Origin of the sequence: Pseudomonas sp. yb_2, from assembly GCF_043103905.1 — a bacterium.
Taxonomy (GTDB): Bacteria; Pseudomonadota; Gammaproteobacteria; order Pseudomonadales; family Pseudomonadaceae; genus Aquipseudomonas; species Aquipseudomonas alloputida.
Genome location: NZ_JBICKH010000027.1, coordinates 1 through 54,691, shown reverse-complemented (window position 1 = coordinate 54,691; position 54,691 = coordinate 1). Strand labels below are relative to the sequence as shown.

The 54,691-nt window shown below is 63.0% G+C and carries 55 protein-coding genes (1 of these 55 cut by a window edge); 28 read left to right on the top strand and 27 right to left on the bottom strand.

Annotation, left to right across the window (positions count from 1 at the left end; translation table 11 throughout):
• From ACF8FB_RS06150 to ACF8FB_RS06130, 5 genes are all read left to right on the top strand, one after another.
• A protein-coding gene (locus ACF8FB_RS06150) for a precorrin-2 C(20)-methyltransferase (RefSeq protein WP_392511128.1) crosses the window boundary here: on the top strand, positions 1 to 37 show its 3' end. The gene continues 695 nt to the left of window position 1, outside the view; 37 of the gene's 732 nt are visible here — the last part of the coding sequence; the start codon falls outside the window, past its left edge; the stop codon is at positions 35 to 37.
• Positions 25 to 1,722 (top strand): precorrin-3B C(17)-methyltransferase, encoded by a 1,698-nt coding sequence (gene cobJ, locus ACF8FB_RS06145; RefSeq protein WP_392511124.1) that lies wholly within the window; start codon positions 25 to 27, stop codon positions 1,720 to 1,722. Before ACF8FB_RS06150 ends, cobJ begins: the two co-directional genes overlap by 13 nt.
• A 118-nt stretch (positions 1,723 to 1,840) precedes the next feature.
• Entirely contained in the window at positions 1,841 to 2,524 is a 684-nt protein-coding gene (locus tag ACF8FB_RS06140) for a hypothetical protein (protein WP_049586726.1), read from the top strand.
• A gap of 51 nt (positions 2,525 to 2,575) precedes the next feature.
• Positions 2,576 to 3,265, top strand: a complete 690-nt coding sequence (locus ACF8FB_RS06135) for a hypothetical protein (protein ID WP_392511123.1) — start codon at positions 2,576 to 2,578, stop codon at positions 3,263 to 3,265.
• A complete protein-coding gene (locus ACF8FB_RS06130) occupies positions 3,258 to 3,914 on the top strand; it encodes a hypothetical protein (protein ID WP_049586731.1) in 657 nt (218 codons plus the stop codon). The genes ACF8FB_RS06135 and ACF8FB_RS06130 overlap by 8 nt, the downstream gene beginning before the upstream one ends.
• 10 nt (positions 3,915 to 3,924) lie before the next feature.
• On the opposite strand, the gene ACF8FB_RS06125 is transcribed toward ACF8FB_RS06130, so the two are convergent.
• The 9 genes from ACF8FB_RS06125 to ACF8FB_RS06085 form a co-directional block, all read right to left on the bottom strand.
• Complete coding sequence (locus ACF8FB_RS06125) at positions 3,925 to 4,521, bottom strand: MarC family protein (RefSeq protein ID WP_014592545.1); 597 nt, start codon at positions 4,519 to 4,521, stop codon at positions 3,925 to 3,927.
• A 75-nt stretch (positions 4,522 to 4,596) separates the two neighbouring features.
• Positions 4,597 to 7,368 (bottom strand): response regulator, encoded by a 2,772-nt coding sequence (locus ACF8FB_RS06120; RefSeq protein WP_392511122.1) that lies wholly within the window; start codon positions 7,366 to 7,368, stop codon positions 4,597 to 4,599.
• Between the two features lie 135 nt (positions 7,369 to 7,503).
• Positions 7,504 to 8,799: a phosphoribosylamine--glycine ligase gene (gene purD / locus ACF8FB_RS06115; protein WP_003249685.1), complete on the bottom strand. Its 1,296-nt coding sequence runs from the start codon at positions 8,797 to 8,799 to the stop codon at positions 7,504 to 7,506.
• 146 nt (positions 8,800 to 8,945) lie between these two features.
• Positions 8,946 to 10,553, bottom strand: a complete 1,608-nt coding sequence (purH, locus tag ACF8FB_RS06110) for a bifunctional phosphoribosylaminoimidazolecarboxamide formyltransferase/IMP cyclohydrolase (RefSeq protein ID WP_003249687.1) — start codon at positions 10,551 to 10,553, stop codon at positions 8,946 to 8,948.
• Positions 10,554 to 10,634: 81 nt separating this feature from the next.
• Positions 10,635 to 10,955: a DNA-binding transcriptional regulator Fis gene (gene fis, locus ACF8FB_RS06105; RefSeq protein WP_003249693.1), complete on the bottom strand. Its 321-nt coding sequence runs from the start codon at positions 10,953 to 10,955 to the stop codon at positions 10,635 to 10,637.
• On the bottom strand, positions 10,952 to 11,965 hold the full coding sequence (gene dusB, locus ACF8FB_RS06100) for a tRNA dihydrouridine synthase DusB (protein ID WP_003249695.1): 1,014 nt from the start codon (positions 11,963 to 11,965) through the stop codon (positions 10,952 to 10,954). Before dusB ends, fis begins: the two co-directional genes overlap by 4 nt.
• Positions 11,966 to 12,172: 207 nt before the next feature.
• On the bottom strand, positions 12,173 to 13,528 hold the full coding sequence (locus ACF8FB_RS06095; RefSeq protein ID WP_392510563.1) for a DUF3426 domain-containing protein: 1,356 nt from the start codon (positions 13,526 to 13,528) through the stop codon (positions 12,173 to 12,175).
• A 42-nt stretch (positions 13,529 to 13,570) separates the two neighbouring features.
• Positions 13,571 to 14,449: a 50S ribosomal protein L11 methyltransferase gene (gene prmA / locus ACF8FB_RS06090; protein ID WP_003249700.1), complete on the bottom strand. Its 879-nt coding sequence runs from the start codon at positions 14,447 to 14,449 to the stop codon at positions 13,571 to 13,573.
• A 116-nt stretch (positions 14,450 to 14,565) separates the two neighbouring features.
• Positions 14,566 to 15,021 (bottom strand): MaoC family dehydratase, encoded by a 456-nt coding sequence (locus ACF8FB_RS06085; RefSeq protein WP_088513263.1) that lies wholly within the window; start codon positions 15,019 to 15,021, stop codon positions 14,566 to 14,568.
• Positions 15,022 to 15,164: 143 nt separating this feature from the next.
• Between ACF8FB_RS06085 and ACF8FB_RS06080 the strand changes: the two genes are divergently transcribed.
• Genes ACF8FB_RS06080 through ACF8FB_RS06070 form a run of 3 tightly spaced genes read left to right on the top strand, consistent with a single transcriptional unit; the run spans position 15,165 to position 16,840 of the window.
• Positions 15,165 to 15,527, top strand: coding sequence for a CidA/LrgA family protein (locus ACF8FB_RS06080; protein WP_012053815.1), 363 nt, complete (start codon positions 15,165 to 15,167; stop codon positions 15,525 to 15,527).
• Positions 15,524 to 16,240, top strand: coding sequence for an LrgB family protein (locus ACF8FB_RS06075; protein ID WP_004576852.1), 717 nt, complete (start codon positions 15,524 to 15,526; stop codon positions 16,238 to 16,240). The genes ACF8FB_RS06080 and ACF8FB_RS06075 overlap by 4 nt, the downstream gene beginning before the upstream one ends.
• 9 nt (positions 16,241 to 16,249) lie before the next feature.
• Entirely contained in the window at positions 16,250 to 16,840 is a 591-nt protein-coding gene (locus tag ACF8FB_RS06070) for an LON peptidase substrate-binding domain-containing protein (protein ID WP_049586736.1), read from the top strand.
• A gap of 111 nt (positions 16,841 to 16,951) precedes the next feature.
• Here the strand turns inward: ACF8FB_RS06070 and ACF8FB_RS06065 are convergent, their stop codons facing one another.
• The gene (locus tag ACF8FB_RS06065; RefSeq protein ID WP_392510562.1) at positions 16,952 to 18,268 is read right to left on the bottom strand and encodes a bifunctional DedA family/phosphatase PAP2 family protein; all 1,317 of its coding nucleotides are present in this window, start codon (positions 18,266 to 18,268) and stop codon (positions 16,952 to 16,954) included.
• Between the two features lie 2 nt (positions 18,269 to 18,270).
• Complete coding sequence (locus ACF8FB_RS06060) at positions 18,271 to 18,939, bottom strand: DNA-3-methyladenine glycosylase (RefSeq protein ID WP_010955424.1); 669 nt, start codon at positions 18,937 to 18,939, stop codon at positions 18,271 to 18,273.
• Between the two features lie 305 nt (positions 18,940 to 19,244).
• Between ACF8FB_RS06060 and ACF8FB_RS06055 the strand changes: the two genes are divergently transcribed.
• From ACF8FB_RS06055 to ACF8FB_RS05995, 13 genes are all read left to right on the top strand, one after another.
• Positions 19,245 to 20,516, top strand: coding sequence for a glutamate-5-semialdehyde dehydrogenase (locus tag ACF8FB_RS06055; protein WP_004576854.1), 1,272 nt, complete (start codon positions 19,245 to 19,247; stop codon positions 20,514 to 20,516).
• Positions 20,485 to 21,177 (top strand): nicotinate-nucleotide adenylyltransferase, encoded by a 693-nt coding sequence (gene nadD, locus ACF8FB_RS06050; RefSeq protein WP_010955423.1) that lies wholly within the window; start codon positions 20,485 to 20,487, stop codon positions 21,175 to 21,177. Before ACF8FB_RS06055 ends, nadD begins: the two co-directional genes overlap by 32 nt.
• 43 nt (positions 21,178 to 21,220) lie before the next feature.
• Entirely contained in the window at positions 21,221 to 21,640 is a 420-nt protein-coding gene (gene rsfS, locus ACF8FB_RS06045) for a ribosome silencing factor (protein ID WP_009685825.1), read from the top strand.
• A gap of 10 nt (positions 21,641 to 21,650) precedes the next feature.
• Complete coding sequence (gene rlmH, locus ACF8FB_RS06040) at positions 21,651 to 22,118, top strand: 23S rRNA (pseudouridine(1915)-N(3))-methyltransferase RlmH (RefSeq protein WP_003249722.1); 468 nt, start codon at positions 21,651 to 21,653, stop codon at positions 22,116 to 22,118.
• 16 nt (positions 22,119 to 22,134) lie between these two features.
• Entirely contained in the window at positions 22,135 to 24,024 is a 1,890-nt protein-coding gene (gene mrdA / locus ACF8FB_RS06035) for a penicillin-binding protein 2 (protein ID WP_010955422.1), read from the top strand.
• A 38-nt stretch (positions 24,025 to 24,062) separates the two neighbouring features.
• Entirely contained in the window at positions 24,063 to 25,166 is a 1,104-nt protein-coding gene (gene rodA / locus ACF8FB_RS06030) for a rod shape-determining protein RodA (RefSeq protein WP_003249727.1), read from the top strand.
• 17 nt (positions 25,167 to 25,183) lie between these two features.
• A complete protein-coding gene (gene mltB / locus ACF8FB_RS06025) occupies positions 25,184 to 26,194 on the top strand; it encodes a lytic murein transglycosylase B (protein WP_014592536.1) in 1,011 nt (336 codons plus the stop codon).
• A complete protein-coding gene (locus tag ACF8FB_RS06020) occupies positions 26,194 to 27,195 on the top strand; it encodes a septal ring lytic transglycosylase RlpA family protein (protein ID WP_392510561.1) in 1,002 nt (333 codons plus the stop codon). Before mltB ends, ACF8FB_RS06020 begins: the two co-directional genes overlap by 1 nt.
• A gap of 220 nt (positions 27,196 to 27,415) precedes the next feature.
• Positions 27,416 to 28,576, top strand: coding sequence for a D-alanyl-D-alanine carboxypeptidase family protein (locus tag ACF8FB_RS06015; RefSeq protein WP_010955418.1), 1,161 nt, complete (start codon positions 27,416 to 27,418; stop codon positions 28,574 to 28,576).
• Positions 28,577 to 28,649: 73 nt separating this feature from the next.
• Positions 28,650 to 28,925: a DUF493 domain-containing protein gene (locus ACF8FB_RS06010; RefSeq protein WP_010955417.1), complete on the top strand. Its 276-nt coding sequence runs from the start codon at positions 28,650 to 28,652 to the stop codon at positions 28,923 to 28,925.
• Entirely contained in the window at positions 28,925 to 29,572 is a 648-nt protein-coding gene (lipB, locus tag ACF8FB_RS06005) for a lipoyl(octanoyl) transferase LipB (RefSeq protein WP_003249738.1), read from the top strand. Before ACF8FB_RS06010 ends, lipB begins: the two co-directional genes overlap by 1 nt.
• Positions 29,573 to 29,574: 2 nt before the next feature.
• Positions 29,575 to 30,591 (top strand): lipoyl synthase, encoded by a 1,017-nt coding sequence (lipA, locus tag ACF8FB_RS06000; protein ID WP_003249742.1) that lies wholly within the window; start codon positions 29,575 to 29,577, stop codon positions 30,589 to 30,591.
• Between the two features lie 98 nt (positions 30,592 to 30,689).
• Complete coding sequence (locus ACF8FB_RS05995) at positions 30,690 to 31,628, top strand: LD-carboxypeptidase (RefSeq protein ID WP_108079325.1); 939 nt, start codon at positions 30,690 to 30,692, stop codon at positions 31,626 to 31,628.
• Between the two features lie 33 nt (positions 31,629 to 31,661).
• Here ACF8FB_RS05995 and ACF8FB_RS05990 read toward each other — a convergent pair whose 3' ends face one another.
• The 5 genes from ACF8FB_RS05990 to leuS form a co-directional block, all read right to left on the bottom strand.
• The gene (locus ACF8FB_RS05990; RefSeq protein WP_392511121.1) at positions 31,662 to 32,978 is read right to left on the bottom strand and encodes a lytic murein transglycosylase; all 1,317 of its coding nucleotides are present in this window, start codon (positions 32,976 to 32,978) and stop codon (positions 31,662 to 31,664) included.
• Between the two features lie 60 nt (positions 32,979 to 33,038).
• A complete protein-coding gene (gene arfA, locus ACF8FB_RS05985; protein WP_003249747.1) occupies positions 33,039 to 33,203 on the bottom strand; it encodes an alternative ribosome rescue factor ArfA in 165 nt (54 codons plus the stop codon).
• A 216-nt stretch (positions 33,204 to 33,419) separates the two neighbouring features.
• On the bottom strand, positions 33,420 to 34,457 hold the full coding sequence (gene holA / locus ACF8FB_RS05980; RefSeq protein ID WP_014592530.1) for a DNA polymerase III subunit delta: 1,038 nt from the start codon (positions 34,455 to 34,457) through the stop codon (positions 33,420 to 33,422).
• 39 nt (positions 34,458 to 34,496) lie between these two features.
• Positions 34,497 to 35,102 carry an LPS assembly lipoprotein LptE gene (gene lptE / locus ACF8FB_RS05975; protein WP_020193850.1) on the bottom strand — a complete coding sequence of 202 codons (606 nt, stop codon included), beginning with the start codon at positions 35,100 to 35,102 and terminating at the stop codon, positions 34,497 to 34,499.
• Between the two features lie 61 nt (positions 35,103 to 35,163).
• Positions 35,164 to 37,770: a leucine--tRNA ligase gene (leuS, locus tag ACF8FB_RS05970; RefSeq protein WP_004576918.1), complete on the bottom strand. Its 2,607-nt coding sequence runs from the start codon at positions 37,768 to 37,770 to the stop codon at positions 35,164 to 35,166.
• A 227-nt stretch (positions 37,771 to 37,997) separates the two neighbouring features.
• Here leuS and ACF8FB_RS05965 point away from each other — a divergent pair, with 227 nt between their 5' ends.
• A complete protein-coding gene (locus ACF8FB_RS05965; RefSeq protein WP_010955411.1) occupies positions 37,998 to 38,312 on the top strand; it encodes a hypothetical protein in 315 nt (104 codons plus the stop codon).
• A 134-nt stretch (positions 38,313 to 38,446) separates the two neighbouring features.
• Positions 38,447 to 39,208 (top strand): YdcF family protein, encoded by a 762-nt coding sequence (locus ACF8FB_RS05960; RefSeq protein WP_392511120.1) that lies wholly within the window; start codon positions 38,447 to 38,449, stop codon positions 39,206 to 39,208.
• Between the two features lie 146 nt (positions 39,209 to 39,354).
• Here the strand turns inward: ACF8FB_RS05960 and lnt are convergent, their stop codons facing one another.
• From lnt to ACF8FB_RS05940, 4 genes are read right to left on the bottom strand one after another with little or no spacing between them, the layout of a single operon-like run.
• Positions 39,355 to 40,872, bottom strand: coding sequence for an apolipoprotein N-acyltransferase (gene lnt / locus ACF8FB_RS05955; RefSeq protein ID WP_019437045.1), 1,518 nt, complete (start codon positions 40,870 to 40,872; stop codon positions 39,355 to 39,357).
• An 8-nt stretch (positions 40,873 to 40,880) separates the two neighbouring features.
• Complete coding sequence (locus tag ACF8FB_RS05950; RefSeq protein ID WP_003249762.1) at positions 40,881 to 41,720, bottom strand: HlyC/CorC family transporter; 840 nt, start codon at positions 41,718 to 41,720, stop codon at positions 40,881 to 40,883.
• Between the two features lie 25 nt (positions 41,721 to 41,745).
• On the bottom strand, positions 41,746 to 42,219 hold the full coding sequence (gene ybeY, locus ACF8FB_RS05945; RefSeq protein ID WP_392511119.1) for an rRNA maturation RNase YbeY: 474 nt from the start codon (positions 42,217 to 42,219) through the stop codon (positions 41,746 to 41,748).
• Positions 42,212 to 43,210, bottom strand: coding sequence for a PhoH family protein (locus tag ACF8FB_RS05940; protein WP_014592526.1), 999 nt, complete (start codon positions 43,208 to 43,210; stop codon positions 42,212 to 42,214). Before ACF8FB_RS05940 ends, ybeY begins: the two co-directional genes overlap by 8 nt.
• Before the next feature lie 232 nt (positions 43,211 to 43,442).
• On the opposite strand from ACF8FB_RS05940, the gene ACF8FB_RS05935 reads away from it, so the two are divergent.
• The gene (locus ACF8FB_RS05935; RefSeq protein WP_003249769.1) at positions 43,443 to 43,769 is read left to right on the top strand and encodes a DUF1820 family protein; all 327 of its coding nucleotides are present in this window, start codon (positions 43,443 to 43,445) and stop codon (positions 43,767 to 43,769) included.
• A 3-nt stretch (positions 43,770 to 43,772) separates the two neighbouring features.
• On the opposite strand, the gene ACF8FB_RS05930 is transcribed toward ACF8FB_RS05935, so the two are convergent.
• The 4 genes from ACF8FB_RS05930 to ACF8FB_RS05915 all read right to left on the bottom strand — a co-directional run bounded on the left by ACF8FB_RS05930 (position 43,773) and on the right by ACF8FB_RS05915 (position 47,297).
• Positions 43,773 to 44,318: a tetratricopeptide repeat protein gene (locus ACF8FB_RS05930; protein WP_004576914.1), complete on the bottom strand. Its 546-nt coding sequence runs from the start codon at positions 44,316 to 44,318 to the stop codon at positions 43,773 to 43,775.
• 244 nt (positions 44,319 to 44,562) lie between these two features.
• The gene (gene hemL / locus ACF8FB_RS05925; RefSeq protein ID WP_010955406.1) at positions 44,563 to 45,846 is read right to left on the bottom strand and encodes a glutamate-1-semialdehyde 2,1-aminomutase; all 1,284 of its coding nucleotides are present in this window, start codon (positions 45,844 to 45,846) and stop codon (positions 44,563 to 44,565) included.
• A gap of 16 nt (positions 45,847 to 45,862) precedes the next feature.
• On the bottom strand, positions 45,863 to 46,486 hold the full coding sequence (gene thiE / locus ACF8FB_RS05920) for a thiamine phosphate synthase (protein ID WP_004576913.1): 624 nt from the start codon (positions 46,484 to 46,486) through the stop codon (positions 45,863 to 45,865).
• Between the two features lie 13 nt (positions 46,487 to 46,499).
• Positions 46,500 to 47,297, bottom strand: coding sequence for a hydroxymethylpyrimidine/phosphomethylpyrimidine kinase (locus tag ACF8FB_RS05915; RefSeq protein ID WP_010955404.1), 798 nt, complete (start codon positions 47,295 to 47,297; stop codon positions 46,500 to 46,502).
• Positions 47,298 to 47,562: 265 nt separating this feature from the next.
• Here ACF8FB_RS05915 and ACF8FB_RS05910 point away from each other — a divergent pair, with 265 nt between their 5' ends.
• On the top strand, positions 47,563 to 49,551 hold the full coding sequence (locus ACF8FB_RS05910) for a sensor histidine kinase (protein WP_392511118.1): 1,989 nt from the start codon (positions 47,563 to 47,565) through the stop codon (positions 49,549 to 49,551).
• An 8-nt stretch (positions 49,552 to 49,559) separates the two neighbouring features.
• Here the strand turns inward: ACF8FB_RS05910 and ACF8FB_RS05905 are convergent, their stop codons facing one another.
• Entirely contained in the window at positions 49,560 to 49,685 is a 126-nt protein-coding gene (locus tag ACF8FB_RS05905) for a diguanylate phosphodiesterase (RefSeq protein ID WP_196250024.1), read from the bottom strand.
• Between the two features lie 75 nt (positions 49,686 to 49,760).
• Between ACF8FB_RS05905 and ACF8FB_RS05900 the strand changes: the two genes are divergently transcribed.
• The 3 genes from ACF8FB_RS05900 to ACF8FB_RS05890 all read left to right on the top strand — a co-directional run bounded on the left by ACF8FB_RS05900 (position 49,761) and on the right by ACF8FB_RS05890 (position 53,621).
• A complete protein-coding gene (locus ACF8FB_RS05900; RefSeq protein WP_392511117.1) occupies positions 49,761 to 51,413 on the top strand; it encodes an acyl-CoA dehydrogenase family protein in 1,653 nt (550 codons plus the stop codon).
• A gap of 105 nt (positions 51,414 to 51,518) precedes the next feature.
• Positions 51,519 to 52,982 (top strand): AMP nucleosidase, encoded by a 1,464-nt coding sequence (gene amn, locus ACF8FB_RS05895; RefSeq protein ID WP_014592520.1) that lies wholly within the window; start codon positions 51,519 to 51,521, stop codon positions 52,980 to 52,982.
• 6 nt (positions 52,983 to 52,988) lie between these two features.
• Complete coding sequence (locus ACF8FB_RS05890; protein ID WP_049586600.1) at positions 52,989 to 53,621, top strand: pseudouridine synthase; 633 nt, start codon at positions 52,989 to 52,991, stop codon at positions 53,619 to 53,621.
• Positions 53,622 to 53,656: 35 nt separating this feature from the next.
• Here the strand turns inward: ACF8FB_RS05890 and ACF8FB_RS05885 are convergent, their stop codons facing one another.
• Together ACF8FB_RS05885 and ACF8FB_RS05880 are read right to left on the bottom strand one after the other, a co-directional pair.
• Positions 53,657 to 53,860, bottom strand: coding sequence for a DUF2788 domain-containing protein (locus ACF8FB_RS05885; protein WP_003249787.1), 204 nt, complete (start codon positions 53,858 to 53,860; stop codon positions 53,657 to 53,659).
• 53 nt (positions 53,861 to 53,913) lie between these two features.
• Complete coding sequence (locus ACF8FB_RS05880) at positions 53,914 to 54,390, bottom strand: Lrp/AsnC family transcriptional regulator (RefSeq protein WP_003249795.1); 477 nt, start codon at positions 54,388 to 54,390, stop codon at positions 53,914 to 53,916.
• Positions 54,391 to 54,691: the final 301 nt, after the last annotated feature.

Here is a 54,691-nt window from a genome sequence, read left to right as displayed (position 1 = left end):
GTTGATCATCGTGCCGGGGGAAAAATGGCAGGGCTGAACATGCACAAGGCACCAGCCATCGTCATTCTCGGCCCGGGCAGCCTGGCGACGGCGCAGCGTATCCAGGCCTGTTATCCGCAGGCCACGATCCATGGCCTCGAGGGGCGTGTCGAGGGTGCGGACCAGTCGTACGTGTCGTTCGGCGATACCCTTCGCGGGTTGTACCAGCAAGACACGCCGATCATCGCGTTGTGCGCCGCGGGTATCGTCATCCGCAGCCTGGCCAGCCTGCTCAGCGAGAAGGGCAGCGAGCCGCCGGTACTGGCCGTGGCCGAGGATGGTAGCGCGGTAGTGCCGTTGCTCGGCGGCCTCGGCGGGGTGAACGTGATGGCGCGCGAAATCGCTGACGCGCTGGGCGTTTCCGCCGCCATCACCACCAGTGGCGAGCTGCGCTTCGGTACTTGCCTGCTGAACCCGCCGCAGGGCTATGCATTGGCGGACATCGAGCAAGGCAAGCGCTTTGTATCCGACCTGCTGGCAGGTGAGTCCGTGCGTATCGAAGGTAACGCACCGTGGCTGCAGCTGGCGCAGTTGCCCGCCAGCGAAGCGGCGCAGCGCACCATCCATGTGGGGCATCAGGCGCGTCCGGCCAACCGCGACGAGCTGCTTATCCACCCGCGCCAGGTGGTCGTGGGCGTTGCAGGTGGCAATCTGCGCAGTATTCGCGCAGCACTGCAGCAGGCCGGCATCGCCGAGCCCTCGGTTGCCTGCGTGCTGGCCGACGAGCGAACCATGGCCGACAGCGCCCTGCACGAAGCTGCGCAGGCCCTGGGTGTACCCCTGCGCTTTGCCACCGGCCCTGGCGATGTGGCCAGCATGGTCGCTGCGGCGGTGCCCGATGCCGAGTTGATAGCGCTTGAAGAAGTCGTGGTCGCGGTGGCGCCTGCCCCGGTCGACGTAGTGCAGGTCGGCCGCCGTCGCGGTCGCCTGGCGGTCATCGGCCTTGGCCCTGGTGCGGCGGAACTGATGGTGCCGACGGTCAAGGCCGAACTTGCGCAGGCCGAAGATGTGCTCGGTTACGAAACTTACGTGCGCATGGCTGGCCCGTTTCGCGGCGACCAGGTGCTGCACTGCACCGACAACCGCGAAGAGATGCAGCGCGCCCGACATGCCTTCGAACTGGCGGCCCAAGGCCGTTCGGTGGTGGTGGTGTCGTCAGGCGACCCGGGCGTTTTCGCCATGGCCGCTGCGGTGCTCGAAGCATTGCACGAATCCAGTGACCCTGCCTGGCATCGCGTCGACCTGCAGATCTTGCCGGGGGTTTCAGCCTCGCTGGCAACCGCCGCCCAGGCAGGTGCACCGCTGGGGCATGACTTCTGCGTGATGTCGCTGTCGGACAACCTCAAGCCCTGGTCGATCATTGAAAAGCGCCTGGACCTGGCTGCCCAGGCCGACCTGGTGCTGGCCTTCTACAACCCGATCTCCAAGGCCAGGCCGCACCAGCTCGGTGTGGCCCTGGAGGTTGTGCGCCGCCACCGTGACGGGAACACGCCTGTAGTCCTTGGCCGTGACATCGGTAGGCCGGGGCAGACACTGAAGGTAGTCACCCTGGCCGAACTGCTGCCAGAAATGGTCGACATGCGCACCATGGTGCTGGTTGGATCGTCCGCTACCTGCACTTTCGACCGCGCAGCTGGCGGGGTTTGGGTCTATACCCCGCGCTGGTATGGCGCAAAGCCGTAAGCGGCGGCAGCGCGGGCAGATGAGGAACTGCTTCGTGGCAGATTGAGGTAAAGGTCACAGGTAGGTTTTCGGCTGGAGCTATTTGGCTCCAACCGTACCCTTCCTGGAGACCTTTCCCATGACGACCGATAAAGAGAAGCTGCAGCTTCAGGTTCTGCCGGACAAGAATCTGTTCGTGTTCCCCGACCAAATGAGTGAGCTAAACCGCGATGCTGCAAAGGCTTGTCATGCCTTGGCTACGCAAGGTGCCAACAGGCAGCATGACCCTATGCGTGAAACGCAGCTTTGGTTCAAGCACTACATCTACCTGATGTCCAAATTGGGCTGGGCGTCAACCAATGTCGACGTACAGCAGCTCACTGAACGCAATATGCACCTTGAGATCAGCAACCTGCTGGGCAAGGGCCTGCAGGCAGCATATGGCGCTTTCACTGGCGATGTAGCAATGGCCCTGGACAATCTCGGCAAAACGGTTGTTTCAGCCTTGGCCGCCAGTACCAAAAACGTCGAGTTGCTCAATCGCAAGTCGGTGGAAGATGACCGAACCGAGCTGAGCCTGGTCAAGTGCGAGCAAACCGGCGAAGGGCAGGTGGCGATGCTGGTCAGTGCGATCCAGACCGACGCCAAGCCTGACAAGTCTGCCAACTATCTCCTGGCCAAATGGGAAAGCAGTGGCACCTCCAATTTTGCCTGTGGTGCGGTGTTGAATTTCGATAGCCGCCGATACGACAAAGTTCGCGCCATTGTAGAAACCAAACTTGACGACAATGCCCTGCAGGTCCTGCTGGCACTGGAACTCTGACCATGAAGTTGGCCTGTCGACACGGCGTCGACGGGCCTGGAGGGCATACTGATGCAAGCCAATTACACTTTGTGGTTGAACGGCAATAGCCTGGTATTGATCGACAACAATGTCAGTGCTTCACGAGCAGAAGCACTGTTGGATGTTCAGCTGGCAGCCTACCTGACCGCTAACAAGGGGCACGCCATTCAGGACGCTGATTGGCACAAGGACTATCTGCGAATTCAGGGTAACTTCGGCTGCACTGTCGCGACCTTGCATTCCGGCGCCGTGCCTGCTGCAACCGCAGTGGCCTGTGAACCCTGGAACATGCTGCGGGCCAAGCTTTTGGCAGGTGTGCCCAGCGCCCTGCAGGGGCCGGTAGCCACATGCCTCGACGCCTACTCCGCCCAACCAGACGATGCCATTGAACAGTTGTTATGGGCGGAATGTGTTCGGCCCCCGGACGATAAAGGCGTGAGCCATGTTCGTATGGAGTTGCGCCTGATACTGGCCGATTCAGGCGTCATCAGTACCGAGTTGGGCTTTAGCACAGCAGAGCATCTGGCGATGGATTGGCTGTGGCAGCCGCTGAATCTTTCAAGTGCCCAGGCCACTCAGCAGTTCGATGCCAATTATTTCACCCATGAAAAAGTGATCAGTTCGATAAGTCCGGGCTTGCATGACGCTATCAAGGTCAAGCAATTGCAGTACCGCAGCCAGGTCAAACTTGCCACTACCTCAGGAGTCGAAAATGAGTGAGTTCAATCAAGGTGCCGCCAGTGGCAAACTCGTCCACAGCAGCCTGCTGTCATTCTTGCCAGGTGTTAGTCGCGAAGCCCGTGACGACATCCTGTTGGCCAATGCGTTTGCCCAGCAAGTTGCCTGGGGGGACTTCAACGAAGGCCTGGAGCCGGACTGGTTCAGGAACTACTGGCGTAACCTTGCGTTTCTGGGCTTTGATGGCAAGCTCGCGCCCACGGCGACTCGACCGGGGCCGGACAGGGCCAGCCTTGCCGATCAGGCGCTTGCCCAGATTCGCCAGAAAGGCTCCGCCGGCCATTATCAATCTGCCCAGTCGTCGCTTCAGGCGCTGCGCAATGACAGCCAGGCACTGACCGCGTTTGAATCCAGGGCAGTCTCCAAAGCGGTCGGGCGCTTTCAGTTGCTGCCTTGCTCACAACAGTCGAGCGGCTTCATCGACATGGTGTTGGTGCACATGGAAATGTCGATGAAAAAGACCTCCAAGGGCTTCTTGTTCATGCAGTTGAACAGTGAAGTAAAACTCCTGGACATGCGAGTCGAAGTGATCCACTTCAACTTGCAAGGGTTCCGCGAAGACTACCGCAAGCGGGCCCAGGCCAGTGTCGACAAGCAAAATGGCAAGGCTATCCTTGAGCTGCAGTTGTAGGCTCTGCACCCTAGGGCAGCAGGTAACCGCGAATCCCGGTAAAGATGATCTGTGCTGCCAGGGCGCAGACGAATAGGCCCATCAGGCGGCTGACGATTTGCAAGCCCTGGTCGCCGAGCAGGCGCTCGATACCGTGCGATAGATACAGCACCAGGCCTACGGTAAAGCTGGCCAGGGCAATGCTGACGATGGCCAGCAGTTTTTCATCCCAGTGCGGCTGGCTCACCCCCATCACCAGCAGGGCACCGATGGTGCCGGGGCCAACGGTCAGCGGAATGGTCAGCGGTACGATGGTCACATCCTGCTGAACGTTGTCTGCCTGTACCGCCGGCTTGCCCTGGGCCATGCCCAGGGCCGAAATGAACAGCACGCTGCCGGCACCGATGCGGAAGGCATCGGCGGTGATGCCGAAAATTCCGAAGATCGCGCGCCCGAACAGGTAGAGCATCACGCTGGCGACCAAGGCTGCGAACGCGACCTTCCAGGCCAGTTGCTTGCGCTCCTTGCTGGAGTGGCCGCGGGTCAGGCTGATGAAACACGACAGCACGAAGAACGGGCTGTAGAGCACGAGCATTTTCAGGTAGACGCTGAACAACTCATGGAGCATGAGCAGTGTTCCTTGGGTTTATGCCGGCGCGGCCTTGTGTCGCGAGGCCGCTCCTGCAAGAGCATTGGATATCGGTCAGGACGTATGTGCCGGGTCCACCTTGGCTTCCCGGTGATTGGCCCAGTATTGAATCAGCTCACGCAACTGCGACAACTCCACCGGCTTGGCCATGTGTCCGTCCATGCCTGCCAGCCGCGCGCGCTCCTTGTGTTCGGCCAGTATGTGCGCTGTCAGTGCCACCACCGGCGTGCGCTGGCGCTGGTTTTCAGCTTCCCAGGCCCGCAACTGCTGGGTGGCCGAGAAACCGTCCAGTATCGGCATCTCGCAGTCCATCAACACCAGGTCATAATGCTGCGCTTTCATCGCCTGCAAGGCCTCTTCGCCATTGCAGGCGGTATCGGGCTTGAGGTTGAGCTTGCCGAGCATGCTGCGGATCACCTTGGTCGAGATGCTGTTGTCTTCGGCGACCAGCACGCGGAAGTCGCCTGGCAGGTCCAGCGCCTGCGGGATGCCAGGCAGGCTGGCAGGCATCGCCTGTTCGCGGCCGCGCTGGGCCAGCTCCTCGGCCAGGGTGGTCTTCAATGTATAACCGGCCACCGGTTTGGCCAGTATTCGCTTGACCCCGGCGTTGTGCGCGATGACTTTGCTCGGCGCATTGCTGATGCCGGTGAGCATCACCACCAAAATGTCGTGGTTCAGGCTCGGGTCTTCCTTGATCTTGGCGGCCAGCTGCATGCCGGTCATGCCGGGCATGTTCTGGTCCAGCAGCACCGCGTCGAAGTAGTCGCGCAGGTGTGCCTTGGTGCGCAAAAGGGCCAGAGCCTCCTTGCCTGACGGCACCGCGCTGACGTTCATGCCCCAGGCGCTGCACTGCTGTACAAGCACCTTGCGGCACGTGTCGTTGTCGTCGACCACCAGCACGCGGGCATCGCGCAGCGGGCTGTCGAGGTCCGCCGGTGGCTGTTCCAGGCGCGAAGGGTCCAGCGGCAAGGTCAGCCACAAGGTGTTGCCCATGCCGGTGCTGCTCTTGATGCCGAACTCGCCCTGCATCAGACCGATCAGCTGTTTGGCGATGACCAGCCCCAGATGGCCGCCCAGCTTGTTGCTGGAAAGGAAGTGGTGGCTGTGCAACTCGGCCTGCAGCAAGGCTTCACGGTCGGCGGCGGGCAACGGTTCGCCGCTGTCCTGCACGGCGATACGCAGGCGTGGCACCTCGCCGCGTTGATCCAGCGCCACCACCAGCAGGATCTCGCCCTGGTCGGTGTTTTTCAGGGCGTTTTCCAGCAGGCTCGACAAGGCCTGGCGCAGACGCGTCGGGTCTCCGCTGATGACCCGCGGTACTTGTGGCTGGGTGAAGCTGATCAGCTCGATGTTCTGTTGCTCGGCCTTGGCGCGGAAGATGTTCAGGCAATCCTCGATCAGCGCGTTAAGGTCGAACTGCACGTCATCCAGCTCGATCTGCCGGGATTCCAGCTTGGAAATGTCCAGAATTTCGTTGATCAGCGTCAGCAGCTCGTTGCCCGCGCTGTGGATGGTCTGCACATAATCTCGTTGCTTCACCGACAGCGGTGTGCCCAGCAGCAGTTCAGTCATACCGAGCACGCCGTTCATCGGGGTGCGGATTTCGTGGCTGATCTTGGCCAGGAACTCGGCTTTGGCGTTGATTTCCGCATCGCTGGCGGCCAGTGCACGGCTGGCGCTGAAACGCTCCTCGCTTATGCGCCGCAGCCGTTCACTGACCGCCAGGTTGAGCAGCAGGCCACTGACCACGGTCAGGCCCAGCAGGATACACAGCAGCCAGGGTGTCGAGGTGCGTGTCAGGCCCAGCAGGGCTGGCAGCAGTACCAGGCCTCCGAGGTTGAACACCACCATGGCCAGGCTGAACAGGCGTCCGGGCGCATAACCCTTGTACCAGTGGTAGCTGCTGACCAGCAGCATGCTCACGCTGCCCAGCGCCATCAGGGCGTAGGTCATCAGGTTCAGTGGCAGGGTATCGACGAACAGCAGCACCAGGCCACTGAGCCCGACAATCAGCATCTCACCCTGCAGCAGGCGGTTAAGCCGGGGCGAATTGCACGGCGAAAAGAAATGTTGAGTGAAATACAACCCGGACAGGCCGGCCAGGACCAGCGTCAGATAGGCGGCAGGCGTTTGCGCACTGTGCCACACATGCCACCAAGGGCCGCTGAGGTTCAGCAGGATCAGGCCGCTGAGCAGCATCAGGCCGTGGTACAGCGCCAGGATCAGGGTGGTGCTGGAGCGGGTGTAGAGGAAGCGGATCAGGTTGTGCATGATCAGCATGATCAGGCCGCCGAACAGCATGCCGAACAGCAGCGGCTGGCGTTGATCCGAGGCTGCCTCGGCCGCAGGCTCAAGGCTGATGGCCGGACGCAGCTGGTGCTCTGAGACCAGGCGCAGGTAGATGTCCAGCGGTTGCCTGCTGTTGGGCAGGGGCAATACATGGTCGCTGCCACGCAGGGTCGGGCTGGCATTGCCGGCCTGGCGCCCGTGGTGCAGCTGACGCAGAAGTTGTTCGCCTTCGAGGGCGTAGAGGTCCAGGCCAGAAAGGTCCGGGGCAAATACCCGCAGCAGCTGCTCCTGGTCACCTGGTGCCAGACGATAGTGCAGCCACAAGGCCTGTCCAGCCGGGGCAGCATCAAGGTCGGCGAGAGGCAGTGGGCTGAACTGGTTGCGATAGCGCTCGGAGCGCACATCGCTCAGTTGCAGGTTGGCCTGTTCGTCGAGCAGAACGGTCCAGCCACCGTCATGTTCGGCCGCAGCCGGAAACATGCAGAGCAGGGTCAGCAAGCTGACGATCAGAGCTGAGGCAATCCGAAGCCGACGCACTACGAAATCCCTTCTTGGCCGATGTGCCGGGTACTCACTATGCGCGGCGCGCCAAGTCGAAGGCAAGGCCCATTCCGGGCCCTGTCGACGAGCCGGATGCCGCAGGCTGAAACCGCTACGGCATACCGGTAGTACTTACTGCTGGTGCTCACCGCGCTCGCGGGCGATGGCCCGATAGCCGATGTCGGAACGGTAGAAGCTGCCGTTCCAGCTGACTTCCTTGGCCAGGCGATAAGCCTGCTGCTGCGCGTCGGCAACGGTGCTGCCCATGGCGGTGGCACACAGCACGCGCCCGCCGTTGGTGGTTACCTTGCCATCCTTGAGCGCAGTACCGGCATGGAATACCTTGCCTTCGATCTTGGCGGCAGCGTCCAGGCCGTTGATCACGTCGCCCTTGGCGTAGTCGCCCGGGTAACCGCCCGCTGCCAGGACCACGCCCAGGCTCGGGCGCGGGTCCCACTGTGCTTCGACCTTGTCCAGTGCCTTGGCGAATGCGGCTTCCACCAGCAGGACCAGGCTCGACTCCAGGCGCAGCATGACCGGCTGGGTTTCCGGGTCGCCGAAGCGGCAGTTGAACTCGATGACCTTGGGGTTGCCCGCCTTGTCGATCATCAGGCCGGCGTAGAGGAAGCCGGTGTAGACGTTGCCTTCCTCGGCCATGCCGCGCACGGTTGGCCAGATCACCTGGTCCATCACGCGCTGGTGCACGTCGGCGGTAACGACCGGGGCAGGGGAGTAGGCGCCCATGCCGCCCGTGTTCGGGCCGGTATCCTGGTCGCCGACGCGCTTGTGGTCCTGGCTGGTGGCCATGGGCAGCACATTGTGGCCGTCGACCATGACGATGAAGCTGGCTTCCTCGCCGTCGAGAAACTCTTCGATCACGACACGCGAACCTGCTTCACCGAAGGCGTTGCCAGCCAGCATGTCACGCACGGCGGCTTCGGCTTCTTCCAGGGTCATGGCGACGATTACGCCCTTGCCCGCAGCCAGGCCGTCGGCCTTGATCACAATCGGCGCGCCCTTTTCCTGCAGGTAGGCCAGGGCTGGCTCGATCTCGGTGAAATTCTGGTAGTCGGCGGTCGGGATCTTGTGACGCGCCAGGAAATCCTTGGTGAAGGCCTTGGAGCCTTCCAGCTGGGCCGCGCCCTTGGTTGGGCCGAAGCAGTCCAGGCCGCGGCTGCGGAACAGGTCGACCACACCGATAACCAGCGGTGCTTCCGGGCCGACGATGGTCAGGTCGACGTTTTTCTCGGCGAAGTCGGCCAATTGCTCCAGGGCGCACACGTCGATGGCGACGTTCTCGCACTTGGCTTCAATGGCGGTACCGGCGTTGCCCGGGGCAACGAAGACTTTCTCGACGCGTGGGTCCTGGGCGACTTTCCAGGCCAGGGCGTGCTCACGGCCACCGCTGCCGATGATCAAAACTTTCATGTCAAAACCTCGATTCAAGTGATCCCGTGGCTTGCGCCGAACACTGTGGGAGCGGGCTTGCCCGCGAATGCGGCGGTGAATCCACCATCGTATTCGCGGGCAAGCCCGCTCCCACAGGATCTCGACTTGCCTCGGGATCCGCGTAATTAGTGGCGGAAGTGGCGCATGCCAGTGAAGACCATCGCGATGCCGGCCTCGTCGGCAGCAGCGATGACTTCAGCATCACGCATCGAACCACCCGGCTGGATCACGGCGCTGATACCCACTTTAGCTGCATTGTCGATGCCGTCACGGAACGGGAAGAATGCATCCGATGCCATGACCGCGCCCTGCACCTGCAGGCCAGCGTGCTCAGCCTTGATTGCAGCGATGCGGGCGGAGTTGACGCGGCTCATCTGGCCGGCGCCGACGCCGATGGTCTGGCGCTGCTTGGCGTAGACAATGGCGTTGGACTTGACGAACTTGGCCACTTTCCAGGCGAATACCAGGTCGTGGATCTCTTGCTCGGTCGGGGCACGCTTGGTGACGATCTTCAGGTCATCGGCGGTGATCATGCCGATATCGCGGCTTTGCACCAGCAGGCCACCGTTGACGCGCTTGAAGTCCCAACCGGCAGCGCGCTCGGCTGGCCACTCGCCGCACTCCAGCAGACGTACGTTCTGTTTGGCAGCCACCACGTCGCGGGCGGCCTGGGAGATTTTCGGGGCGATGATCACTTCGACGAACTGGCGGTCGACAATGGCCTTGGCGGTTTCGCCATCCAGTTCACGGTTGAATGCGATGATGCCGCCGAACGCCGATTCGGTGTCGGTCGCGTAGGCCAGGTCGTAGGCTTTGCGGATGCCGCCTTCGTCTTCCGGTACTACTGCCACGCCGCACGGATTGGCGTGCTTGACGATGACGCAGGCCGGCTTGACGAAGCTCTTTACGCATTCCAGCGCGGCGTCAGTATCGGCCACGTTGTTGAATGACAGTTCCTTGCCTTGCAGCTGGACAGCGGTGGAAATGCTGGCTTCGCCTTTCTTGGCTTCTACATAGAACGCCGCGCTCTGGTGCGGGTTCTCGCCATAACGCATTTCCTGTGCCTTGACGAACTGGCTGTTGAAGGTGCGCGGGAATTCGCTGCGCGCCTCGGTGCTCAGGGTGTCCTTGGCCTGGTCGATGGTGCCCATGTAGTTGGCGATCATGCCGTCGTAGGCGGCAGTGTGCTCGAACGCCTTGAGCATCAGGTCGAAGCGCTGGGCATAGGTCAGGCCACCGGCCTTGAGGCCTTCGACGATGCCGGCGTAGTCGCTGGCGTTGACCACGATGGCCACGTCCTTGTGGTTCTTGGCTGCCGAACGGACCATGGTCGGGCCGCCGATGTCGATGTTCTCGATGGCGGTCGGCAGGTCACAGCCAGGCTTGGAAATGGTGGCTTCGAACGGGTACAGGTTGACCGCAACCAGGTCGATCGGCTTGATGCCGTGCTCGTTCATGATGGCGTCGTCGGTGCCACGACGGCCGAGGATACCGCCGTGGATCTTCGGGTGCAGGGTTTTGACCCGGCCATCCATCATTTCGGCGAAGCCGGTGTAGTCGGCCACTTCCACCGCGTTTACGCCGTTGTCCTTGAGCAGCTTGTAGGTGCCGCCGGTGGACAGGATCTCGACACCGAGCTGCTGCAGCTCACGGGCGAATTCGAGGATACCGGTCTTGTCGGAGACGCTGATCAGGGCGCGGCGGACTGGCAGGCGGGTAGTCTGGTCGGTCATTTCGGGTTCCAATAACGCGGTGGAGTCAGCAAAAAAGGCGCCTCTGTTCAGGGAGTCGCCTTTTCTGGATGGGATTCTGGCTTACAACAAGTCGTACTGCTTGAGCTTCTTGCGCAGGGTGCCTCGGTTCAGCCCGAGCATCTCGCTGGCCTTGGTCTGGTTGCCCTTCACGTAGTTCATCACGCTTTCGAGCAGGGGCGCCTCGACTTCGGAGAGCACCAGGTTGTACACGTCCGTCACGGTCGCGCCTTCCAGGTGGGCGAAGTAGTTGTGCAGCGCCTTCTCGACGCTGTCGCGAAGGGTCTGGCCCTCTTCGCTCGGCGTGTTGAGGTGCTGTTTCAGGTTGGCGTTGTCGCTCACGGGCGTTGTTCCACTCACAAAATTCTCGGTCATCATCGTCATGCGGCCACCCCTTGTCCGTCCTCTGTCTCAAGGCTCTGTCGACGTTCGCTGAAAAACGCGCGAACGTTGGCGCACTGCGCTTGTGTGTCTTCCAAAGCGTTGAACCGGGCGCGAAACTCCTTGCCGCCGGGTCGTGTTGCCAGGTACCAGCCAACGTGCTTGCGGGCGATACGTACGCCCATCACATCGCCATAGAAGGCATGCAGCGCGGCCAGATGCTCCAGCAGGATGCGTTCCACTTCGTCCAGTTGCGGCGCTGGCAGATGTTCGCCAGTGCGCAGGTAATGCTCGATCTCGCGAAAGATCCATGGCCGCCCCTGGGCAGCCCGGCCAATCAACAGGCCATCGACCCCGGTGGTTTCCAGCACCGCCCGGGCCTTTTCTGGCGAGGTGATATCGCCGTTGGCAAAAACCGGGATTGACACCGCCTGCTTGATGGCAGCGATGGTGTCGTACTCGGCTTCGCCGGTGTACAGGTCGGCACGTGTGCGGCCATGCACCGCCAGCGCCTGGATGCCAGCCTGTTCGGCGATCTTCGCCACGTTCAGGCCGTTCTTGTTCGCCCGGTCCCAGCCGGTGCGGATTTTCAGGGTCACCGGTACGTCCACGGCGCTGACCACGGCGTGGAGGATCTCGCTGACCAAGGCTTCATCTCTCAATAAAGCAGAGCCTGCGGCTTTGTTGCAGACTTTTTTTGCCGGACAGCCCATGTTGATATCGATGATCTGGGCACCCGCCTCGACATTGGCCTTTGCCGCCGCAGCCATCATCTGCGCATCGCCGCCGGCGATCTGCACCGAGCGTGGCTCGGGATCACCTTCATGGATGCGGCGCAGGCTCGACTTGCGGCTGTTCCACAGGCTCATGTCGCTGCTAACCATTTCCGACACCACCATACCGGCGCCCAGGCGCTGGCAAAGTGTACGGAAAGGCTGGTCCGTGACCCCGGCCATGGGCGCGAGGATCAGGTTGTTACGTAGTGTGTATTGGCCGATGCGTACCGCCGACATAGGTGATCCCTGTTGTGGGGCCGAATCTTGGAGTTCGAAAAAGGGTTGGCATGATACCCGCTCTCGATGACTGGATAAAGATGGATTTGGATAAAATCTGAACAGTTGTCGGCTTATGCCTTTGCGCTTCAAGCAGCAGGCGACAGGACGAAAAGCGGTCGCGGTTGGGGCTTCTTGTCTTGTCGCTCGCTGCTGGCCGCTTGTCGCCTACTCCGGCGAACGGAAGCTCAGGCTGTAATTCACGGCCTTCGGGCCAGGGTCGAGGATGTCCAGGGCAATGTGGATTGGCGTCTGGCTGGGCATTTCACCGCGCCCTGCCAGTTCGCCCGACAGGTACTCGCTGGGCTTGAAGCGGCGGCTGGCGATCAGTTGGCCATTGAGGTCGGCGAAGCGCAGCTCCAGCAACGGGAATGGCTGGGCGAACGGCGCGCGGTTGTAGATGATCGCGTCGACAATCAGCGCGCCCTTGAAGTCCGGGTGGCTGCGTACCACCAGATTGCTGCTCTTGATGCGTGCAATATCGACGCGGGTAGGCACCTGGCAACCGACCATCGGGCAGATCTGCTGGAAAATCGGCCGATACTGGTCCTGGCGGGCCATTTCGTCGAAGTGGAACCACACGTACTGGAACGCGAGCAGGCCGGCAGCCAGCAGGGTCAGAAAGCCCCACAGCAGGCGCTTGCCCCAGTTGGGTGCGGGTTTTTCCCAGCCTAGCTGCAATGGGTCGTCGACCACATCGACCAGCGGCTCCTTGCGCGAGGGGCGCTCGGATTTGCCGGCAAGGCCTGGTTCCAGGCGCTCTCCGGGCAGCGGCTCGACGGGCTCGTCGTCATGCGCCGACAGGCGCAGCGCCAGTGGCTCGTCGTCGCGGGCGCTCAGGCCCGTTTCCGGGTTTTCGTCATCGCTGATGCGCAGCGGTTCGCTGAATGCGGGCTGGTCATCGCGTTCGGCCGCACCGTGCACGGGCGGCTCGCCATCGATGTCCAGGTCAAGGTTGCTGCCCAGGGTAGGCTCGGTGCGTTCGCCGGGTGCAGGCTCCAGGTCGAGCTCCAAAGGTTCCGGTTCCAGCAGCACCGGGGTAGGCTCTGCCGGTTCCTGCGGCACGTAGGGCTCATCGGTAGCCGTGCCGAAAAGGTCTTCTGCGTGCTCGTCCGGGTGAAGTTCATCGCGCCGTGCCTGCAGCTTGTCATCCTGGCTGGCCGGGTGGGTCGGGGCCGGTTGGCCGCGACGCTCCAGGCGCTCCAGTTCCTTGTCGAGGTCGAGCTCGTCCAGCGCCTGGGCAGTCAGCGCCCAGTCCTGGTCAGGTGGGGTGCCGCGTACGCTGGTGGCAGGCTCTTGCGCCGGCTCGGCCAGCGGCTCGGCAGGCACTGCAGGTACCGGTGCCGGCACCACGGGGGCGCTGGTGGTGGCGGCGCGGTTTTGCTCCAGCAGCTGCTTGGCGGCATTGAATACCTGCAGGCAGTGACCGCAGCGCACTACGCCACGGGCCACGCCCAACTGGTGGTGGGTGACGCGAAAGCTGGTCTGGCAATGCGGGCACTGGGTGACGAAACTGTCGGTCATGCGGCGATCCGGGAGCTGTGCAGAAAAGTATTCTAGGCCCGCTTAGCGACGCCGACCACTGATGCGCACCCAGCCGTCGCGCACGACGATCGGGTCCAGTTCAAAGTCGGCGGCATAAGCGGCGGCCACGTCTTCACCTTGCTCGGCGAGGATGCCCGAAAGCGCCAGCAGGCCACCTGGGCGAACCAGGCCGGACAACTGTGGCGCCAGCGACACCAGCGGGCCGGCGAGGATGTTGGCAACCAGCACGTCGGCCTGCATCGCCGGCATGTGCTCGGGCAGGTACAGCGCCAGTTTCTCGTCGGCAATGCCGTTGCGTTGGGCGTTGTCGCGCGAAGCCTCGATGGCTTGCACGTCGATGTCGGTGCCTACCGCTTCGCGGGCGCCCAGCAGCAGCGCAGCGATGGCCAGGATGCCCGAACCGCAGCCAAAGTCCAGCACCTGGGTGCCTTCAAGCTGCTGGCCGTCGAGCCATTCCAGGCACAGGGCCGTGGTGGGGTGAGTGCCGGTGCCAAAGGCCAGGCCCGGGTCGAGCAGCAGGTTCACGGCGTCCTTTTCCGGGGCATCGTGCCAGCTGGGCACGATCCACAGGCGGCGGCCGAAGCGCATCGGCTGGAAGTTGTCCATCCAGCTGCGTTCCCAGTCCTGGTCCTCGATCACCTCGGCCTGGTGCTCGGGCAGCTCGGCGCCGGTCAGCAGGCGCAGGTGGGCGAACACCTGTTCAGGGTCGGCATCGGCCTCGAACAGCGCCAGCAGGTGAGTGTGCGACCACAGCGGGGTGGTGTTGAGGTCTGGTTCGAAGATCGGTTGATCTTCGGCATCCATGAACGTGACCGAGACGGCGCCTACTTCAAGCAGCGCATCTTCATAGGTTTCGGCTTGTTCCGGGCTGATGGCCAGGCGTACTTGCAGCCAGGGCATGGCGGGCACCTTTGATAAATCGACAGGGGCAGCCCTAGGCTGCGCGAAGGCTGGCAGTTTACGCGAGTGCGGGGGATTTGTGGATCGGGGGCTGCACTGCAGCCCCCCGGCATGTATCAGACAAAACAGAGCGACAGCGACTCGGCTATATAAGCAGGCTTCTCTTCACCCTCGATCTCCAGCGTGGCAATCGCCTTGAGTAGCCACTGCCCCGGTTTTTTCTCGGTCACCTCGCCCAGCTTTACCTTCAGCCGAACCCGGCTGTCGACCTTGACCGGCTGAATGAAGCGCACGCTGTCCAGCCCGTAGTTCACCACCATCTTCAGTCCTTGCGGCAGGACGAGGATGTCCTCGATCAGCTTGGGGATCAGCGACAAGGTCAGGAAACCATGGGCGATCGTGCCGCCAAACGGGGTTTTTGCCGCCTTCTCAGGGTCGACATGGATGAACTGGAAATCGCCGGTCGCCTCGGCGAACAGGTTGATGCGCTGCTGGTCGATCTTCAACCACTCCGAGTGGCCCAGCTCCTTGCCAACGTACTGCGAAAGCTCTGTAACCGGTACATGGGGCATCGCGGACTCTCCGGGTTGTCAGTTGGTACGAAAGTACAAGATCAGCACGGCGAACCGTTTCAGTCAAGTTGCCCGCTTTTCGGCGAATATCGGTCTACAGCCGAGCGTGCTTATAATGGCGGCCATGCCCGAGGGAGATGCTTATGCTGTTGCGTGGTTTGACCTGGCTGGTACTGTTCCAGCTGCTGGGGACGGCGATCAATCACCTGTTCGTGCCGTTTTTACCCGGGCCGATCATCGGCCTGTTGTTGCTGCTGCTCTTCCTCATGGCCCGCGGTGAGGTCGGCAAGCCGCTGAACGAGGCCGCAAGCAGCTTGCTGCGCTATCTCCCGCTGCTGCTGGTGCCGCCGGCAGTCGGGGTGATGGTATATGCCAAGGACATTGCCGCCGACTTCTGGGCGATTGTCGGGGCCTTGCTGATCTCCTGCCTGGTGACCCTGGTGTTCGTCGGTGTGCTGATGCAAAAGCTCATCCAGCGCCAGGGCAAGCGTGAGGAGCAGCCATGATGCTCGATTGGCAGGGCGCGCTCGATGCGGTCATTCATCACCCATTGTTCGGTATCGGCATCACGCTGGGGGCCTATCAGGTAGTGCTGGCAGCCTACGAGAAAACCCGCTGGATCTTCCTGCAACCTGTATTGGTATCGATGCTGCTGGTGATCGGTGTGTTGCTGCTGTGCGGCATCGATTACAGCGAGTACCGCAAAAGCACCGAAATCATGAACATCCTGCTGGGGCCCGCTACGGTGGCCCTGGCTGTGCCGCTCTATCTCAACCTGCGGCGGATCCGCCAGCTGTTCTGGCCTACATTTACTACGCTGGTAGTCGGAGGCCTGTTCGCCACGCTCTGCTGTCTGGTGCTGGGTTGGTGGTTCGGTGCCGAGCACATGATCCTGATGACCATGGCGCCGAAGTCCGTCACCTCGCCGATCGCCATGCTGGTGGCTGAGCAGATTGGTGGCGTGGCGGCCCTGGCGGCGGTGTTCGTGTTGATTACCGGGGTGATCGGGGCGATCTTCGGCCCGGCGTTGCTGAGCCGCTTCGGCGTGCACAGCCCTGAGGCGCGCGGCATGTCGCTGGGCGTGACCGCACACGCAGTGGGCACTTCGGTGGCCCTGCAGGAAAGTGACGAATGCGGCGCCTTTGCCGCGCTGGCGATGAGCCTGATGGGAGTGGCTACAGCGGTGTTCCTGCCGCTGGCGGTCAGCCTGGTGGCTTGAGGAATTGTGATGACGCTACCGCTGTTTCCGCTCAATACCGTGCTGTTTCCTGGCTGCTTTCTCGATTTGCAGATTTTCGAGGCGCGCTACCTGGACATGATCGGGCGCTGCATGAAGCAGGGCGAAGGGTTTGGTGTGGTGTGCATCCTTGAGGGCGATCAAGTCGGCAAGGCGCCGCCGGTGGTCGCCTCGATCGGCTGTGAAGCGGTGATCCGCGACTTCGTGCAGCAGGATAACGGCTTGCTGGGTATCCGCGTCGAGGGCGTGCGGCGCTTCAATCTGGAAAGCTCCGAGGTGCAGAAGGACCAGTTGCTGGTGGGCCAGGTGCAATGGCTGCCGGAGCAGGCCGACAGCCCGTTGCTGGAGGCCGATGACGACCTATTGGCGCTGCTGGTGGCCCTGGGTGAGCACCCCATGGTCGAAGCGCTGGGCATGCCGCGGCCGGTGGACGGGCGTCAGGCGCTGGCCAATCAGCTGGCGTACCTGTTGCCGTTCATGGAAGAGGACAAGCTGGACCTGCTGACCCTCGATTCGCCACAGCAGCGGCTGGGCGAGATCCAGAAGCTGCTGGAGCGGATTCAGGGGGAGTTGTTCGCCTGATGGTTCTGTATTGCCTGTGCCGGCCTATTCGCGGGTAAACCCGCTCCTACGATAAGCGCGATCCCGTGCGTAGGAGCGGGTTTACCCGCGAATAGGCCGGCACAGGCAACATCAATATTGATACCTGACCAACGCCTGCGGCAACGCATGCATGGCGAAGAACGCCAGCAGCGCCACGCATGCCGGCAACACCAGCCACCACACCCGCAGCGGCAGGGCTGGCAGGGTCTGCTGGCGTTGCACCAATGTCAGGCTGAGTGCGCACACGCAGCAGGCCAGCAGGGCCCCGGCCAGGATATCGGTTGGCCAGTGCGCCCCCAGGTACACCCGCGACAGGGCAATCGCCAGCGCCGGAATGCACCCCAGCATCACCCAGGTCAGGCGCATGCGTGGTGGCTGCCCACGCCCCGCCAGTACGGCCATGACCAGGAAGAACGCGAACGATGCCGAGCTGTGCCCGCTGGGCATGCTGTAGCTGGTCAGTGGGTCGGTCAGTACTTCCGGCCTGGCCCGGGCAAATAGCCATTTCAGTGTGCCGTTGGCGATCGCCGTGCCCATCAACGCGCCCGCCGCGAAAAATGCGTGTCGCCACTGACGGGCAAGCAGCAGCAGGCCGGTCAGCAGGGCGCCGAGGAACAACTGGGTGCGGAAATCGCCTAGCCGTGTCACCAGCACCGCGGTGCCGTCGATGGCCTGGCTGCGATGCTCCTGGACCAGTGTCATCACGCCTTGGTCGAACTCATGGAAGTAGGGCCAGCCGAGGAATACACCGGCCAGGGCGATGAAGCTGAGCGCGGCAACCAGCCGGGTGCCGTGGCGCTGGTCACGCAGGCTGGTATTGAGGCTCAGGCCGATCAGCACCGCGAGGGCGCCGGCTATGATCCCGGCGTCCAGCCAGAAGCCTTCCGGCAGGGGCAGGCGCATGGCGGCGCCGGTGGCCCAGCCGGGCAGCAGGTAGGCGACCGACCAGCCGGCGCCCGCCAGCAGGCTGACGGCGATGAAGCGCGGCAGGGGCATGTCGAACATGCCGGCGACCATTGGCAGCATCGGCCGCAGCGGGCCGATGAAGCGGCCTACCAGCAGGCTGGCGATGCCATAACGCTGGAAGTAGCTTTCGGCGCTGCCGATCCATTCCGGATGGTGGCGTAGCAGCGGCAGCCGGCGAATGTTCTGGTGGAAGTACTTGCCCACTGCGTAAGACATGGCGTCGCCCAGCAGGCCGCCGAGAAAGCCGAGGAGCAGCGTTTCGCCCAGGCTGAACGTGCCGTTACCGGCCAGTACCGCAACGGCGAACAGCAGTACGGTGCCCGGCACGATAATGCCGGCGATGGCCAGGCATTCGATGCAGGCCACCAGGAAAATCGCCAGGCCAAGCCACTGCGGGTTGGCGCTGAGCCAGCCGGTCAGGCTGTCGAGCCATTGGCCCATGTTCAGCTTCCTTGTTCGAGAATGAAGAAATCACGGCCTTCGACTTGGCCGCGACGTAACGGGTTCCGTGTGCAGAAACGGGCGTACTCGGCATCGACGAAGCGGTACGGCAGGTGCTCGTCGCGCCCGTGCGGGATGCCCAGGCGAGCGGCCTGGATCACCCGGGGCACGGCGTTGCCGCAGTCCTCGACGTACAGGCGTTCGGCGTCGAAACGCTGGGCGTCCCAATGCGGCACTTTCAGGCCCAGGGCCCGGCATAGCAGGGTCTGGCCGGCGCACAGGCGCTCTTGCGGGCGGATATTGCCGCTTGCATCGGGGTTGTTCAATTGCATCTGCGCCAGGCTGTCGGGCCCCGAGAGGGTGTCCTGCCAAGGATAGGCAGACTTGATCAGCACCGCGTTGCCCGGCCCGTGGGCGCTGAAGTTCAGCGAATCGCCGCCGCGGGCGTAGTACATGTAGATGTGCCCCCCATCCAGGAATAGCGCCTTGCGTTTTTCGGTGTAGCCGAGCGAAGCGTGGCTACCTTTGTCGGAAAGGTAGTAGGCCTCGGTCTCGATGATCCGCGCGGCCAGCCACAGGTCGCCGTGGCGGTGACGGATGACCTTGCCCAGCAGGGCCTTGGCCAGGGTCTGGGCGTCGCGGTCGAAAAAGCTGTCGGGCAGGGCTGGCATGCGGGGCAGTTCGTGGCTGGAGAGGCGGGGATGATAGCAATGAATGGCTTAATCGAGGCTGAATTGGATGGTGATGTTGGCAGTGCCGGCCCTTTCGCGGGTAAATCCGCTCCTACACAAATCCCAGTGGGAGCGGGCGCGCCCGCTAAAGGGCCGCGACAGGAGATGGAAATCTCGATAACCCCGGTTACATCTTTCCTACACATTGCCCCATCCATTTTCTACCATCCGCCACCCGCCGCTGGGCGTACACCTGCGCGGCAGTTATAATCAGCCGATTTCCCCTTCGCCAAGACACCGAACCCATGACTGAGTCCGTTCTTGACTATATGACCCGTTTGGGTCGCGCTGCCCGTGAGGCTTCCCGGGTGATTGGCCGTGCCAGCACCGCGCAGAAGAACCGCGCCCTGCAAGCCGCCGCCGACGCGCTGGATGCTGCCCGTGCCGAGCTCACCGCTGCCAACGAGCTGGACCTGGCCGCCGGCCGCGCCAGTGGCCTGGAGCCCGCACTGCTCGATCGTCTGGCGCTGACCCCGGCGCGTATCGACGGCATGATCACCGGCTTGCGCCAGGTGGCCAGCCTGCCGGACCCAGTCGGTGCCATCCGCGACATGAGCTACCGTCCATCGGGCATTCAGGTAGGCAAGATGCGTACCCCGCTGGGGGTGATCGGGATCATCTATGAATCGCGTCCGAACGTGACCATTGATGCCGCCAGCCTGTGCCTCAAGTCGGGCAATGCAACCATCCTGCGTGGCGGTTCCGAAGCCATCCACTCCAACCGCGCCATTGCCACCTGCATTCAGCGTGGCCTGGCCGAAGCCGGCCTGCCGGCGGCGGTGGTGCAGGTGGTCGAAACCACCGACCGCGAAGCCGTGGGCGCGCTGATCAGCATGCCGGAATTCGTCGATGTCATCGTGCCGCGCGGAGGCCGTGGCCTGATCGAGCGCATCAGCCGCGATGCCCGCGTGCCGGTGATCAAGCACCTGGACGGCATCTGCCACATCTATGTCAGCCAGCATGCCGACCTGGACAAGGCCTGGAATGTGGCTTTCAACGCCAAGACCTACCGCTACGGCATCTGCGGTGCCATGGAAACGCTGCTGGTCGACCAACAAGTGGCTGAGCGCTTCCTGCCAGAAATGGCCCGCCGCTTCGTGGAGAAGGGCGTGGAGCTGCGCGGTTGCGAGCGTACCCAGGCTATCATCAGCGCCAAACCGGCCACCGAAGCCGACTGGCACACGGAATACCTCGATGCGATCCTGTCGATTCGCGTGGTCGACGGCCTGAACCAGGCCATCGAGCACATCAACCACTATGGCTCGCACCACACCGACTCGATCATCAGCGAACACCAGGGTGAAGCCCGTCAGTTCATGGCTGAGGTCGATTCGGCGTCGGTCATGCTCAACACCCCGACCTGCTTTGCCGATGGCTTCGAGTACGGCCTGGGTGCGGAAATCGGTATTTCCACCGACAAGCTGCATGCCCGCGGCCCTGTCGGCCTGGAAGGCCTGACCTGCGAGAAGTATGTGGTGATCGGCGATGGCCAGTTGCGCGGCCAGGGGTCCTGCTGAGTTGAGCAAGGCCCAGGCAGTCCGGCGTATCGGCATTCTAGGTGGTACCTTCGACCCCGTGCATATCGGCCACTTGCGCAGCGCGCTGGAAGTGGCCGAGTTCATGGGGCTGGATGAGCTACGCCTGTTGCCCAATGCCCGGCCGCCGCACCGCGACACGCCACAGGTGGCCGCGCAGGATCGCCTGGCGATGGTCCGTGAAGCGGTGCAGGGCGTCGCTTGCCTGAGCGTCGATGCCCGCGAGCTGGAACGTGACAAGCCGTCGTACACCATCGATACGCTGGAATCGATCCGCGCCGAACTGTCCGGCCACGACCAGCTGTTCCTGGTGCTGGGTTGGGATGCCTTCTGTGGCCTGCCCGCCTGGCATCGCTGGGAAGAATTGCTGCAACACTGTCACATCCTGGTACTGCAACGTCCGGATGCCGACGTAGAACCCCCTGACGAGTTGCGCAACCTGTTGGCTGCGCGCTCGGAGAGCGATCCCACCGCCATGTCCGGCCCGGCGGGAAATATTTCGTTCGTCTGGCAGACGCCGCTTGCGGTGTCGGCTACACAGATCCGACAGCTGCTGGCCAGCGGCAAATCGGTGAGGTTCCTGGTGCCGGACGCCGTACTGGCCTATATCGAGGCGCACGAACTGTATCGTGCGCCCAACTGACGGTGCCTCTGGCGCCTCATCCAACGAGTTGAACGAGTTTTATATGACCAAGCAGAAAATTTACGGCGAAGAACTGGTCGCAGTGACCAAGGCAGCGCTGGAAGACGTCAAGGCCCAGGACATCCAGGTCATCGACGTGCGCGAGAAGCACAGCCTGACCGACTACATGATCATTGCCACCGGTACCTCCAACCGCCAGATCAACGCGATGGCCGAAAAGGTCCGTGAAGCAGTCAAGGCCAAGGGCGCCCAGCCACTGGGTGAAGAAGGCAAGGGCGACAGCGACTGGGTGCTGCTGGACCTGAACGACGTCATCGTGCACATGATGACCGCCGCTGCCCGCCAGTTCTACGACCTTGAGCGTCTGTGGCAGGGTGCCGAGCAAAGCCGTGCCGCCGATGGCAAGCACCACAGCCCGGACCATGCCCACGAGTACTCCGACAAGCTCAAAGACCGCGAATAAGGAAAGCGCTGTGCGTCTGCGCCTGATTGCGGTCGGCTCGCGCATGCCGAAGTGGGTCGAGGAAGGCTGGCATGAATATGCCAAGCGCCTGCCCGCCGAGCTGTCGCTGGAGCTGGTGGAAATCCCGCTGAATACCCGTGGCAAGAATGCCGACGTCGCCCGCCTGATCCGTCAGGAGGGCGAAGCCATGCTGAGCAAAGTGCAGCCTGGGGAACGCATTGTCACCCTCGAGGTCCATGGCAAGCCATGGAGTACCGAGCAGCTGGCGACCGAGCTGGACCGCTGGCGCCTGGATGCGCGCACGGTGAATTTGATGGTGGGCGGCCCGGAGGGCCTGGCGCCTGAGGTTTGCGCGCGCGCCGAGCAACGTTGGTCGCTGTCGCCGCTGACTTTGCCGCACCCGTTGGTAAGGATACTCATCGGCGAGCAGATCTACCGCGCCTGGACCGTGTTGTCCGGGCACCCTTACCACAAATGAGCCTGTAAGCAGTCCGATGTCGCAGCCGATCCGTCTCAAGGACCACGAGAAAGACGCCCGCCTGGTGCGCAAACGCGTCGTGGTCGGCGCAGTCGCGATCATGCTGCTTGTGTGCGTGCTGATCGCACGGCTGTACTACCTGCAGATCATCCAGTACGACTACCACTCCACGCTGTCGGAGAACAACCGGGTGCATGTGCAGCCGATCCCGCCGACCCGCGGGCTGATCTTCGACCGCAACGGGGTGATCGTTGCCGACAACCGGCCCAGTTTTAGCCTGTCGATGACCCGCGAACGTGCGGGTAACTGGCAGGAAGTGCTGGATACCATCGTCGAAGTGCTGGACCTCACCGCTGACGACCGTGCCCTGTTCGAGAAGCGCATGCGCCAGGGCCGCCGGCCATTCGAGCCGGTGCCGATCCTGTTCGAGCTCAACGAAGAGCAGATCGCCCGCGTGGCGGTAAACCAGTTCCGCCTGCCGGGTGTCGAGGTGGTGGCACAGCTGGTGCGGCATTACCCGCAGGGTGCGCATTTTGCCCATTCGGTGGGTTATGTAGGGCGGATCAACGAGAAAGAGCTGAAAACGCTCGACCCGGTGAACTACAGCGGTACCCACCATATCGGCAAGACCGGCATCGAGCGCTTCTACGAGGCCGCCCTGCACGGTCAGGTGGGTTACGAGGAAGTCGAGACCAACGCCCGTGGCCGGGTGTTGCGGGTGCTCAAGCGCACCGATCCGAAGCCGGGCAAGGACATTGTGCTGAGCCTGGACATCAAGCTGCAGGAGGCCGCTGAAGCCGCCCTGGGAGGCCGGCGTGGTGCAGTGGTTGCGCTCGACCCGCGAACCGGCGAGGTGCTGGCGATGGTGAGTCAGCCTAGCTTCGACCCCAACCTGTTCGTCACCGGCATCAGCTTCAAGGCCTATGCCGAGTTGCGCGATTCGATCGATCGGCCGCTGTTCAACCGCGTGCTGCGTGGCTTGTACCCGCCGGGGTCGACCATCAAGCCGGCGGTGGCTATTGCCGGTCTGGACAGTGGCGTCGTGAATGCCAGCAGCAGGGTGTTCGACCCTGGCTACTACCAGCTGCCCAACTACGACCATAAATACCGTAACTGGAACCGCTCCGGGGATGGCTGGGTCGACCTGGACACCGCCATCATGCGCTCGAACGACACCTACTTCTATGACCTTGCGCACAAGATGGGCATCGATCGCTTGTCCAGCTACATGAACAAGTTCGGTATCGGCCAGCGGGTTTCCCTCGACATGTTCGAGGAGTCTGCCGGGTTGATGCCGTCGCGCGAATGGAAGCGTGCCACCCGTCGCCAGGCCTGGTTCCCTGGCGAAACCCTGATTCTCGGCATCGGCCAGGGCTATATGCAGGCCACGCCGCTGCAACTGGCCCAGGCCACTGCACTGATCGCCAACAAAGGTGTGTGGAACCGCCCGCACCTGGCCAAGACCATCGAAGGCTTGCCGCCGGTAGACGACAACCCCATGGAAGACATCGTACTGCGTGACAAGTCCGACTGGGCCAAGGTCACCCATGGCATGGAACAGGTGATGCACAACGCCCGCGGTACCGCGCGCAAGGCAGCTGCCGGAGCCCAGTACCGCATTGCCGGCAAGAGCGGTACCGCCCAGGTGGTGGCGATCAAGCAGGGCGAGAAGTACGATCGCAACAAACTCCAGGAGCGCCACCGCGACCATGCCCTGTTCGTCGCGTTTGCCCCAGCCGAAGCCCCGAAAATCGTGGTTTCGGTGATGGTCGAGAACGGTGAGTCCGGCTCGGGTGTCGCCGCTCCGGTGGTACGCCAGATCATGGACGCCTGGCTGCTCGACGAAAATGGCCGGCTCAAACCCGAGTTCGCGCCCGCCACCGTTACCCAGGAATCGGCCCTGTGATGAACAATTTCGATCGCATGCTCTCCAGCGAGGATGTGATGCGTCGGCGTGCGAGCTTTCTGCAACGCATCCATATCGACGGCCCCTTGCTGATCATTCTGCTGACCCTTGCAGCCGGCAGCCTGTTCGTACTGTATTCGGCCAGTGGCAAGAACTGGGACCTGCTGCTCAAGCAAGCCACCTCGTTTGGCATCGGTCTGGTGTCGATGTTCGTCATCGCCCAGCTGGAGCCGCGCTTCATGGCGCGTTGGGTGCCATTGGCCTACCTGGCCGGGGTGCTGTTGCTGGTAGTAGTGGACGTGATGGGCCACAACGCCATGGGGGCCACACGCTGGATCAACATTCCTGGGGTGATCCGCTTCCAGCCCTCGGAATTCATGAAGATCATCATGCCGGCGACCATCGCCTGGTACCTGTCAAAGCGCACCTTGCCGCCCCATTTGAAGCACGTGGCGATCAGCCTGGTGCTGATCGGCGTGCCGTTCATGCTGATCGTACGTCAGCCCGACCTGGGGACCGCGCTGCTGATCCTGGCCTCTGGTGCCTTCGTGCTGTTCATGGGCGGCTTGCGCTGGCGCTGGATCCTCAGCGTGCTGGCGGCAGCCGTGCCAGTCGCGGTGGCAATGTGGTTCTTCGTCATGCACGACTACCAGAAGCAGCGGGTATTGACCTTCCTCGACCCTGAAAGCGACCCGTTGGGCACCGGTTGGAACATCATCCAGTCCAAGGCGGCGATCGGCTCGGGCGGGGTGTTTGGCAAAGGCTGGCTGCTTGGCACGCAGTCGCACCTGGACTTTTTGCCGGAAAGCCACACCGACTTCATCATCGCCGTGCTCGGCGAGGAATTCGGCCTGGTAGGCATCTGCCTGCTGCTGATTGTCTACCTGCTGCTGATCGGCCGTGGCCTGGTGATCACCGCCCAGGCGCAGACCCTGTTCGGCAAGCTGCTTGCGGGCAGCCTGACCATGACTTTTTTTGTATACGTGTTCGTCAATATCGGAATGGTAAGCGGCCTTCTGCCCGTGGTGGGCGTGCCGTTACCTTTCATCAGCTATGGCGGAACATCGTTGGTGACGCTGCTGTCAGCGTTTGGCGTTTTGATGTCGATCCATACGCACCGCAAATGGATCGCGCAGGTTTGAATAAGGTGAACAATTTCATGCAAGCAGTGCGTAACTGGGCTGCCCGTTGTGCGCCTTGGATCGGTGCGGTGGGCCTGTTCGGCGCTGTACAGCTGGCCCATGCCGGCGAATACGACGGCTCGCCCGAGGTAGCCGCGTTTGTTGGCGAAATGAGCCGCGACTATGGTTTTGCGCCTGAGCAACTGATGGGTGTGTTTCGTGAGGTGCAGCGCAAGCAGTCGATTCTCGACGCCATCTCGCGCCCGGCCGAGCGGGTCAAACCGTGGAAGGACTACCGGCCGATGTTCATCACCGATGCGCGTATCGCTCGCGGTGTGGATTTCTGGCGTCAGCACGAGGCTGTATTGGCACGTGCCGAGCAGGAGTACGGCGTACCTGCGCAGTACATTGTCGCGATCATCGGCGTGGAAACCTTCTTTGGCCGCAATACCGGCAACTACCGGGTGATCGACGCCCTGTCGACGCTGGGCTTCGACTACCCGCCACGGGCCGAGTTCTTCCGCAAGGAGCTGCGAGAGTTCCTGCTGCTGGCCCGTGAGGAGCAGCTTGATCCCTTGACGCTCAAGGGCTCGTACGCCGGCGCCATGGGGCTGCCGCAGTTCATGCCAAGCAGCTTCCGCAACTACGCGGTGGACTTCGACGGGGACGGCCATATCAATATCTGGAACAACCCTGACGATGCCATCGGCAGCGTGGCCAGCTACTTCAAGCGCCACGGCTGGGTGGCCGGCGAGGGTGTGGTCAGTCGCGCCTGGGTGGAAGGTGAGCGCGCCGACGAAGGCCTGACCACCGGCATCGAGCCGGTGAAAACGGTAGGGGAGTTGCGTACGCTTGGCTGGTCGGTTCATGATTCGCTGCGCGATGATCTGCCGGTTACCGCCTTCCGTCTCGAGGGCGAGAGCGGCCCCGAGTACTGGATGGGCCTGAAGAACTTCTACGCGATCACTCGCTACAACCGCAGCGTGATGTATGCCATGGCGGTACATCAGCTTGCGGAACAGCTGGTTCAAGTACGGGGCGTCAAGTAATGCGCGCAATCATCTCTGGCAACGCTTTCAAGCTGCTCACCTGCCTCGCCGTCGGTGTGGCGCTGGTCAGCTGCTCTTCCAACCGCCCGGCCCCGAAAAGCAGTGGTAATGTCGTGCGCAGCCAGCCGGGCCTGGACATCAACCGGGCGCACAAGGACGGCGCACCGTGGTGGGACGTGGATGTGAACAAGATCCCCGATGCCACCCCGACCGTGCACACCGGTAACTACAAGGCCAACCCGTACACCGTGCTGGGCAAGACCTACTACCCGATGCAGGACTCGCGCAACTACCGCGCCGAGGGTACGGCATCGTGGTACGGCACCAAGTTCCACGGGCAGAACACTGCCAACGGCGAGCTGTACGACCTGTATGGCATGAGCGCAGCGCACAAGACCCTGCCGCTGCCAGCCTATGTGCGGGTGACCAACCTGGCGAACGGCCGCAGCGTGATCCTTCGGGTGAACGACCGTGGCCCGTTCTATTCCGACCGAATCATCGACTTGTCCTATGCTGCCGCGAAAAAGCTCGGCTATGCCGAGATCGGCACCGCGCATGTGCGCGTCGAGGGTATCGATCCGCAGCAGTGGTGGGCTCAGCGCGGCCAAACGCCGCCGATGGTGCTGAAGGAGCCGCAAGTGGCGCAGACCCAGGCAATACCGGCCAGTACCGGGCGGGTCGAGCAGTGGACCCCGCCGCCACAGCAGCACGCAGCGCCCGTGGTACCCGTACAGGTGGGTGGCAACAACGTGCCCGGCGGTAACGGTGGCAGTTTCTTGCAGGTAGGCGCGTTCGCCAACCCGGACGCTGCCGAGTTGCTGCGCGCCAAGCTCAGCACCATGGTCAATGCACCCGTGTTCATCAGCTCGATCGTGCGTAACCAGCAGACCCTGCACCGCGTGCGCCTGGGGCCGATCGGCAGCCAGGGCGAGATCCAGCAAGCACAAGACAGCATTCGCCTGGCGAACTTGGGGCAGGCAAAGCTGGTCACAGCAGACTGACTGTGGGAGCGGGCGCGCCTGCGAAGACGGCAACACCAAACTATCGGTTTTGTCATGAATTGCCGGTCGCGGCCATGTACAATGACCGCTTTTGCCCGCAGCGACATAAAGCCGCACGTTCGCGGGCCAGGCCATTGGCCATAAAACTAGACTGACTGGCGCTGGGCACATGATCTTGCCCAGGGAACATCTCAGACCATTAGCGATTTTCGAGAGACGGATGAACATCACCAACCTTGCCAAACGACTTTGCCTGCCTGTACTGCTGCTGATCACGCCTGCCGCCTTCGCGGCGGAGCAGATGACGCCGGCGCCACCGCAACTGGCAGCCAAGTCCTACGTACTCATGGACGCGTCCAGCGGCAACGTGCTGGTCGAGAACAACGGTGACGAGCGCCTGCCGCCAGCCAGCCTGACCAAGCTGATGACCGCCTATATCGCCACCCTGGACATCCGCCGCGGCCAGATCGGTGAAAGCGACCCGGTTACCGTCAGCGAAAACGCCTGGCGTACCGGCGGTTCGCGCATGTTCATCAAGGTTGGTAGCCAGGTAACGGTCAGCGACCTGCTGCACGGCATCATCATCCAGTCCGGTAACGACGCCTCGGTCGCCCTGGCCGAGCACATCGCCGGCAGCGAAGACGCCTTTGCCGACATGATGAACAAGACGGCTGCCGACCTGGGCATGACCAACAGCCACTTCATGAACCCGACCGGTCTGCCGCACCCCGAGCATTACTCGTCGGCGCACGACATGGCGACCCTGGCCCGTGCGATCATCAACGTCGACCCGGCCCACTACGCCATCTACTCGCAGAAAGAGTTCTTCTGGAACAACATCAAGCAGCCTAACCGCAACCTGCTGCTGTGGCGTGACAAGACCGTCGATGGCCTGAAAACCGGTCACACCGACGAAGCCGGCTACTGCATGGTGGCTTCGGCCGTTCGTGACGGCCAGCGCCTGATCGCCGTGGTGTTCGGTACCAACAGCGAGCAATCGCGTGCTGCCGAAACCCAGAAGCTGCTGACCTACGGTTTCCGCTTCTTCGAAACCCAGACCTTCTACCAGAAAGGCACCGAGCTGACCCAGGCGCCGGTTTGGAAGGGTGCTACCAGCCAGGTCAAGGCTGGCCTGGCTGACGACCTGACCATGACTATGCCTAAAGGCCAATTGAAGCGCCTGCAGGCTTCGATGACCATGAACCCGCAGCTCACCGCACCGATCGCCAAAGGTGACGTGATCGGCAAAGTGGAAGTCAAACTGGACGAAAAAGTGATTCACAGCGCCGACCTGATCGCCCTTGATGGCGTCGAGGAAGGTGGTTTCTTCCGCCGTATGTGGGATAGCATCCGTCTATTCTTCTACGGGTTGTTCAACTGATACGTGACCTGCATGCCCCCGCGCCTACCGCGGGGGTGTTGTTGTTGCCACGGCTTACGAGGCCGTTTCCGCCATGAGCGAACCAGACGTCAAGTCGCACAAGATCGAATTCCCTTGCGACGATTACCCGATCAAGGTCATTGGTGACACCGTTGTCGGTTTCAAGGACATGGTCATCGAGGTGCTCAGCAAGCACGCCAAAGTCGACCTTTCCACCCTGGCCGAACGCCAGAGCAAGGAAGGCAAGTACACCACCGTGCAATTGCACATCGTTGCCGAAAGCGAGAACCAGCTGCACGATATCAACAGCGCCCTGCGCGCTACCGGCATCGTGAAAATGGTGCTTTGATGTCCGCCTGCCTCGGTTTTCGCGAGCTTGGCCTGCAGCCCTATGAACCGGTGCTGGAGGCCATGCGTCGTTTTACCGAGCAGCGCAGCCCGGACAGCCAGGATGAAATCTGGCTGGTCGAGCACCCTGCGGTCTTCACCCAGGGGCAGGCCGGCAAGGCCGAGCACCTGCTGGTGCCGGGCGACATTCCGGTGGTGCAGACCGACCGCGGCGGCCAGGTCACCTACCATGGCCCCGGGCAGCTGGTGGCCTACCTGCTGCTGGATGTGCGCCGGCTGGGCTTTGGCGTGCGTGAGCTGGTCAGCCGTATCGAGCTGGCCCTCATCGACCTGCTCGCCAGCTATGCTGTTCAGGCGTCTGCCAAGCCCGATGCCCCGGGTGTCTATGTCGACGGAGCGAAAATCGCCTCCCTCGGCCTGCGAATTCGCAACGGCCGTTCGTTTCACGGCCTTGCCCTGAACGTGGACATGGACCTTGCGCCATTCCGCCGAATCAACCCCTGCGGCTATGCGGGGCTGGCGATGACCCAGCTGCGCGACCTGGCAGGCCCGATCGAACTCGACGAGGTCAGGACAAGGCTGCGCGGACAGCTGGTCAAGCACCTCGACTACGCTGAGCAGACGACCCTCACGGGCGGAATCGACTGAATATGACAACTGTGCAAGAAGCCGTGCCGAACCTGATACCTACCCAGGATGCCACCCCGCGCCCAGCGCCGAAGAAGGTGGAAGCTGGGGTCAAGCTGCGTGGTGCCGACAAAGTCGCGCGCATCCCGGTGAAGATCATCCCTACCGATGAGCTACCCAAGAAGCCCGACTGGATTCGCGTGCGTATCCCGGTGTCGCCCGAGGTAGACCGCATCAAACAACTGCTGCGCAAGCACAAACTGCACAGCGTGTGCGAAGAGGCCTCCTGCCCGAACCTGGGCGAGTGCTTCTCGGGTGGTACCGCCACCTTCATGATCATGGGTGACATCTGCACCCGTCGTTGCCCGTTCTGCGACGTTGGCCACGGCCGACCGAAGCCGCTGGATCTGGACGAGCCGAAAAACCTGGCTGTTGCCATTGCCGACCTGCGCCTGAAGTATGTGGTGATCACCTCGGTGGACCGCGACGACCTGCGTGACGGTGGTGCCCAGCACTTTGCTGACTGCATCCGGGAAATCCGCGCGCTGTCGCCGGGCGTGCAGTTGGAGACCTTGGTGCCGGACTACCGTGGCCGTATGGACGTTGCCCTGGAGATCACCGCGCAAGAGCCGCCGGATGTGTTCAACCACAACCTCGAGACCGTACCGCGCCTGTACAAGGCCGCGCGCCCGGGTTCGGACTATGACTGGTCGCTGGACTTGCTGCAGAAGTTCAAGCAGTTGGTGCCGCACGTACCGACCAAGTCGGGCCTGATGCTCGGCCTGGGCGAAACCGACGAGGAAGTGATCGAAGTGATGCACCGCATGCGCGAGCATGACATCGACATGCTCACCCTCGGCCAGTACCTGCAGCCGTCGCGCAGCCACTTGCCGGTGCAGCGTTTCGTTCACCCGGACACCTTTGCCTGGTTCGCCGAGGAAGGTTACAAGATGGGCTTCAAGAACGTTGCTTCTGGCCCGCTGGTGCGTTCTTCGTACCACGCCGACCAGCAGGCCCACGAAGCCAAGATCAAGCTCTGAGCTATGCTCTAGCCTAGAGCGGAGCCACAGATGCCGATGCGCGCCCAAGGGCGGCATCGGCATTTTTGTTTGTGTCCCATGCGCTGCAAGGAGCCGCGATGTACTGCGCCAAAACCTTCCAACCCACCCTGCCAGCCGCGCTGCCGGCCAACGCATGTTTTGCCATTGTCGCCCCGGCGGGCGCGGCGCGGCTTGATGCGCACAAGGTTAGCCAGTGGTTCGTTGACCGCGGCTACCGTTGCCATATCTACCCGGGTGCCCTGCAGGCGCAGGGCTACCTGGCGGGGCCGGACCAGCAGCGCCTGCAGGACCTGCATGCAGCGTTTGCCGATCCGGCCATGGACGCCATCCTGTGCATGCGTGGGGGCTACGGCAGCATGCGCCTGCTTGACCAGCTCGACTTTGAACTGATCCGGCGCAACCCCAAGCCGCTGATCGGCTACAGCGACATCACCGCACTGCATACGGCGATCTACCGGCATGCCGGGCTGCTGACCTTCCATGGGGGAATGCTCAATGCCGACCTGTTGGGGGCCAAATTGCCACCGACCGAGTCGTCGTTGCTGGCGCAACTGGGTGGGCATGTGAGGGCAGGCGAGCAGGTCGCGCACCCGGCGGGCTTCGCATTGGACTGCGTGCTGCCGGGGGTGGCCAGCGGACCGTTGCTGGGGGGCAACCTGTCGATGCTGGGGGCGACCATGGGGACCCTTGCCGAGCTGGATACCCAGGGCTGCATCCTGTTCATCGAGGACGTAAACGAGCCGTTGTACCGGGTGGATCGGCTGCTGACCCAGTTACGCCTGGCAGGCAAGCTGGAGGGGGTCAAGGGCGTGCTGGTGGGCGACTTTGCCGGGATTACCACAGCGGCGCTGACGCCGTTGCTGGAGGATACGTTTGCACCGCTGGGTGTGCCGGTGCTGGCGGGTTGGCGCAGTGGGCACTGTGACCCGAATGTATGCTTGCCCCTGGGGGCTCGGGTGAGGCTGGACAGTGTTCAGCAAACACTGGTGCTGGAGCAGGATCTGTTCAGGGCGTGAGATTACCGGGGCCGCGCAGCGGCCCCGAAATGCCTACTGCTGCCGCAGGCTCTCAAGCAGCTTGTGGGTCGGGTAGCCATCCGCCGGCCATCCCAGCCCTTGCTGGGCATTGCGGATTGCCTTGCGGGTATTGGCCCCGATAATGCCATCGGCATTACCCGCATCATGCCCGCGGCTGTTCAGCAAGTTCTGCAACTCCATGCGCTCGGTGCGGCTGAGCGGCAGGTCCTCTTTCGGCCAGCTGCCGGCAATGAAGCCCCAGCCGCTGAAGCGATCCCCGAGCAGGCTCACCGCCAGGGCATAGGACGACGAGTTGTTGTATTTGAGGATGGCGCGGAAGTTGTCCAGCACCAGGAACGCCGGGCCGCGTGCACCGGCCGGCAGCAGCAGGGCGGCAGACAGCTGGTTGCTACCTGCCGGCAGCTGGGTACCCGCTGGCAGTTTCACGCCCATCGCCAGCCATTCACTCACCGGTTTGCGCAGTGCACCATCGGCCTGCCAGAAGTCGAAGCCGGCCGGCACCTGTACCTCGAAGCCCCACGGTTGGCCGCGTTTCCAGCCCGAACTCTGCAGGTAGTGCGCTGTTGAGGCCAGGGCGTCTGGTGTGCTGTTCCAGATGTCGCGGCGGCCATCGCCGTCGAAGTCCACGGCATGGGTGTTGTAGGTGGTCGGGATGAACTGGGTCTGGCCCATGGCGCCGGCCCACGAGCCACGCATGGCTTCAGGCTGGATGTCTCCGTGCTGGATGATCTGCAGCGCGGCAATCAGCTGATCCTGGGCGAACTGTGGGCGGCGGCCCTCATAGGCCAAAGTGGCCAGCGAGCGGATCACCGACTTGCTGCCCTGGAACTGGCCGAAGTTGCTTTCCATGCCCCATACCGCGACCAGCACCTGGCGGTCCACGCCATAGCGTTGCTCAAGGCGAGTCAGCAGCTCGGCGTTCTGCTCCAGCAGCTTCTTGCCGATGCGCACACGCAGGGGCGACAGGGCGCCTTCGAGGTATTCCCACACCGGGCGGGTGAACTCCGGCTGGCTGCGGTCTGCCTTGATCACGTCCAGGTCGGGGGTGACACCGAGGAAGGCGCGGTCGAAGGTGCTCGGCGAAATGCCGGCTTGCAGGGCCTGCTCGCGGAAGCCCGCTTGCCATTGGGCGAAGGTTTGCAGGGGCTGGATGTCAGTGCTGACGTCGGGCGTTGCGCCGGGCACGGTCACCACGGGATTGGGTTGGGCAGGGGCCAGCGGCAGCGCGTCGGCGGCGGTGGGCTTTTCCGCACAGGCCACGAGCAGAATGAAGCTGGAGGCCGCGATCAGCTGGCGGGTTTCCCAGCGGGGGATAAGACGGAAGAGCATGCACAGATCCAGAGTTGCAGGTCAGGTGACGACCATATCATGCCTGCGCTTGCGATGCTTTCATGCAGCCAAAAAGTAGGAAGCCTCCCAATCTCTCGATTGGAAGGCTTCGCGGCGGTAGCTGCCTTTGCCCTTGTTCGGTTGTTCCTGGCGGCAGCGGAACAGTGGCTGGGCAACGATGGACTTGGCCTTGTTGGGGCCGTGCTTTTTCGGCTTTTTGCTCATGGTGGGCTTCCCGGGTTGGGTGAGTTTCGGGCGCACTGTAGGCCCCCCGAAGGGTGGGGGCCAATTGATTGTGTATATGGTCGAGGCGCTGGTGCCTATGTGTAGGAGCGGGTTTACCCGCGAATACGGTGGCGGCGGCAACGATGAACGGTGGGTGGAGATTGATTAGCAGGTCCGGCCTATTCGCGGGTAAACCCGCTCCTACGACGGCCGCAGTTACTCGGGAGGGAGGGCCAGGCGCTGGCCAGCCATCAACAGCGACAGCCGCGCCAGGCCAATCCACGGCGAACCTTCAGCCTGCCCTTTGATCTGCGCATCGATTCGCTGGGCATCCTGCAGCAGTTGCGCCCAACGCTGCGCCGAGAGGCGCTGCAGGGCCTTGCTGACCAGCGGTCGGCGTTTGTCCCAGATGGGCGGGCGGGCCTGGCTGAACGCTTTGTCCAATGGCACGCCTTGGCTGAACTGCTGGGCTAGCCCCGCCAGTTGGCGCAGCTCACGGGCCAAGGCCCAGAGGATGACTGGCGGCTCCACACCTTCACCGCGCAAGCCTTCGAGCATACGCAGGGCATGCGCAGCCTCGCCGTTGAGAATGGCATCGACCAGGCCGAAGACATCGAAGCGGGCACTGTCGGCGACGGCAGCCTGTACGGTTTCCACGGTGATCTGGCTGCCTTCGGCCAGCAGCTTGAGTTTTTCGATTTCCTGCGCGGCTGCCAGCAGGTTGCCTTCCACGCGCGCGGCAATCAGGTCGACGGCATCACGCTGGGCTGACAGGCCGGCCTGTTGCAGGCGCTGGTTGATCCACTGCGGGAGCTGGTGCACATCCACCGGCCAGATCTGGATGAACTGGCAATGGGTGCCTTCGATCAATGCCTTGCCCCACTTGGTCTTCTGCGCACTGCTGTCGAGCTTGGGCAGGCTGATCAGCAGCAGCGTGTCTTCGGCGGGGTTGGCGCAGTATTCCATCAGCGCAGCGGCACCCTTGTCACCGGGCTTGCCCGAGGGCAGGCGCAGTTCCAGCAGGCGGCGCTGGGCGAACAGCGACAGGCTTGCACCGGCCTGGAGCAGGGTGCCCCAGTCGAAGTTGGCGTCGGCACTGAATACCTGGCGTTCATCGAAACCTTGCTGACGCGCGGCATTGCGGATGGCGTCGGCGGCTTCCTGGCACAGCAGCGGGTCGTCGCCGCTGACCACGTAGACCGGTGCCAAGGCGCCTTGCAGGTGCTTGTTGAGTTGGGCGGGGGCAAGTTTCATGGGGAACAGGTGGGGCGCCCGAGGGCGCCCCTCGCGGGCTTAGTTGCCCGGTACTTCCAGTGGCGATTGCTGAGGCGTCTCGGCTTGCTGGCGGCGGGCAGCCTCCAGCGCGGCAGCTTCGGCTTGGGCGCGCTCGTCTGCTTTACGCTGCAGCTCATCCAGTTGGGACGGGGACAGCATCTGCAAACGTACGACCATGGCGTTGACCAGGTCGCGGCGCATTTCTTCGCGGGCGCGTTTGGCTTCCTGCTCGGAGCCGGTGATGTTCGAGCCGTCACGCACGTAGACCTTGCGCACCTCCAGCTTGTCGCTCATCAGCTCCAGGTTGTTCAGGCCCAGGATGCTGTAGTCCAGCTTGGTGGTCAGCTCGTACTCGGCGGTACGGTTGCCGCTGTTGTAGGTCGCCGAGCGCTCGCGCTCCTGTTCGTTGGTCAGCACCAGGCGATACGGTGCGCCGGCGTGCACGTTGACGCCGCTACGTTCCAGCACTTCACGCAGCTGGAGCACGGTCGGGCCATAGGCATTGCGCGCGCTGACGTCCATTTCCTTCACGCTCAGCTCGGTGGCGCCGGTGCCGCGCAGCTGGAAACCGCAGGCGCTGAGCATGACCGCCAGGCCGATTACCAGCAAATTGCGTTTGATCATGTTGTTGCTCCCTTTTGGGCCTGTTCCGCCCACCCGCAATCGATGCGGGTGGGCGTTTTCATCAGTTGGCGACGATGTTGACCAGCTTGCCCGGTACCACGATGACCTTGCGGATGGTCAGGCCATCGATGAAGCGCAGGACATTCTCGTTGCTGCGGGCAGCGGCTTCGACTTCTTCGCGGCTGGCAGCGGCAGGCATCTCGACCTGGCCGCGCAGTTTACCGTTGACCTGAACCACCAAGGTAATGGAGTCCTGCACCAGCGCCTGTTCGTCGACGCTTGGCCAGGCGGCATCGATCACCGAGCCTGCGTGGCCCAGGTGCTGCCACAGCGCGTGAGAGATGTGCGGAGTGATCGGCGCCAGCAGCAGGGTGACGGCTTCCAGGCCTTCCTGCAGCAGGGCGCGGTCCTGTTCGGTGGCTTGCGGGGCCTTTTCCAGCACGTTCATCACGGTCATCACCTGGGCGATGGCGGTATTGAACTTGTGGAACTGGCCCACGTCGGTGCTGGCCTGCTTGATGGCAGCGTGAATGGCGCGGCGGATGACCTTTTGCGCGTCGTCCAGGGCGGCAACATCCAGCTTGCCTGGCAGGCCCTGGCTGACGTGAGCCTGAGCCAGGCGCCAGACCCGGCGCAGGAAGCGGCTGGCACCTTCGACGCCGGAGTCGGACCATTCCAGGCTCATGTCGGGCGGCGAGGCGAACATCATGAACAGGCGGCAGGTGTCGGCGCCGTAGGCTTCGATCATGGACTGCGGGTCGACGCCGTTGTTTTTCGACTTCGACATTTTCTCGGTGCCACCGATTTCCACCGGCAAGCCGTCGGTCTTCAGGCGGGCGCCAATGATCTTGGCTTTGGCATCACGCTCGATTTCGACATCGGCCGGGTTGAACCAGTCCTTGCCGCCGTTGCTGGCAACGCGGTAGTAGGTTTCGGCGACCACCATGCCCTGGGTCAGCAGGTTCTTGAATGGCTCGTTCGAGGTGACCAGGCCTTCGTCACGCATCAGCTTGTGGAAGAAGCGCGCGTACAGCAGGTGCAGGATCGCGTGTTCGATACCGCCGATGTACTGATCTACCGGCAGCCAGTGGTTGGCGGCTTTGGGGTCGACCAGGCCTTTGTCGTAGTTTGGCGAGGCGTAGCGGGCGAAGTACCAGGACGACTCGACGAAGGTGTCCATGGTGTCGGTTTCGCGCTTGGCCGCAGCACCGCATTTCGGGCAGCTGCATTCGTAGAATTCAGGCATGCGTGCCAGTGGCGAACCGGCGCCGTCCGGCACCACGTTCTCCGGCAGGGTGACCGGCAGCTGGTCTTCCGGCACCGGGACGTCGCCGCAGGACGGGCAGTGGATGATCGGGATCGGGCAGCCCCAGTAGCGCTGGCGGCTGATACCCCAGTCGCGCAGGCGGAACTGTGTACGCGATTTGCCCAGTTCCTTGCGGATCAGGGCCGCTTCGATGGCGTCGAAGGCGCCAGCAAAGTCCAGGCCGTCGAACTCGGCGGAGTTGATCAGCTGGCCGTGCTCACCATAGGCTGCCTGCCACTCGCTGCCGACTTCATCGCCAGCGCTGGTGCGCACCACGGCCTTGACCGGCAAGTTGTACTTGTGGGCGAACTCGAAGTCGCGCTCGTCGTGGGCCGGCACGGCCATTACCGCGCCATCGCCGTAGTGCATCAGCACGTAGTTGGCCACCCATACTGGCAGCTTCTCGCCAGTGAGCGGGTGCTCGACCAGCAGGGAAGTGGCCATGCCTTTCTTCTCCTGGGTGGCCATGTCGGCTTCGGCAACGCTGCCGCTCTTGCATTCATCGATGAATGCCTGCAACGCCGGGTTGCCCTGCGCAGCCTGGGTGGCCAGCGGGTGCTCGGCGGCGACGGCGACATAGGTGGCGCCCATCAGCGTGTCCGGACGGGTGGTGAAGACCTTGAGGGTGCCTTCGTGGCCGATGCTGGCCTGGTCGTACGGGAACTGGACTTCCATGCCGCGCGATTTGCCGATCCAGTTGCGCTGCATGGTCTTGACCTGCTCAGGCCAGCCCGGCAGCTCGTCGAGGCTCTCCAGCAGCTCGTCGGCGTAATCGGTGATGCGGAAGTAGTACATCGGGATTTCGCGCTTCTCGATCAGCGCGCCCGAACGCCAGCCACGGCCGTCGATGACTTGTTCGTTGGCCAGTACGGTCTGGTCCGCCGGGTCCCAGTTCACGGTACCGTTCTTGCGGTAGATGATGCCTTTTTCGAACAGGCGGGTGAACAGCCACTGCTCCCAACGGTAATAGTCGGGTTTGCAGGTGGTGACTTCACGTGCCCAGTCGATGGCCAGGCCCAGGCTCTTGAGCTGGGTCTTCATGTAGTCGATGTTTTCGTACGTCCACTTGGCCGGGGCGACGTTGTTTTTCATCGCCGCGTTTTCCGCGGGCATGCCGAAAGCGTCCCAGCCCATCGGCTGCAGGACGTTCTTGCCCAGCATGCGCTGGTAGCGGGCAATCACGTCACCGATGGTGTAGTTGCGCACGTGGCCCATGTGTAGCTTGCCGCTCGGGTACGGGAACATCGATAGGCAATAGTAGGTGTCTTTGCCTGGCTGTTCGGTAACAGCGAACGATTGTTGCTCGTCCCAGAACTTCTGGGCGGCGGCTTCGATATCACGGGGCGTGTATTGTTCGTGCATGGCTACTTTTGGCTGAGAGAGAAGAGACCTTGTTCCAGGCAGCGGAACCTCGCTGCGTCCGGCACTCCGGTGTCGTTTAGAGTGAACGCCGTAGCATACAGCAGCGCCGCGCATCGTGGGAAACCTTCGTTGCGAATGGCCGCTGGTCGCGGCGCACGGCTGCTTTTTGCAGCGACGCTAAGCTCAGGTGTGGGGGGAGATATTCTTACCTTCAATGAGGTGAACGGATGGGAGAGACGCAGCTACCCGCAATCAGACCGGAGCTTTACGAGCGCCTGATCGACCGGCTTGGCCTGGCACTGGAAACGGCCAGGACCTCGGTGCGATTGCGCGACGAGATGCCAGCTGAGCTTGAGTTGCGTGGCCTGAGCCACGCAGAGTTCGAAGTGATCAAGGCCTACCTGGAATCCCTTCCGGAGCGCCACAATGCCCCTGTCGGCAGTTACCCACAAGCGGAGCCGACATCGGCCAAGATCATCTGGCTCAAGGACAAGAAACGCCCCGCCAGTACGGCGAGATCCAGGACGCTGCCACATCGCTAGCCGTTCAGGACGCCAGGCGCAGGCTATCGCGCGCCGGTTCTTCACTATCACACAACTCAAGATCGACGCCGGTACGCACTTGTTGACCGGCGTCGATCCTTCTAGGCTGCACGCCTGCCAAGGAGGTGTGGCCGATGCCGATCCGATTCTTCATCAAACAATGGCTGATGCCGCCAGGCGTGCTGTTCTTGCTGCTGCTTGCGGCATGGTGGCTGCGTACGCGTCGGCCCCGGTTGGCGGTGCTTTGCTTTAGCGTAGGGCTGGGTGGCCTGTGGTTGATGAGCCTGCCGCTGGTGGTGCAGGAAACCGCCCGTGTGCTGGAAAGTGAGCCGCCGCTGGCCGTGAGCGACTGGGCCGGCCTGGCGAGCCGGGCGGATGCCATTGTGGTGCTGGGCGCCGGGCGCGAGCGCGGGGACCCGGCCTGGGGTGGCAGTGACCAGCCCACGGCCACGGCACTGGAACGTATGCGCTTTGCCGCGCGGCTGGCCAAGGCCTCGGGCCTGCCAGTGTTGACCAGTGGTGGGTTGCATTACGGCACGCCGCCCAGCGAGGCGAGGCTGATGGCGGAACGCTTGCATGAAGATTTCGCTGTCGAGGTGAAATGGCGCGAAGAGGCCAGCCGCACGACCTGGGAAAATGCTCAGCTGACGGCCAAGGTGCTGCAGCCTTTGGGATTTCGCCGGGTGGTGCTGGTGACCCAGGCCTGGCACATGCAGCGCTCACGCTGGAGTTTTGAACAGGCGGGGTTCGAGGTGGTGCCGGCGCCGGTGGGGTTCCTTGGGCGCGATCATGCGCGGCCGTTTGGCGGGCTGCTGCCAGAGAGCCGGGCGATGTGGCAGAGCGGGCAGTTGTTCAATGAAGTGGTGGGGTTGGTGGGGTATCGGGTGTTCTACTGATTCACCGGCTTACATAATCCCCTGTAGGACCGGGCTTGCCCGCGAAAGGGCCTGCCCTGCTGGCCAATCTCCACCCGCCGTTCACCGTTGCCGCGACTACCGTATTCGCGGGTAAACCCGCTCCTACAGTGGCCGCGTATCGCCAGTCAGACGGTTTTTGCAATACGCCCTGCCAGCAACGCCCAGCCCAGCAGCAATGCACAGACAATCGCCAGCGGCCATGAGCGCCATTGCAGGTAAGGCGTCAGCTGCTGCATCGGCACCACCTCGCCATACAGCACGGCCTGCTGGAACTGCGGAATCTGCGTGGTAATGCGGCCAAACGGGTCGATCAGCGCGGTCACGCCGTTGTTGGTGGCGCGGATCATCCAGCGGCCGGCTTCCAGCGCGCGCATCTGCGCCATCTGCAGGTGCTGCAAGGGGCCGATCGATTTGCCGAACCAGGTGTCGTTGCTGATGGTCAGCAGCAGGTCGCTACGCGCAGCCAGGCCGGCGGCGAACTCGGGGTAGACCACCTCGTAGCAGATGTAAGGGGCAATCTGGTAGCCCTTGGCCTGCAGCAGCGGCTGGTCTTCCGGACCGCGGGCGAAGTCGGACATGGGCAGGTTGAAGAACTCGATGGCCCCACGCAGCACGTCTTGCAGCGGCACATACTCGCCAAATGGCACCAGCTTCTGCTTGAGGTAGGTGCCGTCGCCTTCGCCAGTGACGGTGATGCCGTTGTAGTAGCGGCGCTGGTGGTGCACTTCTTCACGCACCGGCACGCCCGTGATCAGCGCCGAGTGGCGCTCGGCGGCGAAGCGGCCCATCACGTCGATGTAGCCCTGGGCCTGGTCCTTGAGCACCGGAACGGCGGTTTCCGGCCACACCAGCAGGTCCACCGGCCTGGAGCTGAAGCTCAGGTCGCGGTATAGCGCCAGTTGCGCGTCGATGTGCGCGGGGTCCCATTTCAGGTCCTGCTCGACGTTGCCCTGGATCGCCGCCACTTTCAGCGGATCGCCTGCCGGAATGGTCCAGGCATGGCCCTTGAGCGCCAGGCCCAGCACCCAGGGGGCCAGCAACAGCACGCTGGCCACGGCCAGGAACGAGGGGCGGGTGCGCAGGCGGTGCAGGTTGCACAGCAGGGCGGCGGTGAGGGCGAGGCTGAAGGAAATCAGCCATACCCCGCCCAGCGGCGCAAGGCCGGCCAACGGGCCGTCCAGTTGGCTATAGCCGGCGTAGAGCCAGGGGAAGCCGGTCAGGAACCAGCCGCGGAAGGCCTCTTGCAGTAGCCAGAGGGCGGCGAAGCACAGGGCGTCGGCCAGTGGTGCTTCGTTGCGCCGTAGCCAGCGCGCCCACAGCCAGGTGGGCAGGGCGAAGAACCAGGCCAGTGCGGCGAAGAACGCCAGCAGCAACACGATTGCCAGCAGCGGCGAGGCGCCGCCGTAGGTGTTCATGCTGACGTAGATCCACCAGGTGCCGGCGCCATACAGGCCAAACCCAAACCACCAGCCACGCCACATGGCCTGGCGCGGGCTGAGCTCGCGCAGGCCAAGGTAGAGCACTGCGATGGACAGCACCGCCAACGGCCAGATGTCGAACGGCGCCAGGGCCAGGAGGGTGGAAGCACCGGCCGCCAGGGCCAGCAGGTTACCGGGCCAGCCGGGGCGGGTGATCCAACGCATGTTTGTCCTTAACGGGTGATCGGGGTCAGGCGCAGCAAGTGTATCCGCCGGCTGTCGGCGTTGAGAATACGGAACTTGTAAGACCCGATCTCAGTGGTTTCGTTGCGCTTGGGCAGGTGGCCAAAGGCGCTCATCACCAGGCCGCCGACCGTGTCGAACTCGTCATCGGAGAACTCGCTGTCGAAGAACTCGTTGAAGTTCTCGATCGGGGTAAGCGCTTTGACCAGGAAATCACCGCTGGGCAGTGGTTTGATGTAGCTGTCTTCCTCGACGTCGTGCTCGTCTTCGATATCGCCGACGATCTGCTCCAGCACGTCCTCAATGGTGACCAAGCCCGCCACGCCGCCATATTCGTCGATGACGATGGCCATGTGGTTGTGGTTGGCGCGGAATTCACGCAGCAACACGTTCAGGCGCTTGGACTCGGGCACGAAGGTGGCCGGGCGCAGCAGGTCCTTGATGTTGAAGCTGTCGCCGTTCTCCTTGAGGATCAACGGCAGCAAGTCTTTGGCGAGCAGGATCCCGAGCACATCGTCATGGCTTTCGCCGATTACCGGGTAGCGCGAGTGCGCGGCGTCGATCACCGCCGGCAGGAACTCGCGAGGCGACTGGCCGGCCTTGATGCTGTTCATCTGCGAACGCGGCACCATGATGTCGCGAACTTGCAGGTCGGCGACCTGAATGGCGCCTTCGACGATGGTCAGCGCTTCGCTGTCCAGCAATTTGTTCTGATGGGCTTCGCGCAGCAGCTCAAGCAGCTCCTGGCGGTTTTTCGGCTCATGGGCAAAAGCCTGGGTCAGTTTACCCAGCCAGGACTTCTGCCCGTTGCTCGATCGATCTTCGCTCATGGCGGTTCTCGTGATCCTTCGTGTATCAGTGTGTGATTGTGTCGGTTTCATCATCGGCATACGGGTCGGGGTGACCCAGTTCTGCCAGCAATTCCCGTTCCAGGCTTTCCATTTCCTCGGCTTCCTCATCCTCGATGTGGTCGTAGCCGAGCAAGTGCAGGCAACCGTGGATGACCAGGTGCGCCCAGTGCGCTTCCAGCGATTTGCCTTGTTCGGCCGCTTCGCGCTCGACCACCGCTACACAGATGACCAGGTCACCCAGCAGCGGGATATCGAGCAGGTCATCGGGCACATCGGCCGGGAACGACAACACATTGGTCGCGTAGTCCTTGTGCCGGTAGGTGTGGTTCAGCTCGCGGCCTTCGGCTTCGTCGACCAGGCGAATGGTCATTTCCGAGTCGGCGCTGCGCTGGCGCAACGCCAATTCGCACCAGCGGCGCAAGGCGGCGTCTTCTGGAGTGGCAGCATCCGTGACCCGTTGGATATCAAGTTCAAGCATCTTTGCCGGGCGCCTCGGGCTTGGGCTGGCGGGCTTCGAAGCGGTCGTAGGCTTCGACGATACGCTGAACCAGTGGGTGACGAACCACATCCTTGGGTTGGAAATGGGTAAAGCTGATCCCCGGAACGTCCTTCAACACCTCGATGACGTGCGCCAGGCCCGACTTGGTGCCACGGGGCAGGTCGACCTGGGTGATGTCACCGGTGATCACTGCGGTGGAGCCGAAGCCGATGCGGGTCAGGAACATCTTCATCTGCTCGAGCGTGGTGTTCTGGCTTTCGTCGAGGATGATGAAGCTATTGTTCAGGGTGCGGCCACGCATGTAGGCCAGAGGGGCGATTTCGATCACCTGGCGTTCGATCAGCTTGGCCACATGTTCGAAGCCGAGCATTTCGTACAGGGCGTCGTACAGCGGGCGCAGGTACGGGTCGATCTTCTGTGCCAGGTCGCCGGGCAGGAAACCGAGCTTCTCACCCGCCTCGACCGCCGGGCGCACCAGCAGGATGCGGCGCACCTGTTCGCGTTCCAGCGCGTCCACGGCGCAGGCTACGGCCAGGTAGGTCTTGCCGGTACCGGCCGGGCCGATGCCGAAATTGATGTCGTTGGCCAGGATTTCCTTGACGTAGCGCTGCTGGTTGAGCCCGCGCGGGCGGATATTGCCCTTGCGCGTGCGCAGCGACACGCTGACCTCGTTGACGGCCGGGTTGTCGATGTTCTCGACAGCCGACTCCTGCAGGTACAGGTGCACGGTTTCCGGTGACAGGTCGGTGGCCTTGGTCTCGCGATAGAGACGGCGCAGCAGCTGTTCTGCAGCGGAGGTGGTCCTGGGTTCGCCGATCAGTTCGAACTGATTGCCGCGGTTGCGGATCTCGATGGCCAGGCGCTGTTCGATCAGGCGCAGGTGCTCGTCGAACTGGCCGCACAAGTTGGCGAAACGGTGGGCCTCGAAGGGTTCGAGGATGAAACGATGGGGTTCTATGGGTGCGTTCAAGGTCGTTTTTAGCCGCTCGACGGCGATGGAGTTGAACTCAAGAATAACCCTTGAATGGCAGTGGCGAAAGCACTGAAACGTTCAACGGTATGTACAGGCTGTTCTGGCCTCCCCGCGGGTCAACCCGCTCCGGCAAGGGCGGTGGGGATCCTGTGGGCGTGGGTCCACCCGTGAACAGGCCAGAACAGGTATCATGCCCACCTTTTCTTACGCATGTGTTATCTGGCCGAACATGAGCAAACGCGAACCCGCCATCTATAAAGTGATCTTCCTGAACCAGGGTCAGGTCTTCGAGATGTACGCCAAGCAGATCTACCAGAGTGACCTGTGGGGCTTTCTGGAAATCGAGGAGTTCGTGTTCGGCGAGCGCTCGCAACTGGTAGTGGACCCGAGTGAGGAGAAGCTCAAGAGCCAGTTCGACGGAGTGGTCCGCAGTTTCGTGCCGATGCACTCGATTGTGCGCATCGATGAGGTGGAGCGCCTGGGCACGGCGAAGATCAGCGAGGCCAAGGGTGGAGGCAATGTGATGCCGTTCCCGATGCCAATGCCGGAAAAGTGACCTTCAGGGAAGTGGCGAGAACGGCGTGCGCCCTTCGGCGTTCTGCAGTTCGAGCAGGTACTTGCGGAAAATCTGGCCGAGCACCTGGGTGGCATGCTCCAGTTCGTCGCGGGGCATTTGCTCGGTCACTTCGTCGGCCATGTCCAGCGCATCTTCGGCGCCATTGACCGCAGCCATTTTCAGCAGGATGTAGGCCTGCACGTTGTTGGCCTTGACCCCTTCGCCATGGAAGAACATGGCACCCAGACGGTATTGGGCGTCGGCTTGGCCTTGCAGCGATGCCTTCTGGAACCAGTCCAGGGCTTTGCCCAGGTTTTTTGGCGTTTGCGTGTAGTAATACTCGCCCAGTTCGAATTGCGCCTGGGCATCCCCCGCAGTCGCCGTCTGCTCGCAGGCCTTGAGGGCGTTTGCCAGGTCTTCAGGCTGAACGTTCAAGGTGCAGCGGCCCGTCGCCGGAATCAGCAACGAGTTACCGCCCTCCGCCAGGGCCAGCAGGGGCTGAAGAAGCAACAGGCAGCCCAGGGTCAGGGCGCGGCCGGTGCGGTTCATGGGGATCGACTTACCTCTGCAAAGCTGCGGCCAATGTCTCTGGTGGCACATTATGGGATAAGCAGCGCCAACCTTACAAAGTTTTACTCGAATTTCTGCTTGGTTGGGGAAGTCAGCTGATTGTGCGTGCGTATTTATTGCCTGTGCCGGCCTCTTCGCGGGTGAACCGGCGCCTACAAGGGGGTGTCGCTTTCATGAGTGTAGGCGTGGGGTTGCTCGCGAAGAGGCCGGTACAGGCTGGCCATCACTTCAGGGCAGCAAAGGCTTTCTCAGCCGCATCCAGGGTGATCTGCAGCTCCTTGTCGCCATGGGCGATGGAGGTGAAGCCCGCTTCGAATGCGCTCGGTGCCAGGTACACGCCACCGTCGAGCATCAGGTGGAAGAAGCGCTTGAAGCGCTCGGCATCGCTGGCCATCACGTCTTCGAAGGTGACGATATCGTCGGCGCCGCTGAAGTACAGGCCGAACATGGCACCGGCCTGGGTGGTGACGAATGGCACACCAGCGGCATCGGCGCGTTGCTGCAGGCCGTCAAGCATGCGGCTGGTGTAGTCGGTCAGCTCGGCGTGGAAGCCTGGGCGGCTGATCAGCTTGAGGGTGGTCAGGCCGGCGGCCATGGCCAGCGGATTGCCCGACAGGGTGCCGGCCTGGTAGACCGGGCCGAGCGGGGCGATGCAGCCCATGATTTCACGCTTGCCGCCGAAACAGCCGACCGGCATGCCGCCACCGACGATCTTGCCGAAGGTCGACAGGTCCGGCTTGATGCCGTAATGGCCCTGGGCGCCGCCGAGCGAGACGCGGAAACCGGTCATCACTTCGTCGAAGATCAGCACCACGCCATGCTTGTCGCATTGCTCGCGCAGGCCTTCGAGGAAACCCGGTGCCGGTGGTACGCAGTTCATGTTGCCGGCCACTGGCTCCACGATGATGCAGGCCACGGTCTGGCCAACTTCGGCCAGGGTCTTCTCGACGGCGGCGATGTCGTTGAACGGCAGGGTCAGGGTGTGCTTGGCGAAGTCCGCTGGCACGCCTGCCGAGCTTGGCACGCCTTGGGTCAGCAAGCCCGAGCCGGCTTTTACCAGCAGGCTGTCGGAGTGGCCGTGGTAGCAGCCTTCGAACTTGATGATGGCGTCACGGCCAGTGTAGCCACGGGCCAGACGGATGGCACTCATGGTGGCTTCAGTGCCCGAGCTGACCATGCGCACCATTTCCATCGACGGTACGATCGAGCAGACCAGGTCGGCCATCTCGGTTTCCATGGCGGTCGGCGCGCCGTAGGACAGGCCGTGCTCCAGCTGCCTGCGTACCGAGTCCAGCACGTCCGGGTGGCCGTGGCCGAGGATCATCGGGCCCCAGGAGCCGACGTAGTCGACGTAGCGTTTGTCGTCCTCGTCAACGACATAGGCGCCTTCGGCATGCTTGAAGAACAGCGGCGTGCCGCCAACGCTCTTGAAAGCGCGGACTGGCGAGTTGACACCGCCAGGGATGTGCTTCTGGGCTTGGGCGAACAGGGCTTCGGAACGGGACATGGAAGTATCTCTCGAATCAGGATGCGAACAAGGCGTTGAAGGCGCGGGCGCGGCGGGTGACTTCCTGCGCGCTGTCGGCACCGAACAAGCCGTGGATCACCGCCAGCAGGTCGGCGCCGTGGGCGACCAACGGGGCGGCGTTGTCGAGGGTGATGCCGCCGATCACGGCGATCGGCAGTTTCACCTGGGCGCGGGCCTGCTCGAGCAGGCCGACGTTGGCAGCGGGCGCGCCCGGCTTAGTGACAGAATTGAAGAAGCGGCCAAAGGCCACGTAGCTGGCGCCTTCGCTGGCAGCCTGGGCGGCCAGTTCGAGGCTGGCGTGGCAGGTGGAGCCGATGATTGCCTGACGGCCGAGCAGTGCGCGGGCCGGGGTCAGCGGGCCGTCGGTCTGGCCCAGGTGCACGCCGACACCCAGGCGGGCGGCCAGTTCGGCGTCGTCGTTGATCAGCAACTGGGTGCCGTAACGCTCGCAGAGCTTCATCAGCCCTTCGGCTTCACGCAGGCGGCGCGCAGCATCGTCGCTCTTGTCGCGGTACTGCAGCAGACACACGCCGCCTTCCAGGGCCGCCTCGACATGGGACAGGAAACGGCCGGCGAGCAGCTGGCTGTCGGTGATGGCGTACAGACCGCGTAGCTTCATTGAAGGCCTCGTATCAGGAGCAGAAGTCCAGGGGCAGGCGGCGCGGCACGTATTGGCCCTTGCCCAGTTGCTCGGCGTCACGCAGGGTGCGCCAGGTGTAGTCCAGGGCGGTGCGCACGGCGCTTTCCAACTGCTCGCCGAGCGCCAGGCGGCCGGCCAGGGCGCTGGCCAGGGTGCAGCCCGAGCCATGGTAGCTGCCCGGCAGGCGCTGGCAAGTCCAAGTGAAGTGCTGGCCGTCCTGGGTGTACAGGCGGTTGTGGATTTCGTCTTCGTCGCCGTGACCGCCGGTAATCAGCAGGTGTCTACAGAACGGCAACAGTTTCTCGGCACATTCGTCAGCGGTGCCCTCGGGCAGTTCTGCGAGGATGCGTGCTTCGGGCAGGTTCGGCGTGGCGATGGTCGCCAGCGGCAGCAACCGTTCACGCAGGGCGTAGCCCACTTCGTCCTTGCCCAGGCGGCCACCGCCACCGGCACGCAGCACCGGGTCGCAGACCAGCGGCAGGTGAGGGTGGGCGGCCAGCAGTTCGGCGACGGTGTCGACCATCTCGATCGAGCCGAGCATGCCCAACTTGACGGCGGCCACCGTGGAGTCGGCCAGCACGGCATTGGCCTGGGCCAGCACCCACTCGCGGTCGAGCACGCGGAAGTCGGAAACGTTGACGGTATCCTGCACGGTCAGGGCGGTCACTGCAGGTGCAGCGTGGCAGCCTTGGGCGATCAGGGCTTCGATATCTGCCTGCAAGCCGGCGCCGCCACTGGGGTCGTGGCCGGAGAGACAGAGGACAACGGGGCGGGAGCTGTAGGTATTCATGGTCGGCGAGCTTACCACCAAACCTGTTTGGGCGGATCGTCCGACAAACGAGTTTTACTGATCGATCGGTCAGGTTATTGATTGGTTTTCTATTGAAAGCATTGATTTAGAGCCTTTTCTTTGTGTTTTTATGTGGCCGATTGCCAGGTTGTGAGGCTATGCTAGAGTGCTCGGATAACTCGATAAACGGGTTCTGCAGGATCACGTCGTCTCAAACGGATGGGAGGCTACCGCGACGCGACCGGACAGGCCATGCTGGGGCTGTATGCGCTATTTGCTGATTGTGCTTCTGGGTTTGCTGCCCGTGCTGGCCGGAGCGGTCGATTTCGACGACGCTACCCGGCATCTTCCACTGGGCAAGGCCATGCAGGTTTATGAAGACCCCGATGGCAATGCCAGCATCGCTCAGGTCAGTGCCCCCGGTTTCGCCCAACACTTTCAGCCCCACCATGAGGATGTGCTGAACGCCGGTTACTCCACCTCGGTGTTCTGGCTCAAGGTAGAACTGCGCCCCACTGCCGCGCCCAACGCTGCCCCGCGGTCATGGCTGCTGGAGTTGGCCTACCCGCCGCTGGATCACCTCGAACTGTATTTGCCTGACAGCAGCGGCTTGTACCGCCTGGCGCAGCGCACCGGCGATGCCTTGCCCTACGACAGCCGGCAGATCCGGCAGAACAACTACTTGTTCGAACTGCAACTGCCACCTGGCAAGGTGACCACCGCGTACCTGCGGCTGCACAGCCAGGGTTCGGTGCAAGCGCCGCTGGCGTTATGGTCCCCTGAAGCCTATCTGGAAGAGCAGCCCACGCGCCTGTATGTGCTGGGGATGATCTACGGCGTGTTACTGGTGATGCTGGTGTACAACCTGTTCATCTACCTCAGCGTGCGTGACGTCAGCTACCTCTATTACATCCTTTACATAGCTTCGTTCGGCCTTTACCAGGTCTCGGTGAACGGCGCCGGTGTAGCCTATTTCTGGCCAGACAGCCCTTGGTGGGCGAACGCCTCCACGCCTTTGTTCATTGGTGCAGCCGGGCTGTTCGGTTGCCAGTTCGCCCGGCACTTCCTGCAACTGGGCAGCCTCAACCGTGGCTTCGATCGCCTGTTGCAACTGCTGATGCTGGGGGGGGCGCTGGTCATGGTACTGGCGGTGAGCATGCCTTACGGCATTGCGCTGCGCATGGCCACGCTGCTGGCGCTGCTGTTCACCATAAGCGTCTTCAGCGCCGGCCTGTATGCCTGGTGGCGCGGCTTGCGAGTGGCGCGCTGGTTCATCATCGCCTGGACGGCGTTCCTGCTTGGCGGACTGGTCAACACCTTGATGGTGCTGGGCTACCTGCCGAACGTGTTCATCACCATGTACGCCAGCCAGCTGGGTTCGGCCTTGGAAGTGGCCTTGCTGTCGCTGGCACTGGCCGACCGCATCAACAGCCTGCGCGAGCAGCAGGCACAGACCTTGCGCGACACTGGGCGTACGCTGGAGCAACTGAACCTGCAACTGGCCAGGAGCAATCGCCTGAAGGACGAGTTCCTGGCCAGCGTGACTCATGAGCTGCGTACCCCGATGAACGGAGTGATTGGCTCGCTCGAGCTGATGCACACCCTGCCGATGGGGGCTGAAATGGCTCAGTACCATCACACGGCTGTGGGGTCTGCCCAAGGCATGATGGATATGGTCGATGCCATTCTTACCCTGTCCGAACTGCAGGCCGGCCGCCTGCGGGCGCAGCCGGCACCGTTCAGCCTGCGCGCCCTGTTGCAGGGTTTGCGCGCCGGTTATGCCGGGCAGGCGCTGGGCAAAGGCCTGTACCTGAGCCTGGACATTCCGGCCGACCTGCCGGACGGGTTGCTCGGTGACGGGCAGAAGCTGGCGCACTGCCTGGGTTGCCTGGTGGACAACGGTTTGAAGTTCACTCATCAGGGCGGTGTGATGATCCAGGTGCGCGGCCGCCGGGTGGGGCCGGATGATCTGGCGTTGACCTTTACCGTCAGCGACAGCGGTATCGGTTTCGATGATCTGGAGCAGTCGATCCTGTACCAGCGGTTCTTCCAGGTCGACGGTTCGATGACCCGGCGGTATGGCGGTTTGGGGATTGGGTTGTCGATTTGCCGGCAGATGGGGGAGTTGCTGGGGGCCAGATTGGCGCATGAATCGACGCGCGGGCTGGGCAGCCGCTTCGAGTTGAGTTTGAATGTCGCGATTTCGCAGGTGCAGATGAGCCCGAACCTGCTGCAGGTGAGGCGCTCGCTGTAGGAGCGGGTTCACCCGCGAAAGGGCCGGGTCTGCTGGCCGATATCCAGCCGCCGTTCACCGTTGCCGCCGCCACCGTATTCGCGGGTAAACCCGCTCCTACGCGCGCGCACGCCTGCAACCACACGTTTAGTCATTAATACCCCTTTGACTACCCCGCAAGCAGTGCTTCACTGGGTCTCTCAAGCCTACCCGGATCCAGGAGCCCCCCGATGAGCCTGCACCAGTACGCTGAAACCCACGAAGTCACCAACCAGCCGCCGCCGCTCGACGGTGCCAACCTGTACCGCCTCGACCTGCCCTTGCAAGAATGGTCAAGGCGTTTTGGCGCGGGCTGGGCCGAGTCGCGGATCGACGCCTATGGTGCCCTGGCCGGCGGCCCGCTGATGCAGGCAGGCTTCCTGGCCAACGCGCACAAACCCGAGTTCAGCAGCCACGACCGCTATGGCCATCGCATCGACCTAGTCGAGTTCCACCCGGCCTACCATGAGCTGATGCGTACCGCCGTCGAACATGGCCTGCCTTCTTTACCATGGGCCGAACCCCGTGCTGGCGCCCATGTTGCACGGGCGTCGATGACCTACCTGCACAGCCAGGCCGAGGCCGGCACCGGTTGCCCGCTGACCATGACGTTTGCCGCCGTGCCGGCATTGCGCCTGCAGCCTGAGCTGGCTGAATACTGGCTGCCGAAGGTCCTTGCCTGCGAATATGACCCGCGCAACATTGGCGACCGGCACAAGGCCGGGGTCACCCTGGGCATGGCCATGACCGAAAAGCAGGGCGGCACCGATGTGCGCGCCAACACTACCCGGGCCTATCCGGTCGGTGCGCCGGGCCCGGGGCAGGCTTATGAGCTGGTTGGCCACAAGTGGTTCTGCTCGGCGCCGATGTGCGACGCTTTCCTGACCTTGGCGCAAACCGAAAAAGGCCTGAGCTGCTTCCTGTTGCCGCGCCACCGCCCCGATGACAACCGCAACCAGTTCTATATCCAGCGCCTGAAGAACAAGCTGGGCAACAGCTCCAACGCCTCCAGCGAGGTGGAGTTCCGCGGTGCGCTGGCGTGGATGATCGGCGAAGAGGGACGCGGCGTGCCGACCATCATCGAGATGGTCGCCATGACCCGGTTCGACTGCATGGTCGGCTCCAGCGCACTGATGCGCCAGGCGTTGACGCAGGCGGCCCACCATTGCGCGCATCGCAAGGTCGGCGGGCGGGTGCTGAACGAGCAGCCATTGATGCAGAACGTGCTGGCCGACCTGGCCCTGGAAAGCGAGGCTGCGCTCGCCCTGAGCTTGCGCATGGGCCAGGCGCTGGAGCAACTCGACGACCCGCAACAGGCGCATTTTGCCCGGCTGGTCACGGCGGTGGGCAAGTACTGGATCTGCAAACGTGCGCCGGCCATGATCAACGAGGCCGCCGAATGCCTGGGTGGCGCGGGTTATGTGGAAGACAGCATTCTGCCACGGCTGTACCGCGAGGCACCGGTCAACTCGACCTGGGAGGGCTCGGGCAACGTGCAGTGCCTGGATGTGCTGCGGGCCTTGTCCAAGGAGCCGGGCGTACTCGATGCACTGTTTGTCGAGCTGGGTGACGGGCATGGCGACCCGCGCCTGGCGGCGCATATCGGCAACCTCAAGGGGGCGTTTGCCGACACCGGTGACATGCAGTACCGCGCGCGGCAACTGACCGAGGATATTGCCCTGGCGTTGCAGGCCAAGCTGCTGCTGGAGGCCGGGAATGCAGACGTCAGTGATGCGTTTATCGGCAGCCGCTTGGCCGGTGGTGGCCGGGTGTACGGGGCGCTGCCGCGAGGTGTGGATGTGATGGCATTGGTCACAAGGGCTACGCCTGCCTGGCCGCTGTAGCAGCGGGCTTGCCCGCGAATGAACCCAACACCGATCAATGGGGGTGTATTTAACCAAGAAGGCAGGCAAGATGGATCACATGCATGTCCAGACAGGAAGCACAGTGTGAGCCACGCTTTTGTAGTCGTTGATACCCCCGAACAGGCCGTCGACCGTCTGGCGGCCTTGCATGAACAGGCCACAGGTGCCCTTAGTCAGGCCCTGAAGCGTTACCTGAAGGACCGTACCGAGCCCGATACCGATGAGCGCGACCTGTTCCGCTACCCGGCACTGCGCCTGACCTACTACAGCCATGGCGAAGTCGCCGCCACCACCCGTGCCTATGCCAAGGTCCAGGTTGCCGGCACCTACAGCGTCACCGTCACCCAGCCCGCTGCGTTCCGTGGCTACCTGCTTGAGCAACTGCGCCCGCTGATGCATGACTACACCGTTACGGTAGAAGTCGGCGTCAGCGAGCAGAACATCCCTTATCCCTATGTGGTCGACCAGGGCGACGAGCTGGCCGGTAGCGGCATTACCGCTGCCCAGCTGGCGCGAGTGTTCCCCAGCACTGACCTGTCGGCGGCAACCGACAACATCGCTGATGGCCTGTACGACTGGGACCGTGCTGAAATCATGCCACTGGCGTTGTTCGATGCCGCGCGCGTCGACTTCTCGCTACGCCGCCTGGTGCACTACACCGGCAGCGACTGGCGCCATGTACAGCCGTGGATCCTGCTGACCAACTACCACCGCTATGTCGACCAGTTCATCAGCCATGGCCTGGAACAACTGCGTGACGACCCGCGCTTCGTGCGTATGGTGCTGCCGGGCAACGTCGTGATCGAAAAGGGCATGGACCATGGCGAAACCCAGGCCCTGGTGGCCAGCGTGGTCTGGCACCGTTACCAGATGCCGGCGTACCACCTGATCGCCGCCGACGGCGATGGCGTTACCTTGGTCAACATTGGTGTGGGCCCATCCAACGCCAAGAACATCACCGACCACCTGGCCGTGCTGCGCCCGCATTGCTGGCTGATGATCGGTCACTGCGGCGGCCTGCGGCAGTCGCAGACCATCGGCGACTACGTGCTGGCACACGCCTATATGCGCCGTGACGGCATTCTCGACCGGGTCGTGCCGCCGAATATCCCGATCCCGGCCCTGGCCGAAGTACAGATGGCCTTGCAGGAGGCCGCCGCTCAGGTCACTGGCGAGCGTGGCGAGCAGTTGAAAAAGCGCCTGCGCACCGGCACCGTGCTGACCTACGACGACCGTAACTGGGAGCTGCGCTGGGCCCAGGAACGCCCGCTGATCAACCTGTCGCGTGCCGTGGCGGTGGACATGGAAAGCGGCACCATTGCTGCCCAGGGCTACCGTTTGCGCGTGCCTTACGGCACCTTGCTGTGTGTGTCCGACAAGCCGCTGCACAGCGAGATCAAACTGCCAGGTTCGGCCAACGCCTTCTATAACCGGGCGGTCAGCCAGCACCTGAAGATCGGCATTGCCGCCCTCGACCTGCTGCGCACCGAGCTCAACTCGCTGCACTCGCGTAAACTGCGCAGCTTCGATGAGCCGCCGTTCCGCTGAGGATTCATGTCACTGCCACCCCGTAACAAGCCGCGCCGCCCTCAGGCGCGGCCTGCCGCCGGCCCGCGTCGTCAGGCCAAGGCGCCACCCGCCGAGCCGCGCCTGATCCTGTTCAACAAACCGTTCGACGTGCTGACCCAGTTCAGCGACGGTGAAGGGCGCGCGACGCTCAAGGACTTCATCGACATTCCGGGCGTATACCCGGCCGGGCGGCTGGACCGCGACAGCGAAGGCTTGCTGTTGCTGACCAACGATGGCGGGTTGCAGGCGCGGATTGCCGATCCGAAGCACAAGCTGGCCAAGACCTACTGGGTGCAGGTGGAGGGTGAACCGAGTGACGAGCAGTTGCAGCGCTTGCGTGATGGCGTTGAGCTGAACGATGGGCCGACCTTGCCGGCTGAGGCGCGGCGCCTGGAAGAACCCGAGCTGTGGCCGCGTAACCCGCCGGTACGGTTTCGCAAGAGCGTGCCGACCAGCTGGCTGGAACTGGTGATTCGCGAAGGGCGTAACCGCCAGGTGCGGCGGATGACGGCAGCAGTGGGCTTGCCGACCTTGCGCCTGGTGCGCGTGCGCATTGGTGACTGGGCGCTGGATGGGCTGGAGCAGGGTTGCTGGCGGGAGGTCCCTGCCAGGCTTTAGTTCAGGTCAGGGCCCGCGAATGGCCCTGAAATGTTTTATACGCCTTCCAGAAACCCCACCACCACGCTTTTGATGATGAAGGCCAGCACCCCCAGGCCCAGCACGAAGAACAGGATCAGCGTCCCGAACTTACCCGCCTTGGACTTTTTTGCCAGGTCCCAGACGATGAAGCCCATGAAACCGATCAACACGGTGACCAGGATGATCATCATCCATTCTTCGAATACGGCGGGATCCATCGGTGTTCTCCAGGCGGGTTGAGCGTCCGATTATACGTCGGCTGGGCAAGCAATTAACGCAGGTGGGTCAATGGCAGCTCGGTGCTGGCCAACACCTGGTTGAGCACGAAGCTCGAGCGCACGCTGGTGACGCCTTCGATACGGGTCAGGCTGCCTAGAAGCAGTTTCTGGTAGTGGTCCATGTCCGGCACCACCACTTTCAACTGATAGTCGGCATCCATGCCGGTGACCAGGCTGCACTCGAGCACCTGTGGCAGGTTGCGGATGGCGGCCTCGAATGTTTCAAAGCGCTCCGGGGTGTGGCGGTCCATACCTATCAACACATAGGCGGTCAGGCTCAGGCCCAGCTTCTTGCGGTCGAGCAGGGCCACCTGGCGCGAGATATAGCCGTCGTCCTCCAGTTGCTTGACCCGACGCGAGCATGGCGATGGCGACAGGCCGATGCGTTCGGCCAGTTCCTGGTTGGAAATGCGCGCATCGCGCTGCAATTCGGCGAGGATGCTCAGGTCGTAGCGGTCAAGTTTGCTCATGGCATTTGCCTTTTCTGTTCGGATTGCTGCGAATTATCAATCCAGGGTGAAAAATTGCGCAAGTGCTATTTATCTGAGCAATCTTCGCAATCCTCTGTCGCAACCCGTCCGGTATCTTTATCACCAGAATCACTGCCCGGACATCAGTCCACGGCGACGCGCCCTAGGCGGGCGGTCGCGGCCGGCCATCCAACAGGATCTGCAGGCCCCCGGGCTACACACCCTCCAGAAGACGGTGTGAGGTGAGCCGGCGCCACAAGTGCCGAGCACGGACGACAATTCCTGAAGGGAGGCCCTGTGG

What these genes read in the sequence shown, in the direction of transcription:
- purH (WP_003249687.1), bottom strand. Translation starts at nt 10,553, where the DNA reads ATGACCGACCAGACTACCCGCCTGCCAGTCCGCCGCGCCCTGATCAGC.
- cobJ (WP_392511124.1), top strand. Translation starts at nt 25, where the DNA reads ATGGCAGGGCTGAACATGCACAAGGCACCAGCCATCGTCATTCTCGGC.
- fis (WP_003249693.1), bottom strand. Translation starts at nt 10,955, where the DNA reads ATGACGATGATGACCGAGAATTTTGTGAGTGGAACAACGCCCGTGAGC.
- mltB (WP_014592536.1), top strand. Translation starts at nt 25,184, where the DNA reads ATGCAAGCAGTGCGTAACTGGGCTGCCCGTTGTGCGCCTTGGATCGGT.
- ACF8FB_RS05900 (WP_392511117.1), top strand. Translation starts at nt 49,761, where the DNA reads ATGAGCCTGCACCAGTACGCTGAAACCCACGAAGTCACCAACCAGCCG.
- ACF8FB_RS05930 (WP_004576914.1), bottom strand. Translation starts at nt 44,318, where the DNA reads ATGAACCGCACCGGCCGCGCCCTGACCCTGGGCTGCCTGTTGCTTCTT.
- thiE (WP_004576913.1), bottom strand. Translation starts at nt 46,486, where the DNA reads ATGAAGCTACGCGGTCTGTACGCCATCACCGACAGCCAGCTGCTCGCC.
- lipB (WP_003249738.1), top strand. Translation starts at nt 28,925, where the DNA reads ATGTCCGCCTGCCTCGGTTTTCGCGAGCTTGGCCTGCAGCCCTATGAA.
- ACF8FB_RS05885 (WP_003249787.1), bottom strand. Translation starts at nt 53,860, where the DNA reads ATGGATCCCGCCGTATTCGAAGAATGGATGATGATCATCCTGGTCACC.
- purD (WP_003249685.1), bottom strand. Translation starts at nt 8,799, where the DNA reads ATGAAAGTTTTGATCATCGGCAGCGGTGGCCGTGAGCACGCCCTGGCC.
- ACF8FB_RS06015 (WP_010955418.1), top strand. Translation starts at nt 27,416, where the DNA reads ATGAACATCACCAACCTTGCCAAACGACTTTGCCTGCCTGTACTGCTG.
- ACF8FB_RS06095 (WP_392510563.1), bottom strand. Translation starts at nt 13,528, where the DNA reads ATGACCGACAGTTTCGTCACCCAGTGCCCGCATTGCCAGACCAGCTTT.
- ACF8FB_RS05905 (WP_196250024.1), bottom strand. Translation starts at nt 49,685, where the DNA reads ATGACTAAACGTGTGGTTGCAGGCGTGCGCGCGCGTAGGAGCGGGTTT.
- ACF8FB_RS06070 (WP_049586736.1), top strand. Translation starts at nt 16,250, where the DNA reads ATGACGCTACCGCTGTTTCCGCTCAATACCGTGCTGTTTCCTGGCTGC.
- ACF8FB_RS05935 (WP_003249769.1), top strand. Translation starts at nt 43,443, where the DNA reads ATGAGCAAACGCGAACCCGCCATCTATAAAGTGATCTTCCTGAACCAG.
- ACF8FB_RS05910 (WP_392511118.1), top strand. Translation starts at nt 47,563, where the DNA reads ATGCGCTATTTGCTGATTGTGCTTCTGGGTTTGCTGCCCGTGCTGGCC.
- ACF8FB_RS06125 (WP_014592545.1), bottom strand. Translation starts at nt 4,521, where the DNA reads ATGCTCCATGAGTTGTTCAGCGTCTACCTGAAAATGCTCGTGCTCTAC.
- ACF8FB_RS06060 (WP_010955424.1), bottom strand. Translation starts at nt 18,939, where the DNA reads ATGCCAGCCCTGCCCGACAGCTTTTTCGACCGCGACGCCCAGACCCTG.
- ACF8FB_RS06080 (WP_012053815.1), top strand. Translation starts at nt 15,165, where the DNA reads ATGCTGTTGCGTGGTTTGACCTGGCTGGTACTGTTCCAGCTGCTGGGG.
- mrdA (WP_010955422.1), top strand. Translation starts at nt 22,135, where the DNA reads ATGTCGCAGCCGATCCGTCTCAAGGACCACGAGAAAGACGCCCGCCTG.
- prmA (WP_003249700.1), bottom strand. Translation starts at nt 14,449, where the DNA reads ATGCCCTGGCTGCAAGTACGCCTGGCCATCAGCCCGGAACAAGCCGAA.
- ACF8FB_RS05995 (WP_108079325.1), top strand. Translation starts at nt 30,690, where the DNA reads ATGTACTGCGCCAAAACCTTCCAACCCACCCTGCCAGCCGCGCTGCCG.
- ACF8FB_RS06020 (WP_392510561.1), top strand. Translation starts at nt 26,194, where the DNA reads ATGCGCGCAATCATCTCTGGCAACGCTTTCAAGCTGCTCACCTGCCTC.
- ACF8FB_RS06065 (WP_392510562.1), bottom strand. Translation starts at nt 18,268, where the DNA reads ATGGGCCAATGGCTCGACAGCCTGACCGGCTGGCTCAGCGCCAACCCG.
- lnt (WP_019437045.1), bottom strand. Translation starts at nt 40,872, where the DNA reads ATGCGTTGGATCACCCGCCCCGGCTGGCCCGGTAACCTGCTGGCCCTG.
- dusB (WP_003249695.1), bottom strand. Translation starts at nt 11,965, where the DNA reads ATGTCGGCGGTACGCATCGGCCAATACACACTACGTAACAACCTGATC.
- ACF8FB_RS06140 (WP_049586726.1), top strand. Translation starts at nt 1,841, where the DNA reads ATGACGACCGATAAAGAGAAGCTGCAGCTTCAGGTTCTGCCGGACAAG.
- lptE (WP_020193850.1), bottom strand. Translation starts at nt 35,102, where the DNA reads ATGATCAAACGCAATTTGCTGGTAATCGGCCTGGCGGTCATGCTCAGC.
- rsfS (WP_009685825.1), top strand. Translation starts at nt 21,221, where the DNA reads ATGACCAAGCAGAAAATTTACGGCGAAGAACTGGTCGCAGTGACCAAG.
- ACF8FB_RS06075 (WP_004576852.1), top strand. Translation starts at nt 15,524, where the DNA reads ATGATGCTCGATTGGCAGGGCGCGCTCGATGCGGTCATTCATCACCCA.
- ACF8FB_RS05965 (WP_010955411.1), top strand. Translation starts at nt 37,998, where the DNA reads ATGGGAGAGACGCAGCTACCCGCAATCAGACCGGAGCTTTACGAGCGC.
- holA (WP_014592530.1), bottom strand. Translation starts at nt 34,457, where the DNA reads ATGAAACTTGCCCCCGCCCAACTCAACAAGCACCTGCAAGGCGCCTTG.
- ACF8FB_RS05915 (WP_010955404.1), bottom strand. Translation starts at nt 47,297, where the DNA reads ATGAATACCTACAGCTCCCGCCCCGTTGTCCTCTGTCTCTCCGGCCAC.
- ACF8FB_RS05880 (WP_003249795.1), bottom strand. Translation starts at nt 54,390, where the DNA reads ATGAGCAAACTTGACCGCTACGACCTGAGCATCCTCGCCGAATTGCAG.
- ACF8FB_RS06135 (WP_392511123.1), top strand. Translation starts at nt 2,576, where the DNA reads ATGCAAGCCAATTACACTTTGTGGTTGAACGGCAATAGCCTGGTATTG.
- leuS (WP_004576918.1), bottom strand. Translation starts at nt 37,770, where the DNA reads ATGCACGAACAATACACGCCCCGTGATATCGAAGCCGCCGCCCAGAAG.
- ACF8FB_RS05990 (WP_392511121.1), bottom strand. Translation starts at nt 32,978, where the DNA reads ATGCTCTTCCGTCTTATCCCCCGCTGGGAAACCCGCCAGCTGATCGCG.
- lipA (WP_003249742.1), top strand. Translation starts at nt 29,575, where the DNA reads ATGACAACTGTGCAAGAAGCCGTGCCGAACCTGATACCTACCCAGGAT.
- nadD (WP_010955423.1), top strand. Translation starts at nt 20,485, where the DNA reads ATGGCCAGTTGCGCGGCCAGGGGTCCTGCTGAGTTGAGCAAGGCCCAG.
- ACF8FB_RS05950 (WP_003249762.1), bottom strand. Translation starts at nt 41,720, where the DNA reads ATGAGCGAAGATCGATCGAGCAACGGGCAGAAGTCCTGGCTGGGTAAA.
- rodA (WP_003249727.1), top strand. Translation starts at nt 24,063, where the DNA reads ATGCGTCGGCGTGCGAGCTTTCTGCAACGCATCCATATCGACGGCCCC.
- ACF8FB_RS05890 (WP_049586600.1), top strand. Translation starts at nt 52,989, where the DNA reads ATGTCACTGCCACCCCGTAACAAGCCGCGCCGCCCTCAGGCGCGGCCT.
- ACF8FB_RS05960 (WP_392511120.1), top strand. Translation starts at nt 38,447, where the DNA reads ATGCCGATCCGATTCTTCATCAAACAATGGCTGATGCCGCCAGGCGTG.
- ACF8FB_RS06130 (WP_049586731.1), top strand. Translation starts at nt 3,258, where the DNA reads ATGAGTGAGTTCAATCAAGGTGCCGCCAGTGGCAAACTCGTCCACAGC.
- ACF8FB_RS06055 (WP_004576854.1), top strand. Translation starts at nt 19,245, where the DNA reads ATGACTGAGTCCGTTCTTGACTATATGACCCGTTTGGGTCGCGCTGCC.
- arfA (WP_003249747.1), bottom strand. Translation starts at nt 33,203, where the DNA reads ATGAGCAAAAAGCCGAAAAAGCACGGCCCCAACAAGGCCAAGTCCATC.
- ACF8FB_RS06010 (WP_010955417.1), top strand. Translation starts at nt 28,650, where the DNA reads ATGAGCGAACCAGACGTCAAGTCGCACAAGATCGAATTCCCTTGCGAC.
- hemL (WP_010955406.1), bottom strand. Translation starts at nt 45,846, where the DNA reads ATGTCCCGTTCCGAAGCCCTGTTCGCCCAAGCCCAGAAGCACATCCCT.
- ybeY (WP_392511119.1), bottom strand. Translation starts at nt 42,219, where the DNA reads ATGCTTGAACTTGATATCCAACGGGTCACGGATGCTGCCACTCCAGAA.
- ACF8FB_RS06085 (WP_088513263.1), bottom strand. Translation starts at nt 15,021, where the DNA reads ATGCCCCATGTACCGGTTACAGAGCTTTCGCAGTACGTTGGCAAGGAG.